Origin of the sequence: Hydrogenophaga sp., from assembly GCF_018780075.1 — a bacterium.
Classification (GTDB): domain Bacteria; phylum Pseudomonadota; class Gammaproteobacteria; order Burkholderiales; family Burkholderiaceae_C; genus Hydrogenophaga.
Window position 1 is genome coordinate 1 of sequence record NZ_JADMKB010000153.1, and the last position, 56927, is coordinate 56927.

General features: G+C 63.8%; 55 protein-coding genes and 1 pseudogene (1 of these 56 running past the window's edge). 42 read left to right on the forward strand and 14 right to left on the reverse strand.

Annotated elements, in window-relative coordinates; genetic code table 11:
- Positions 1-482 (forward strand): annotated as a pseudogene (locus tag IV088_RS23215) (lysine decarboxylase); the annotation flags it as partial.
- A 28-nt stretch (positions 483-510) separates the two neighbouring features.
- Positions 511-726 carry a YdcH family protein gene (locus IV088_RS23220; protein WP_236965373.1) on the forward strand — a complete coding sequence of 72 codons (216 nt, stop codon included), beginning with the start codon at positions 511-513 and terminating at the stop codon, positions 724-726.
- A gap of 19 nt (positions 727-745) precedes the next feature.
- Here the strand turns inward: IV088_RS23220 and IV088_RS23225 are convergent, their stop codons facing one another.
- Together IV088_RS23225 and fabI are read right to left on the reverse strand one after the other, a co-directional pair.
- Positions 746-1624: a DNA ligase gene (locus IV088_RS23225; RefSeq protein ID WP_291106687.1), complete on the reverse strand. Its 879-nt coding sequence runs from the start codon at positions 1622-1624 to the stop codon at positions 746-748.
- Positions 1625-1650: 26 nt separating this feature from the next.
- Positions 1651-2448, reverse strand: coding sequence for an enoyl-ACP reductase FabI (gene fabI, locus IV088_RS23230; RefSeq protein WP_236965375.1), 798 nt, complete (start codon positions 2446-2448; stop codon positions 1651-1653).
- Between the two features lie 38 nt (positions 2449-2486).
- Here fabI and IV088_RS23235 point away from each other — a divergent pair, with 38 nt between their 5' ends.
- From IV088_RS23235 to IV088_RS23300, 14 genes are all read left to right on the forward strand, one after another.
- Complete coding sequence (locus IV088_RS23235) at positions 2487-4331, forward strand: extracellular solute-binding protein (RefSeq protein WP_291106690.1); 1845 nt, start codon at positions 2487-2489, stop codon at positions 4329-4331.
- Between the two features lie 2 nt (positions 4332-4333).
- Complete coding sequence (locus IV088_RS23240) at positions 4334-5359, forward strand: microcin C ABC transporter permease YejB (RefSeq protein ID WP_291106802.1); 1026 nt, start codon at positions 4334-4336, stop codon at positions 5357-5359.
- A 5-nt stretch (positions 5360-5364) separates the two neighbouring features.
- Positions 5365-6393, forward strand: coding sequence for an ABC transporter permease (locus IV088_RS23245; protein WP_291106692.1), 1029 nt, complete (start codon positions 5365-5367; stop codon positions 6391-6393).
- A complete protein-coding gene (locus IV088_RS23250) occupies positions 6390-7988 on the forward strand; it encodes a dipeptide ABC transporter ATP-binding protein (RefSeq protein WP_291106694.1) in 1599 nt (532 codons plus the stop codon). Before IV088_RS23245 ends, IV088_RS23250 begins: the two co-directional genes overlap by 4 nt.
- Before the next feature lie 79 nt (positions 7989-8067).
- Positions 8068-8853 (forward strand): DUF2189 domain-containing protein, encoded by a 786-nt coding sequence (locus tag IV088_RS23255; RefSeq protein ID WP_291106696.1) that lies wholly within the window; start codon positions 8068-8070, stop codon positions 8851-8853.
- 17 nt (positions 8854-8870) lie between these two features.
- Entirely contained in the window at positions 8871-9092 is a 222-nt protein-coding gene (locus IV088_RS23260) for a DUF2788 domain-containing protein (protein ID WP_077330709.1), read from the forward strand.
- Positions 9093-9279: 187 nt separating this feature from the next.
- Entirely contained in the window at positions 9280-9873 is a 594-nt protein-coding gene (rimP, locus tag IV088_RS23265) for a ribosome maturation factor RimP (protein WP_291106804.1), read from the forward strand.
- Between the two features lie 78 nt (positions 9874-9951).
- Positions 9952-11451, forward strand: coding sequence for a transcription termination factor NusA (gene nusA / locus IV088_RS23270; RefSeq protein WP_291106698.1), 1500 nt, complete (start codon positions 9952-9954; stop codon positions 11449-11451).
- 31 nt (positions 11452-11482) lie between these two features.
- Complete coding sequence (infB, locus tag IV088_RS23275) at positions 11483-14347, forward strand: translation initiation factor IF-2 (protein WP_291106701.1); 2865 nt, start codon at positions 11483-11485, stop codon at positions 14345-14347.
- A 3-nt stretch (positions 14348-14350) separates the two neighbouring features.
- A complete protein-coding gene (gene rbfA, locus IV088_RS23280; RefSeq protein ID WP_291106703.1) occupies positions 14351-14725 on the forward strand; it encodes a 30S ribosome-binding factor RbfA in 375 nt (124 codons plus the stop codon).
- A 2-nt stretch (positions 14726-14727) separates the two neighbouring features.
- Complete coding sequence (truB, locus tag IV088_RS23285) at positions 14728-15717, forward strand: tRNA pseudouridine(55) synthase TruB (protein WP_291106705.1); 990 nt, start codon at positions 14728-14730, stop codon at positions 15715-15717.
- Positions 15714-17534, forward strand: coding sequence for a translational GTPase TypA (gene typA, locus IV088_RS23290; RefSeq protein ID WP_291106707.1), 1821 nt, complete (start codon positions 15714-15716; stop codon positions 17532-17534). The genes truB and typA overlap by 4 nt, the downstream gene beginning before the upstream one ends.
- A gap of 43 nt (positions 17535-17577) precedes the next feature.
- The gene (locus IV088_RS23295; protein ID WP_291106708.1) at positions 17578-18594 is read left to right on the forward strand and encodes a DMT family transporter; all 1017 of its coding nucleotides are present in this window, start codon (positions 17578-17580) and stop codon (positions 18592-18594) included.
- Positions 18595-18615: 21 nt separating this feature from the next.
- A complete protein-coding gene (locus tag IV088_RS23300) occupies positions 18616-19716 on the forward strand; it encodes an enoyl-CoA hydratase/isomerase family protein (protein ID WP_291106710.1) in 1101 nt (366 codons plus the stop codon).
- Between the two features lie 45 nt (positions 19717-19761).
- Here IV088_RS23300 and smpB read toward each other — a convergent pair whose 3' ends face one another.
- Entirely contained in the window at positions 19762-20256 is a 495-nt protein-coding gene (smpB, locus tag IV088_RS23305; RefSeq protein WP_291106712.1) for an SsrA-binding protein SmpB, read from the reverse strand.
- A gap of 103 nt (positions 20257-20359) precedes the next feature.
- Here smpB and IV088_RS23310 point away from each other — a divergent pair, with 103 nt between their 5' ends.
- Positions 20360-20803, forward strand: coding sequence for a type II toxin-antitoxin system RatA family toxin (locus IV088_RS23310; protein WP_291106714.1), 444 nt, complete (start codon positions 20360-20362; stop codon positions 20801-20803).
- Positions 20800-21132, forward strand: coding sequence for an RnfH family protein (locus IV088_RS23315; RefSeq protein WP_291106716.1), 333 nt, complete (start codon positions 20800-20802; stop codon positions 21130-21132). Before IV088_RS23310 ends, IV088_RS23315 begins: the two co-directional genes overlap by 4 nt.
- On the opposite strand, the gene IV088_RS23320 is transcribed toward IV088_RS23315, so the two are convergent.
- A complete protein-coding gene (locus IV088_RS23320) occupies positions 21126-21650 on the reverse strand; it encodes a DUF4124 domain-containing protein (protein ID WP_291106718.1) in 525 nt (174 codons plus the stop codon). The genes IV088_RS23315 and IV088_RS23320 overlap by 7 nt on opposite strands.
- Before the next feature lie 214 nt (positions 21651-21864).
- On the opposite strand from IV088_RS23320, the gene guaB reads away from it, so the two are divergent.
- Positions 21865-23334: an IMP dehydrogenase gene (gene guaB, locus IV088_RS23325; RefSeq protein ID WP_291106720.1), complete on the forward strand. Its 1470-nt coding sequence runs from the start codon at positions 21865-21867 to the stop codon at positions 23332-23334.
- A 71-nt stretch (positions 23335-23405) separates the two neighbouring features.
- On the forward strand, positions 23406-25022 hold the full coding sequence (gene guaA / locus IV088_RS23330; protein WP_291106722.1) for a glutamine-hydrolyzing GMP synthase: 1617 nt from the start codon (positions 23406-23408) through the stop codon (positions 25020-25022).
- Positions 25023-25125: 103 nt separating this feature from the next.
- On the opposite strand, the gene IV088_RS23335 is transcribed toward guaA, so the two are convergent.
- A complete protein-coding gene (locus IV088_RS23335; RefSeq protein ID WP_291106724.1) occupies positions 25126-26148 on the reverse strand; it encodes a saccharopine dehydrogenase NADP-binding domain-containing protein in 1023 nt (340 codons plus the stop codon).
- A 159-nt stretch (positions 26149-26307) separates the two neighbouring features.
- Here IV088_RS23335 and IV088_RS23340 point away from each other — a divergent pair, with 159 nt between their 5' ends.
- From IV088_RS23340 to IV088_RS23355, 4 genes are all read left to right on the forward strand, one after another.
- Positions 26308-26913, forward strand: coding sequence for a TetR/AcrR family transcriptional regulator (locus tag IV088_RS23340; RefSeq protein WP_291106725.1), 606 nt, complete (start codon positions 26308-26310; stop codon positions 26911-26913).
- Between the two features lie 158 nt (positions 26914-27071).
- Positions 27072-27647, forward strand: coding sequence for a 2'-5' RNA ligase family protein (locus IV088_RS23345; RefSeq protein ID WP_291106727.1), 576 nt, complete (start codon positions 27072-27074; stop codon positions 27645-27647).
- A gap of 35 nt (positions 27648-27682) precedes the next feature.
- On the forward strand, positions 27683-29056 hold the full coding sequence (gene tadA / locus IV088_RS23350; RefSeq protein WP_291106729.1) for a tRNA adenosine(34) deaminase TadA: 1374 nt from the start codon (positions 27683-27685) through the stop codon (positions 29054-29056).
- A gap of 28 nt (positions 29057-29084) precedes the next feature.
- Positions 29085-30026 carry an LD-carboxypeptidase gene (locus IV088_RS23355; protein WP_291106731.1) on the forward strand — a complete coding sequence of 314 codons (942 nt, stop codon included), beginning with the start codon at positions 29085-29087 and terminating at the stop codon, positions 30024-30026.
- Between the two features lie 4 nt (positions 30027-30030).
- Here IV088_RS23355 and IV088_RS23360 read toward each other — a convergent pair whose 3' ends face one another.
- Positions 30031-30363, reverse strand: coding sequence for a hypothetical protein (locus IV088_RS23360; RefSeq protein WP_291106733.1), 333 nt, complete (start codon positions 30361-30363; stop codon positions 30031-30033).
- A 388-nt stretch (positions 30364-30751) separates the two neighbouring features.
- On the opposite strand from IV088_RS23360, the gene IV088_RS23365 reads away from it, so the two are divergent.
- Together IV088_RS23365 and IV088_RS23370 are read left to right on the forward strand one after the other, a co-directional pair.
- Positions 30752-31696 carry an FHA domain-containing protein gene (locus IV088_RS23365; protein ID WP_291106735.1) on the forward strand — a complete coding sequence of 315 codons (945 nt, stop codon included), beginning with the start codon at positions 30752-30754 and terminating at the stop codon, positions 31694-31696.
- A gap of 71 nt (positions 31697-31767) precedes the next feature.
- Positions 31768-34257: a penicillin acylase family protein gene (locus tag IV088_RS23370; protein WP_291106737.1), complete on the forward strand. Its 2490-nt coding sequence runs from the start codon at positions 31768-31770 to the stop codon at positions 34255-34257.
- Between the two features lie 6 nt (positions 34258-34263).
- Here the strand turns inward: IV088_RS23370 and IV088_RS23375 are convergent, their stop codons facing one another.
- The 8 genes from IV088_RS23375 to IV088_RS23410 all read right to left on the reverse strand — a co-directional run bounded on the left by IV088_RS23375 (position 34264) and on the right by IV088_RS23410 (position 42783).
- Positions 34264-35046 carry an EF-hand domain-containing protein gene (locus IV088_RS23375; protein WP_291106739.1) on the reverse strand — a complete coding sequence of 261 codons (783 nt, stop codon included), beginning with the start codon at positions 35044-35046 and terminating at the stop codon, positions 34264-34266.
- Between the two features lie 129 nt (positions 35047-35175).
- On the reverse strand, positions 35176-35943 hold the full coding sequence (locus tag IV088_RS23380; protein WP_291106741.1) for an ABC transporter ATP-binding protein: 768 nt from the start codon (positions 35941-35943) through the stop codon (positions 35176-35178).
- A 16-nt stretch (positions 35944-35959) separates the two neighbouring features.
- Positions 35960-37081 (reverse strand): M14 family metallopeptidase, encoded by a 1122-nt coding sequence (locus IV088_RS23385; protein WP_291106743.1) that lies wholly within the window; start codon positions 37079-37081, stop codon positions 35960-35962.
- 15 nt (positions 37082-37096) lie between these two features.
- The gene (locus IV088_RS23390; protein WP_236965402.1) at positions 37097-37813 is read right to left on the reverse strand and encodes an ABC transporter permease subunit; all 717 of its coding nucleotides are present in this window, start codon (positions 37811-37813) and stop codon (positions 37097-37099) included.
- Positions 37813-38514, reverse strand: coding sequence for an ABC transporter permease subunit (locus IV088_RS23395; protein ID WP_236965403.1), 702 nt, complete (start codon positions 38512-38514; stop codon positions 37813-37815). The genes IV088_RS23390 and IV088_RS23395 overlap by 1 nt, the downstream gene beginning before the upstream one ends.
- Positions 38515-38536: 22 nt before the next feature.
- Positions 38537-39406, reverse strand: a complete 870-nt coding sequence (locus IV088_RS23400) for a transporter substrate-binding domain-containing protein (RefSeq protein WP_291106746.1) — start codon at positions 39404-39406, stop codon at positions 38537-38539.
- A 355-nt stretch (positions 39407-39761) separates the two neighbouring features.
- Positions 39762-42152 (reverse strand): MobH family relaxase, encoded by a 2391-nt coding sequence (mobH, locus tag IV088_RS23405; protein ID WP_291106748.1) that lies wholly within the window; start codon positions 42150-42152, stop codon positions 39762-39764.
- Positions 42153-42261: 109 nt separating this feature from the next.
- A complete protein-coding gene (locus IV088_RS23410; protein WP_291106750.1) occupies positions 42262-42783 on the reverse strand; it encodes a hypothetical protein in 522 nt (173 codons plus the stop codon).
- A 547-nt stretch (positions 42784-43330) separates the two neighbouring features.
- On the opposite strand from IV088_RS23410, the gene IV088_RS23415 reads away from it, so the two are divergent.
- The 16 genes from IV088_RS23415 to IV088_RS23490 all read left to right on the forward strand — a co-directional run.
- Entirely contained in the window at positions 43331-43888 is a 558-nt protein-coding gene (locus tag IV088_RS23415; protein ID WP_291106752.1) for a hypothetical protein, read from the forward strand.
- Between the two features lie 14 nt (positions 43889-43902).
- On the forward strand, positions 43903-44835 hold the full coding sequence (locus tag IV088_RS23420) for a hypothetical protein (protein ID WP_291106754.1): 933 nt from the start codon (positions 43903-43905) through the stop codon (positions 44833-44835).
- 41 nt (positions 44836-44876) lie between these two features.
- Positions 44877-45413, forward strand: a complete 537-nt coding sequence (locus tag IV088_RS23425; protein ID WP_291106756.1) for a hypothetical protein — start codon at positions 44877-44879, stop codon at positions 45411-45413.
- A gap of 7 nt (positions 45414-45420) precedes the next feature.
- The gene (locus IV088_RS23430) at positions 45421-46233 is read left to right on the forward strand and encodes a lytic transglycosylase domain-containing protein (protein ID WP_291106758.1); all 813 of its coding nucleotides are present in this window, start codon (positions 45421-45423) and stop codon (positions 46231-46233) included.
- Positions 46230-46802 carry a PFL_4695 family integrating conjugative element protein gene (locus IV088_RS23435; RefSeq protein WP_291106760.1) on the forward strand — a complete coding sequence of 191 codons (573 nt, stop codon included), beginning with the start codon at positions 46230-46232 and terminating at the stop codon, positions 46800-46802. Before IV088_RS23430 ends, IV088_RS23435 begins: the two co-directional genes overlap by 4 nt.
- Positions 46799-49096, forward strand: coding sequence for a type IV conjugative transfer system coupling protein TraD (gene traD / locus IV088_RS23440; RefSeq protein WP_291106762.1), 2298 nt, complete (start codon positions 46799-46801; stop codon positions 49094-49096). The genes IV088_RS23435 and traD overlap by 4 nt, the downstream gene beginning before the upstream one ends.
- Entirely contained in the window at positions 49093-49857 is a 765-nt protein-coding gene (locus tag IV088_RS23445; RefSeq protein ID WP_291106763.1) for a TIGR03747 family integrating conjugative element membrane protein, read from the forward strand. The genes traD and IV088_RS23445 overlap by 4 nt, the downstream gene beginning before the upstream one ends.
- A gap of 28 nt (positions 49858-49885) precedes the next feature.
- Positions 49886-50251, forward strand: coding sequence for an RAQPRD family integrative conjugative element protein (locus IV088_RS23450; protein WP_291106765.1), 366 nt, complete (start codon positions 49886-49888; stop codon positions 50249-50251).
- A gap of 19 nt (positions 50252-50270) precedes the next feature.
- A complete protein-coding gene (locus tag IV088_RS23455; RefSeq protein WP_291106767.1) occupies positions 50271-50504 on the forward strand; it encodes a TIGR03758 family integrating conjugative element protein in 234 nt (77 codons plus the stop codon).
- A 70-nt stretch (positions 50505-50574) separates the two neighbouring features.
- Entirely contained in the window at positions 50575-50976 is a 402-nt protein-coding gene (locus IV088_RS23460; protein WP_291106769.1) for a DUF2976 domain-containing protein, read from the forward strand.
- Between the two features lie 22 nt (positions 50977-50998).
- Positions 50999-51478, forward strand: coding sequence for a TIGR03750 family conjugal transfer protein (locus IV088_RS23465; protein ID WP_291106770.1), 480 nt, complete (start codon positions 50999-51001; stop codon positions 51476-51478).
- The gene (locus tag IV088_RS23470) at positions 51475-52287 is read left to right on the forward strand and encodes a PFL_4703 family integrating conjugative element protein (RefSeq protein WP_291106772.1); all 813 of its coding nucleotides are present in this window, start codon (positions 51475-51477) and stop codon (positions 52285-52287) included. The genes IV088_RS23465 and IV088_RS23470 overlap by 4 nt, the downstream gene beginning before the upstream one ends.
- Positions 52288-52302: 15 nt before the next feature.
- Complete coding sequence (locus tag IV088_RS23475) at positions 52303-53406, forward strand: TIGR03749 family integrating conjugative element protein (protein WP_291106774.1); 1104 nt, start codon at positions 52303-52305, stop codon at positions 53404-53406.
- A gap of 10 nt (positions 53407-53416) precedes the next feature.
- Complete coding sequence (locus IV088_RS23480) at positions 53417-54859, forward strand: TIGR03752 family integrating conjugative element protein (RefSeq protein WP_291106776.1); 1443 nt, start codon at positions 53417-53419, stop codon at positions 54857-54859.
- Complete coding sequence (locus tag IV088_RS23485) at positions 54846-55343, forward strand: TIGR03751 family conjugal transfer lipoprotein (RefSeq protein ID WP_291106778.1); 498 nt, start codon at positions 54846-54848, stop codon at positions 55341-55343. The genes IV088_RS23480 and IV088_RS23485 overlap by 14 nt, the downstream gene beginning before the upstream one ends.
- A 64-nt stretch (positions 55344-55407) precedes the next feature.
- Positions 55408-56927 carry the 5' portion of a conjugative transfer ATPase gene (locus IV088_RS23490; protein ID WP_291106780.1) on the forward strand. Its footprint extends 1429 nt past the window's final position, so only the first 1520 of its 2949 coding nucleotides appear in the window; it begins with the start codon at positions 55408-55410; its stop codon lies beyond the right edge, outside the window.

Genomic DNA, 56927 nt, shown 5'->3' on the forward strand with positions numbered 1-56927 from the left:
TGCAGCAGTTCAAGGACGACTACGCCAAGAACCAGCCGATGTGGCGCATCCTGCCCGAGTTCTGCCAGAAGCACCCGCGCTACGAGCAGATGGGCCTGCGCGATCTGTGTCAGCACGTGCACCAGTTGTACGCCCGTTATGACATCGCGCGCCTGACCACCGAGATGTACCTGAGCGACCTCACGCCGGCGATGAAGCCGAGCGACGCCTTTGCCCACATCGCCCAGCGCACCACCGAGCGCGTGCCGATCGACGACCTGATTGGTCGCATCACGACCAGCCTGGTCACGCCATACCCGCCGGGCATTCCGCTGCTGATCCCGGGCGAGGTGTTCAACAAGAAGATCGTCGATTACCTCAAGTTCGCGCGCGAGTTCAATGCGCTGTGCCCCGGTTTCGAGACCGACATCCACGGTCTGGTCGAGCAGCAGGACGCGGATGGCAAGAAACACTATTTTGCCGATTGCGTGAAGGCGGCGTAAGCTGGCGCTCCACATCCAAGGAGCGCCCATGTTTCCGGAGTACCGCGACCTGATCACCCGCCTCAAGGGCCACGACCACCATTTCACCCGCCTGTTCGACAAGCACAACGAGCTGGATCAGACGATCAAGAACATGGAGGCGCACATCCAGCCCGCGACGGTGACCGAGATTGAGCAGCTCAAGAAGGAAAAGCTGGCACTCAAGGACCAGATCTACGCCTTGCTCCGCCAGGCAGCCGCCTGATCGGAGCACCTGCCCGCGGTCAGGGCCGTGGCCCTGAGGCCGCTGGCTGAACATCCGGGCGCTCGCGCAAAAACGTGGCAAAGCGTGGCAAGCCACTGTCGTTGAGGCCACGGTAGCGGTAGGTGACCCACACGCCTTCGGCAGGAGGGTGTTCGCGCTGGGCATCGGTGAGCCCCGTGCCGAGCCGGAAGCGCCGACCCTGTGGCGTTTCCACCAGCAGCGCACCCAGCCGACCGCTGTGGCGCCCTTTGCCGGGCAAATGGCCGACGACCCTGGCTTCCGCGTCGTCGTGGGTCTTGAGCTTGATCAGGTCGTCGCTGCGGATGCCCCGGTACGCGGAGTCGCCCCGGTGCAGCATCAAGCCTTCGCCACCCGCACGCACCATCTGTTGCAACCGGGCACCCAGCTCGGCATGGCTGGTGACCTTCTCCTGCGGCACCGCCACGACCCACGGCCGGTTCAAGCGGCCCACCAGATCCTGGTAGGCCGTCAGGCGTTCGTCGAATATCCCCGGATGGGCGGGCAGATCGAACACCATGAACCGGATGCGGCGCCAGGCGGCGTCGTTCGGAACCTGCTGGCGCACGGTGGACGTGGCTTCTTCGAACCGGCCACGTCCGGCCCAGAGCTCGCCGTCCAGGGGCACCGCTGGCCAGCCCTCGGTGAACCAGGCAGGCGGGTTCAGCACTTCGCCACCGCGGCTCAGCAGGCGCTGTCCGTCCCAGTAGCCCCGCAATCCATCGTATTTTTCACTGACCCAGTAGGCGCCAAGATCGAGACCCGGGTGGTACTTCTCCGCCAGCATGAGGGCAGGTGCGGCACCGGCGGCTCGAAGCGTGGGCGTGAGCAGCAGGCCGGCGACAGCCAGCAGCCAGCCACGCCTGCGCAGAACAGACATGTTGACCGGTCCGTTCTGCGGGTGGATCAGGCCACCGATTCGCTGTCGCGGCTGATGCCGGCGGTCTGGCTGAAGCCCCCGTCCACATAGGTGATCTCGGAGGTCACGCCCGAGGCCAGGTCCGACAGCAGGAAGGCGGCCACGTTACCGACGTCGTCAATGGTCACGTTGCGGCGCAGGGGCGAAGCTGCGGCCACCATGCCCAGCAGCTTGCCGAAGTCTTTGATGCCACTGGCGGCCAAGGTCTTGATCGGACCGGCGCTGATGCCGTTGACGCGCATGCCGCGCGGGCCGAGCGATTCGGCCAGGTAGCGCACGCTGGCTTCCAGGCTGGCCTTGGCCAAGCCCATGGTGTTGTAGTTGGGAATGGTGCGCAGAGCACCGAGGTAACTCAGCGTGAGCAGCGAGGCCTTGGGCGCCAGGAAGGGCAGGGCGGCCTTGGCCATGGCGGGAAAGCTGTAGGCGCTGATGTCGTGCGCGATGCGGAAGTTCTCGCGCGTCAGGCCGTCGAGAAAATCGCCGGCGATGGCTTCGCGCGGAGCGAAACCGATGCTGTGCACAAAGCCGTCGAACTGGGGCCAGACCTGGGACAGGTCGGCAAACAGCTTGTCGATCTGCGCGTCGTCGCCGACATCGCAGTCGAAGATGAGCGTCGAATTGAAATCGGCGGCGAATTCGGTGATGCGATCCTTGAACCGTTCGCCCACGTAGCTGAATGCCAGCTCAGCGCCTTGCGCGTGGCAGGCCTTGGCGATGCCATAGGCGATGGACCGGTTGGACAGCACGCCCGTGATCAGCAATTTTTTGCCGGCAAGAAAACCCATTGTTCTGACTCCAAAGAAAATTCCAGCAGAATTGTCGCATGCATGCCCGCCCCCCCCGACTCCACCGCGCTCTTGCGCTGTTGCTGCTCGCGGCGATGGGGGGCCCCAGCTGGGCTGCCCATGGCTACGCCCTGTGGGATGAGCTCCGGTACCCGCCGGACTTCCCGCACTTCGCCTACGTCAACCCGGGTGCCCCCAAGGGTGGCGAGTTGCGTCTGGTCAGCAACCTGCGGGTCTCCACCTTCGACAAGTACAACCCCTTCACCCAGCGGGGCAGTGCACCGGCGTACCTGTCGGCACTGATGTTCGACAGCTTGCTGACCAGCGCGCTCGACGAAACCGGCGCGGCCTATGGCTTGCTGGCCGAGGACGTGTCGCTGGCACCCGACCGCTTGTCCGCCACGTTCCGCCTGCGGCGCGAAGCCCGGTTCCACAACGGCGCGCCCGTGCTCGCGGCCGACGTCAAACACAGCTTCGACACCCTGATCGGGCCGCACACCTCGCCGGCGTACAAAACCATCCTGGACGATGTGGCCGGGTTGGACGTCATCGACGAGCGCACCGTGCGCTACCGCTTCAAAAAGGCCAACCGCGAGCTGCCACTCACGGTGGGCGGCCTGCCGGTGTTCAGTCGCGCCTGGGGCGACGAGAAAGACCCGAAGACTGGTCAGCGCAAGGGCTTTGACCAGGTGGTGATGGATGTGCCCATCGGCAGCGGTCCCTACAAGATCGGGCCTGTGCGCTTCGGCAAGGACATCACCTATGTCCGGGACGCCAACTATTGGGCGCGGGAATTGCCGGTGAGGCGGGGCACGGCCAACTTCGACCGCATCACGGTCAAGATTTACAAAGACAACACCGCCAGGCTGGAGGCGCTCAAAGCGGGCGAGTTCGACCTGATGCGGTTCTTTTCGGCGGGCGACTGGGCACGCCGGGTGAACGGCAAACGCTTCGACAGCGGCGAACTGGTGAAGGCCGAGTTCACGCACCGCCTGCCCACCGGCTTCCAGAGCTATGTGCTCAACACCCGCCGCCCGCCGCTGGACGACATCCGCGTGCGCCAGGCGCTGGGTCTTGCCATCGACTACGAGTGGATGAACCGCCAGATGTTCTACGGCGGCTACCAGCGGGTGCAGGGGCTGTTCGGCAACACCGATTGCGCGGCGGAGGGCCCGCCCGGCCCTGCGGAATTGAACCTGTTGCAACCCTGGCGCGCCCAGTTGCCGACCACCGTGTTTGGTCCGGCCTACCGCTCGCCGCGCACCGATGGTGAGCACTCGTTGCGCGCCAACCTGCGGCAAGCGCAGGCGCTGCTGCGCGAAGCAGGGTGGGTGGTCAAGGACGGCGCATTGCGCAATGCCCAAGGGGCGCCTTTCCGCATCGAGTACCTCGACAGCGCGGAGACCGGCGCACGCGTCGTCACGCCGTGGGTGCGCAACCTGGAGAAGCTGGGCATCGAGCTGAGGTTTCGCCCGGTGGACTTCGCGCTGTACCAGGAGCGCCTGCGCACCTTCAATTTCGACATCACCTCACTTGCCTACGGCGGCACGCACAACCCGGGGCCGGAATACGCCGACCTGTTCGGCAGCAAGGCGGCGAACACCGAAGACTCCGGCAACATGGCCGGCGTGCGCAGCCCGGCGGTGGATGCCCTGATCACCCGCATGGTCGATGCCGAGACACGGCCGGATTTCCTGGCCGCCTGCCGCGCGCTGGAGCGCGTGATCACGCATGGCCACTATCTGGTGCCGCAATGGTCGGCCAGCACCCACCGCATGGTCTACAACGCAAAGCGCTTGTCGCGCCCCGAAAAAATGCCGCCCTACGCCGCGGGTGAAGACTGGGCCATCGACACCTGGTGGTCCCGGACAGGAGCCCCATGATCATGTGGGTCTACATCCTCAAACGCCTCTTGCTCATGATCCCGACGCTGTTCGGGGTCTTGCTGCTGACCTTCGTGGTCATCCAGTTCGTGCCCGGCGGCCCGGTGGAACAGTACCTGGCCGAGGCGCGCACGGCGGGCGGCAGCAGCGCTGAAGGCGGGTCGGTGTACCGGGGCGCGCAGGGGGTGGACCCGCAGCGGCTGGAGCAGATCAAGGCCTTGTACGGCTTCGACAAGCCTGCGCACGAGCGCTTTGGCCAGATGCTGGCCCAGTTCGCCCGCTTTGACCTGGGCACGAGTTTTTTCCAGAACAAGGCGGTGTCGACGCTGATCCTGGAGAAGCTCCCGGTCTCGATCAGCCTGGGCCTGTGGACCTTTTTCATCAGCTACCTGGTCGCCGTCCCGCTGGGTGTGGCCAAGGCGGTGAGGGCGGGTTCGAGGTTCGATCTGGTGACGACGCTGCTGGTGCTGATTGGCTACGCCATTCCCGGCTTTGTGCTGGGTGTGGCGCTGCTGGTGGTGTTTGGTGGTCAGTTGCAGTGGTTCCCGCTGCGCGGCCTGACCTCGTCCAACTGGGAGGAGCTGAGCTGGGGGGCTCGCATCGCCGACTACCTCTGGCACATCACCTTGCCGGTGACCGCCATGATGCTGGGCAGCTTTGCCGTGACGGCGATGCTCACCAAAAACGCCTTCCTCGAAGAAATCCGCAAACACTATGTGATGACGGCTCGCGCGAAAGGGTTGTCTGAGCGGCAGGTGCTCTGGAAGCATGTGTTCCGCAATGCGCTGATTCCCATCGTGACCGGTTTCCCCGCCGCGTTCATCGGTGCGTTCTTCACCGGCGCATTGCTGATTGAAACCCAGTTCTCGCTGGACGGCCTGGGTCTGCTGGGCTATGAGAGCGTGATCCGTCGCGACTACCCCGTGGTGATGGGCACGCTGTTCCTGTTCACCCTCATCGGTTTGGTGACCAAGCTGGTGTCCGACCTGTGTTACGTGTGGGTGGACCCCCGCGTGAAGTTCGATTGATCGCCATGGCCTCAACGTCCCCTTCCCGCCGCGCCTGGCAACGCTTCAAGCGCAACCGGCTGGGCTACTGGAGTCTGGTGGCGTTCTGCACGCTGGTGGTGCTCAGCCTGTTCGCCGAGCTGCTGTCGAACGACAAGCCGCTGATCGTGCGATACGAAGGGCAAACCTATTTGCCGATGTTGCGGGACCACCCCGAAACCACGTTCGGCGGTGACTTCGAGTCGGCCACCGACTACCTCGACCCGTTCGTGCAAGCGCAGATCACGAAGGGCGACAACTGGGCGGTGTACGCGCCCAATCCGTACGGGCCGAGGACCCTGAATTACTTCGCGAAAGAGCCCAACCCGTCCCCGCCCACCCGGGACAACTGGATGGGCACCGACGACCGGGGGCGTGACCTGCTGGCGCAGCTGATTTATGGCTTTCGCGTGAGCGTGCTGTTTGCGCTGGCGTTGACGTTCGTTGGTACCGTGCTGGGGGTGCTCACGGGCGCGATTCAGGGGTTTCTGGGGGGGTGGACCGATCTGGTGTTTCAGCGTTTCATCGAGATCTGGTCGTCCATGCCGGAGCTGTACCTGCTCATCATCTTCTCGGCCGTGCTGTCGCCCAGCATCGGTCTGCTGCTGGTGCTGCTCAGCCTGTTTGGCTGGATGGGTCTGTCGGACTACGTGCGCGCCGAGTTCCTGCGCAACCGCCAGCTGGACTATGTGCGCGCCGCGCGGGCGATGGGGCTGTCCAGCCTTCAGATCATCTGGCGCCATGTGCTGCCCAACAGCCTGACGCCCGTGGTGACCTTTTTGCCGTTCCGCATGAGTGCGGCCATCCTGGCGCTGACCTCGCTCGACTTCCTGGGCCTGGGCGTTCCGCCAGGCACGCCGTCGCTGGGTGAACTGCTGAGCCAGGGCAAGAACAACATCGACGCCTGGTGGATTTCGCTCTCCACCTTCGCGGTGCTGGTGCTCACGCTGTTGCTGCTCACCTTCATGGGCGACGCGCTGCGCGATGCGCTCGACCCGAGAAAGGCCGAGCGATGAGTGCCTTGCTGGAGGTCCGGAACCTGCGGGTGTCCTTCAACGGACAGGAGGTGGTGCACGGCATCGACTTTTCGTTGGCGGCGGGGGAGAAGCTGGCCTTGGTGGGCGAATCCGGCTCGGGCAAGACCGTGTCGGCGCTGTCACTGCTGCGCTTGCTGCACGGCGCGCAGGTGTCGGGCTCCGCGGCCTTGAACGGGCGGGATCTGTTGACGCTGAGCGAACACCAGCTGCGGGCCGTGCGGGGCGACCAGGTGGCCGTGATCTTCCAGGAGCCGATGACCTCGCTCAACCCGCTTTACAGCGTGGGCGAGCAGATCGCCGAGGTGCTGCAGCTCAAGAAGGGTCTGACCGCAGCGCAGGCCAAGGCGTCCACGGTGGAGTTGCTGGCCTCGACCGGCATCCCCGAACCGGCCCGCCGGGCGGGCGCTTTTCCGCATCAGCTGAGCGGTGGGCAACGACAGCGGGCGATGATCGCGATGGCGCTGGCGAGCGCCCCCCAACTGTTGCTGGCCGATGAACCGACCACCGCGCTCGATGTGACGGTGCGGGCCCAGATCCTGGATCTGTTGTCCGATCTGCAGCGGCAACATGGCATGGCGGTGCTGCTGATTACCCACGACCTGAACCTGGTGCGTCGGTTCGCCGACCGTGTGGCGGTGATGGAGCAGGGCCACCTGGTGGAGCAGGGGGCCGTGGCGCAGGTGTACAGCGCGCCGCAACACCCTTACACGCAACGCCTGCTGGCCAGCCAAGCGCGGCGCGATGTGGTCGACGCCATGGCCTCGGACGCAGAGCCGGTGTTGCAGGCCAGCGGTTTGCGTGTGAGCTACCCGGTGCCGCTGCCCGGCTTCAGGGGCTGGTTTCGGCAAGGCGCCTTCGTGGCGCTGGAGGGCGCCGACTTCGCCATCGCGCCTGGGACCACGCTGGGCGTGGTGGGGGAGTCGGGCTCGGGCAAGTCGACCCTGGCGCTGGCCGCGCTGGGCCTGCTGCCGCATGAAGGCAGTCTTCGCGTGGCCGGCTCCGGCTGGACCGAGGCACAGGCCGCAGGGAGAACAAGAGCCCTGCGCCAGCGCGTGCAGGTGGTGTTCCAGGACCCTTTTTCATCTCTGTCGCCCCGGTTGACCGTGGAGCAAATTGTGGGCGAAGGGCTGACCGTTCACGAGCCGACGTTGGGCGCACCGCAGCGCCGCGAGCGCGTGCAGGCGGCACTGGCCGACGTCGGGCTGGTGCAAGACCCGGCGCAGGCGGGCGACTGGCTGCAACGCTATCCCCACGAGTTTTCCGGCGGACAGCGCCAGCGGCTGGCGATCGCCCGCGCCCTGATTGTTCAGCCAAGCCTGCTGGTGCTGGACGAACCGACCAGCGCGCTCGATGTCACGGTGCAGCAGCAGGTGTTGGCGCTGCTGCAACGCTTGCAGCGGGAACGCGGGTTGAGCTACCTGCTGATCACCCACGACGTGGCCGTGATCCGTGCCATGGCCCATGAGGTGTTGGTGCTCAAAGACGGACAGGTCCTGGAGCATGGCAGCGTTGATCAGGTCTTGAACCATCCCCGTCACGCGTACACGCAGGCGCTCGTGAAAGCCGCAGCCTGAGCCTGGACTACGATCGGTGCCTGCGCTTCATCACGCGTGCCGGGTTCACACCAACGCGCAACCCCACAGATCCATTCCCATGAAACACACCACCCTTCCTGTGGCGTCCCGACCCATCCCCGTGGACATGATGTCGCCGACCCGGTGGATCGAACTCGGCTGGGAAGACCTTAGTGCGAACCCGCTGCCCGGCCTGGTCCACGGCCTGGCCCTGGCGGTCATCGGCTGGATTTTGCTGTGGGCAGCCCGGGACCGGTTCTGGCTGCTCGCGGGTGCGTTTTCTGGCTTTCTCATCGTGGCGCCGGTGCTGGCCACGGGTCTGTACCACGTCAGCCGCGAACGCGCCGCCGGCCGGCTCGCCGACCTGGGCGACGTGGTGGCGCTCTGGCGTTCGTTTGACGGCAGGCTGGTGCGCTTCGGCCTGTTGCTGGGGTTGGCTGGCACCGGCTGGGTGCTCACGTCGGCCGGTTTGATCACCTTGTGGTCACCCGTCCCGATTCACAAGCCCGCTGACTTTCTGCGCCATGTGGTGCTGGTCCGGGACGTGGGCCTGTTCGAGGCCTGGCTGGTTCTGGGGGCCTTGCTGGCGGCACCCGTGTTTGCGTCCAGCGTCGTCGCGATACCGATGCTGGTCGATAAAAGTGTGCCGGTGAGCATGGCCGTCTCCGCCAGCTGGCGCGCCGTGGCCGACCACCCGGGGCCGCTGGTTTGGTGGGCGGTGCTGATTGCGATGCTGGTGGGCCTGGGCATGATGACCGCCTTGCTGGGGCTGACCGTGGTCATCCCGCTGATCGCACACGCCAGCTGGCACGCCTACCGCGATCTCACCGCGCCCAAGTCCCCTGTGCCGGTGTCGGCCCACTGAGCCCACCGGGTCCCTTCATGGAAAACACGATTTTTGGCCTGACCGAAGGGCAGATTGCCCAATTTGGTCTCACCTTCGGTGTCGGCGCCTTCATTCTTTACATGCTGTTCATCGTCCTCAACTTGGCGCTGGAAGCCAAGGCTGGCAAGTTCGGCACCTTCATTCTGTTTCTGGTTTTGTCCTTTGGCATGCTGGGTTTTGTGGCCAAAAGCGTCATTCAATGGGTGCTGGGCATCTGAACAGTGCGAATCCCTGGCCCCAATCTTGCAAAGGTGCTTCCAAACGGGTTACAATGCGAGCTTCACGACCAAATGGGCGGGTAACTACCGGCCCATTTTTTTTGGCCGAACGTTTTTGATCTTTCGCCGGACGCTGGGGCGTCGGGTTTGTGATTCACCGAAATTCAACAAGGCAGATACCGTACAGATGGGCTGGCAAGACACCGTAACGCAAACCGTGACAGGACTGGGTTTTGACCTGGTGGACCTTGAGCGCTCCGCCGGTGGCCTGTTGCGTGTCACGATCGATTTGCCATGGTCGCCGCCCGAGCCCGGTCAGCCGGTCCCGCCCGAGCAGTTTGTGACGGTGGAGGACTGCGAGAAGATCACCCGCCAGTTGCACTACCTGCTGGAGGTGGAGGGGCTGGAGTACAGGCGCCTGGAAGTGGGCTCCCCGGGCATTGACCGGCCTTTGCGTCACGAGGTTGACTTCATCCGGTTTGAGGGCCGCGTGGTGGATCTGACGCTCAAGGCGCCGATCGGCGTCACCGATTCGACGGTGTCGGCCAGTCGAAAAAAGTTTCGCGGCACGCTGGAGCGTGCTGCCGATGGGGTGATGTGGCAGGTGGTGTGGAGCGATGAGCCCGAGCCCAAGCCGGGTCAGCGCGTGAGCAAGAAGCGCGTGCCGGCCCCCCTGCAGGCCCTGACGTTTGTGCTGGACGATATCCAGCAGGCGCGTCTGGCCCCGATTGTGAATTTCAAGGGCCGCCAGTCGGCAACCGCCGGGCCCGGTCCGGTGTGATGTCTGCGCTGTGTGTGTTGTTGTGGCAATGAATGTTTGTGACTCTGAAAATAGAGCTTCGGAAAGGTGGCGAGTGATATGAACCGCGAAATGTTGATGCTGATCGATGCCATCTCACGCGAGAAAAACGTCGAGCGTGACGTCGTGTTGAGTGCTGTTGAGCTGGCACTGGCCTCGGCCACCAAAAAACTCTACAAGGGCGATGTGGACATCCGCGTGGCCATGGATCCCGACAACGGTTCTTACGAAACCTTCCGTCGCTGGTTGGTTGTGCCCGATGAGGCCGGTCTGCAGAATCCCGACGCCGAAGAGCTGCTCACCGATGCCCGCGACGAGATCGCCGACATCGAAGAGGGTGATTTCATCGAGAAGCCGGTGGAAAGCGTGCCGATTGGCCGCATCGGCGCCATGGCCGCCAAGCAGGTCATCCTGCAGAAAATCCGCGATGCCGAGCGCGAGATGCTGCTCAACGACTTCATGTCGCGTGGTGACAAGGTGTTCGTCGGCACTGTCAAGCGCATGGACAAGGGCGATCTGATCGTCGAGAGCGGCCGCGTTGAAGGCCGCCTCAAGCGCGGCGAGATGATCCCGAAGGAAAACTTCCGCACCGGCGACCGCGTGCGCGCCATCATTCTGGAGGTGGATCTGACGCTGCGTGGCGCGCCCATCATCCTGTCGCGTTCTTCGCCTGCCTTCATGATCGAACTCTTCCGCCAGGAAGTGCCGGAAATCGAACAAGGCCTGCTGGAGATCAAGACCTGCGCCCGTGACCCGGGTTCGCGTGCCAAGATCGCCGTGCTCTCGCACGACAAGCGCATCGACCCCATCGGCACCTGTGTCGGTGTGCGCGGTTCGCGCGTCAACGGCGTGACCAACGAGCTCGCTGGCGAGCGCGTGGACATCGTGCTGTGGTCGGAGGACCCCGCTCAGTTCGTGATCGGCGCGCTGGCACCGGCCAACGTCGTGTCCATCGTGGTGGACGAAGAGCGCCATGCGATGGATGTGGTGGTGGACGAGGAAAACCTCGCGATTGCCATCGGTCGCGGCGGCCAGAATGTGCGCCTGGCGTCCGAGTTGACCGGCTGGCGCATCAACATCATGACGGCCGATGAGTCGGCCCAGAAACAGGCGGAAGAAGCCGACGGCATTCGCAAGCTGTTCATGGCCAAGCTGGACGTGGACCAGGAAATTGCCGACATTCTGATCGAAGAAGGTTTCACCAGCCTCGAAGAAGTGGCCTATGTGCCGCTGCAGGAAATGCTGGAAATCGAATCTTTCGACGAAGACACCGTCAACGAATTGCGCACACGTGCCAAGGATGCGCTGTTGACCATGGAGATCGCACGCGAGGAAAGCGTTGAAGCGGTTTCGCAGGATCTGCGCGACCTGGAGGGTTTGACCCCCGAACTGATTGCCAAGTTGGCAGACGGTGGCGTGCACACCCGTGATGAACTGGCCGATCTGGCCACCGACGAATTGACCGATATGACCGGCCAGACGCCTGAAGAGGCAACGGCACTGATCATGTTGGCCCGCGCTCACTGGTTCGCCGGTGAGGAAACGCCTGCTTCCCATTGAACCGCGCAGGCCCGAGCGGAGAAAAACACCTATGACCAGTACCACCGTCGCCGAATTGGCTGCCGAGCTGAACAAGCCCACCCATACCCTGCTGGAGCAACTCTCCGCCGCAGGGGTGCCCAAAACCGAGGGGACCGATCGGGTCACCGAGTCCGACAAGCAAATGCTGCTGGGCCACCTCAAGGCCAGTCACGGCACGGCCAGCGCCGAGCGCAAGAAAATCACGCTGGTGAAGAAATCCACCACCGAGATCAAGCAAGCCGACGCCACCGGGCGTGCCCGCACGATCCAGGTCGAGGTTCGAAAGAAGCGGACTTTCGTCAAGCGGGACGACGAAGTCGCCACGCCCGATGTGCCTGCAGAGCCCGCTGAGCCGGCCGTGCCCGTGATCGACGCTGCCGAGCTCGCTCGTCGCGAAGAGGAAGCACGCCATCAGGCCGAATTGCTGCGCCGCCAGGAAGAAGATCTGGCCCAGAAGCGCCAGGAGCGCGAGGCCGAAGAGGCTCGCCTGGCCGAGCAGGCGCGCCAGGCGGCAGAGGCGGCGGAAGCCGCTGCTCGCGCCCAGAAGGAAGCGGCCGCTGCCGCGCCGGCGCTGGACGCACCGGGTTCTGCCGTCGCACGCATTGCCGAACAGGCCGAAGCCCACCATGCCGCCCTGGAGCGTGAGTCGGCTGCCCGTGTGCTGGCAGACAAGAAGGCCGAGGTCAAGAAAGCCGATGACCTGCGTGCGCAAGACCTGCTGGACCGTCGCCGCAAGGCCGAAGCCGAAGCAGCCAATATCCGCGCGATGATGGCGGCGCCTGCGAAGACGATGGTGGCCAAGAAGCCTGAACCGGTGCCAGATCCGAAGGCCATCAAAGGCACGCTGCACAAACCCGCCGGAACGCCGGGCGCCAAGCCAGCGGGCACGACCGCTGCGGCGGCTGGGGCGGCGGCGGGTGGCAAGAAGGAAGTCAAGTCAGAGAATCTGTCGTCGACCTGGAAGGACGACGCGGCCAAGAAAAAAGAAATCAAGACCCGTGGCGACACGAGTGCGGGCCGCTCCAACTGGCGCGGTGGCCCTCGCAGCGGTGGTCGTCGCAACGACCGTGACAGCCGTGACAACTCGGCGAGCACTTTCGTGGCGCCGACCGAGAACAAGGTTATCGAAGTGCACGTGCCGGAAACCATCACGGTGGCCGAGCTGGCGCACAAGATGAGCTTGAAATCGTCCGAGGTCATCAAGCAGTTGATGAAGCTGGGCCAGATGGTCACCATCAACCAGCCGCTGGACCAGGACACCGCCATGATCGTGGTGGAAGAACTGGGCCACACGGCCGTGATCGCTGCGCTGGACGACCCGGAGGCCTTCACGGAAGAGGAGGGCACCCAGCAACAGGCCGAAGCCTTGCCGCGTGCGCCCGTGGTCACGGTCATGGGTCACGTCGACCACGGCAAGACCTCGCTGCTGGACTACATCCGCCGTGCCAAGGTGGCCGCGGGCGAAGCCGGCGGCATCACGCAGCACATCGGCGCCTACCACGTGGAAACCCCGCGCGGCATGGTGTCCTTCCTCGACACCCCGGGTCACGAGGCGTTCACCGCCATGCGTGCCCGCGGTGCACAGGCCACCGACATCGTGATTCTGGTGTGTGCGGCCGACGACGGCGTGATGCCCCAGACCAAGGAAGCCATCAAGCACGCGAAAGCGGCGGGTGTGCCCCTGGTGGTGGCGCTGACCAAGATCGACAAGCCCGGTATCAATCTGGAACGCGTGCGCTCCGAGCTGGTGGCCGAAGAGGTCGTCCCTGAAGAGTTTGGTGGCGATGTGCCGTTCGTGGGCGTGTCCGCCAAGACCGGCGAGGGCGTAGACGCTCTGCTGGAACAGGTGCTGCTGCAGGCCGAAGTGCTGGAGCTCAAGGCACCGGTGGATGCCATGGCCAAGGGCCTGGTGATCGAAGCCCGCCTCGACAAGGGTCGCGGCTCTGTGGCCACGGTGCTGGTGCAGAGCGGCACGCTCAAGACCGGCGACGTGGTGCTGGTGGGCCAGACCTCCGGCCGCGTGCGGGCCATGCTTGATGAAAACGGCAAGCCGATCAAGTCCGCGGGTCCTTCGATCCCGGTGGAGATTCAGGGCCTGTCGGAAGTGCCTCAGGCGGGCGACGACTTCATGGTGATGCTCGACGAGCGGCGTGCGCGCGAGATCGCCACCTACCGCGCTGGCAAGTTCCGCAACACCAAGCTGGCCAAGCAGCAAGCGGCCAAGCTGGAGAACATGTTCACCGACATCTCGGCGGGCGAAGTCAAGGTCTTGCCGATCATCGTCAAGGCCGACGTACAGGGTTCGCAGGAAGCGCTGGGCGCCTCGCTGCTCAAGCTCTCGACCGACGAGGTCAAGGTGCAGCTGGTGTTCTCCGGCGTCGGTGGCGTGAGCGAAAGCGACGTGAACCTGGCCATTGCCTCCAAGGCGGTCATCATCGGCTTCAACGTGCGGGCCGACGTGGGCGCACGCAAGCTGGCCGAAGGCAACGATGTCGATCTGCGCTACTACAACATCATTTACGACGCCGTCGATGAGTTGAAAGCAGCCATGTCCGGCATGCTGGCGCCCGAAAAACGCGAAGAGGTCATCGGCTCGGCCGAGATCCGCACCGTGTTCGTGGCAACCAAGATCGGCACCATCGCCGGTTGTATGGTCACCTCAGGCATGGTCACCCGAAACGCCCATTTCCGCCTGCTGCGCGAGAACGTCGTGGTCTACACCGGCGAGATCGACACGCTCAAGCGCCTGAAAGACGACGTGCGCGAAGTCAAGGAAGGCTTCGAGTGCGGTATCAAGCTCAAGAACTACAACGACATCAAAGAAGGTGATCAGCTGGAGTTCTTCGAGATCAAGGAAGTGGCTCGCACGCTGTAAACCATGGCCCGCAAAGCGTCCTCCGTCCCCAACCGCGGTTTCCGCGTGGCCGACCAGATTCAGCGCGATCTGGCCGAGTTGATCGCGCGCGAGCTCAAGGACCCCAGGGTGGGCATGGTCACGATCAACGCGGTCGAGGTCACGCCCGACTACGCGCACGCCAAGGTGTTTTTCAGCCTGTTGACCGGCAACCCGGACGAAACCCAGCAGGGCCTCAACGCCGCCGCTGGTTTTCTGCGCACAGGCTTGTTCAAACGCCTGCACATCCACACCGTGCCCACGTTGCATTTCGTGTTCGACCGCACCACCGAGCGCGCGGCCGACATGAATGCACTCATCTCGAAGGCCGTGGCCTCTCGTTCAAAGGACGAAGACTGACCATGCAGGGCCAACGCACAAGGGTGCCGCGGCGCCCTTTGCACGGGGTGCTGCTGCTGGACAAACCGCTGGGACTTTCCAGCAACCAGGCTTTGCAAAAGGCCAAGTGGTTGCTGCGCGCGGAGAAAGCGGGCCACACCGGCACGCTGGACCCGCTGGCCACCGGCGTGTTGCCGCTGTGCTTTGGCGCCGCGACCAAGTTCAGCCAGTTGCACCTGGATGCCGACAAGACCTATGAGACCACGGTGCGCCTGGGCGTGAAAACGTCGACGGGTGACGCCGAAGGGGCTGTGATTCACACGCGTCCGGTTGCCTGCACCGCCGGCCAGGTGGTCGAGGTGCTTGACCGGTTCATGGGGCCGATCAGCCAGGTGCCGCCGATGCACAGCGCCCTGAAAAGAGATGGCAAGCCGCTCTACGAATATGCGCGCGAAGGCGAAACGGTGGAGCGAGAGGCCCGGCACGTGGTCATCCACGATCTGGAGTTGCTGGACATGCGATTGCAGGGCGACGAGCCACAATTGCGCCTGCGTGTGACCTGCAGCAAAGGCACCTACATCCGGACCCTGGGCGAAGACATCGCCGAGGCGCTGGGATGCGGTGGGCACCTGGTGGCATTGCGCCGTGTGGCCACCGGTCCTTTCAGCGAGGCGCAGTGCATCACGATCGACGCGCTGGAGGCAGCCAGCGACACGGAGCGGCAAACGCACCTGCTGCCGCTGGAGTGCCTGCTCGACCGTCACTCCCGACTCACGCTGGGCACAGAAGATGCAAAGCGATTCCTCAACGGTCTGCGCCGTCGCGGGGACTGGTCCGATCAGCCGCTGGTGGCGGTGTACGGGCCCTCCGACGCCGTCTCACCACATGAACCCTTGTCCTCGGTCCTGCTGGGCAGCGCCCGCACCGAGGGTGGCGAACTGATCCCGGGGCGGCTGCTGAGCCCCATCGAAATACAGCACATCCTGGAAACCTCACCGGAACTCACATCATGAGCAAACAAATCCGCAACATCGCCATCATTGCCCACGTTGACCATGGCAAAACCACCATGGTGGACCAGTTGCTGCGCCAGTCTGGCACCTTCGCCGAGCACGAAAAAGTGGTCGACACGGTGATGGACAACAACGCGATCGAACGTGAGCGCGGCATCACCATCCTGGCCAAGAACTGTGCCGTGAGCTGGGAAGGCACGCACATCAACATCGTTGACACCCCCGGCCACGCGGACTTCGGTGGTGAGGTGGAGCGCGCACTGTCCATGGTCGACGGCGTGGTGCTGCTGATCGACGCGCAGGAAGGCCCGATGCCGCAGACCCGTTTCGTGACCAAGAAGGCGCTGGCTCTGGGGCTCAAGCCGATTCTGGTGGTCAACAAGGTGGACAAGCCCGGCGCCCGTCCGCAGCACGTGGTGAACGCCGCGTTCGACCTGTTCGACAAGCTGGGTGCAACCGACGAACAGCTCGATTTTCCCGTGGTCTACGCCTCGGGCATCAACGGCTGGACGTCGCTGGAAGAGGGGGCTCCGGGCGAACAGTGGGGACCGGACATGTCGGCCCTGTTCAACACCGTGCTGCAACACGTGCCAGCCCAGAAGGGTGACCCGGCTGCACCGCTGCAACTGCAGATCTCTGCGCTGGACTTCTCCACCTTCGTGGGCCGCATTGGCGTGGGCCGCATCAGCCAGGGCACGATCAAGCCGCAGATGGACGTGCTGGTGATGGAGGGTCCTGATGGCAAGTCCATCAAGGGCCGCGTCAACCAGGTGCTGACCTTCCAGGGTCTGGACCGTGTGCAGGCCTCCGAAGCCGGCCCCGGCGACATTGTGCTGATCAACGGCATTCCCGAGATCGGCATTGGCGTGACCGTGACGGACGTGACCACCCCCGCCCCGCTGCCCATGCTCAAGGTCGACGAGCCGACGCTGACCATGAATTTCTGCGTCAACACCAGCCCGCTGGCCGGCCGCGAAGGCAAGTTCGTGACCAGCCGCCAGATCTGGGACCGCCTGCAGAAAGAGCTGCAATCCAACGTGGCGTTGCGCGTGCGGGAAACCGACGAAGACGGCATCTTTGAAGTCATGGGCCGCGGCGAACTGCACCTGACCATCCTGCTGGAAAACATGCGCCGCGAAGGCTACGAACTGGCGGTGTCCAAGCCACGCGTGGTGTTCCGTGACGTCGACGGCGTGCGCCACGAGCCGATCGAGCTGGTGACGGCCGACATCGAAGAACAGCACCAGGGTGGCGTGATGCAGGCCCTGGGCGAACGCAAGGGCGAACTGGCCAACATGGAGCCGGACGGCCGTGGCCGTGTGCGCCTGGAGTACCGCATCCCGGCCCGTGGCCTGATTGGGTTCACCAACGAATTCCTGAACCTGACACGCGGTTCTGGCCTGATCTCCAATATCTTCGACAGCTACGAACCGCACAAAGGCGAGATCGCCAGCCGCAAGAACGGCGTGTTGATCTCCATGGACGACGGTGAAATCTTCACCTACGCCCTGGGCAAGCTGGACGACCGCGGCCGCATGTTCGTGAAGGCCGGTGATCCGGTGTACGAGGGCATGATCGTCGGCATCCACAGCCGCGACAACGACCTCGTGGTCAACGCCACACGCACCAAGCAGCTGACCAACTTCCGTGTGTCCGGCAAGGAAGACGCGATCAAGATCACGCCGCCGATCGACCTGAACCTCGAATACGGCGTCGAGTTCATCGAAGACGACGAACTGGTCGAAATCACGCCCAAGTCGGTCCGTCTGCGCAAGCGCTTCCTGAAGGAAAGCGACCGCAAGCGCAACCGCGACTGATGACTCCTTCAACACGGCCTCGCGCCGTGTTGTTGTGTCAACCATGCCCTTTCGTGCCCTGAGCCGCCTGAGTCACACCCAGGCGGTGTTCATGATGATCGCGGTGACCCTCATGTGGTCCATCGCGGGGGTGGTGTCTCGCCAGCTCGAATCGGCCGCGCGCTTTGAGGTGACCTTCTGGCGCAGCGCCTTCACTGCGCTGTCGCTGCTGATCATCCTGCCGGTCTGGCGTGCGGCCGATCGGGCCTCTGGCGTGCTCGACGCGCCCGCAGGGCAAGGCCGTCTGCAACGCCACTGGGGGGTGTTGGCCACCTCGCGCGCGTTCTGGGTCTCTGGTGTCTGCTGGAGTGTGATGTTCACCGCCTTCATGCTGGCGCTGACCTTCACCAGCGTGGCCAACGTGCTGATCATCATGTCGGTCGGCCCCCTGTTCACCGCCCTGCTGGCACGCTTTGCCATCGGTCAGCAACTGCCGCTGAGAACCTGGACGGCCATCGTGGCGGCCGGTGCGGGCATTGCCTACATGTACGGCAGCCAGATGCTTCAGGCCTTCGCAGAACCCAGCGCCAATCCGTCGGGACTGCTGATCGGTTCGATTGCGGCGCTGTGTGTGCCCGTCGCCGGTGCCATCAACTGGACCGTCGTGCAACGCAGCCAGTCGCACGGGCAGCAGATCGACCTCGTGCCTTCGGTCTTGCTCGGCGCGGTCATTTCTTCGCTGCTGACCTTGCCGATGGCTGCCCCATTTGCAGCCACGGCCAACGACGTGGCCTGGCTGGCCATGCTGGGCCTGGTGCAACTCGCCATTCCCTGCGCGCTCGCGGTCGTCTGCGCTCGTTCGCTCAAAGCGCCCGAGGTCTCGCTGCTGGCCTTGCTGGAGGTGATCTTCGGCATCGTCTGGGCCTGGCTCTGGGCCAACGAAACACCCGGGCGCGAAGTGCTGCTCGGTGGTAGTGTGGTGATCACCGCGCTGCTGCTCAACGAGCTGTTGGCCTGGCGCGACCGCAATGCCACCCCGATGCCGACCCAACCCGACGAAAGCGGCGCCATGCCGCATTGATTCTCTCCAGGAAACACCGCCATGAGCCCGACGCCCGTTGAACAGCATGTCATCACCGAAGTCCGTGGTCGCGTTGGTTGCATCACCCTGAACCGGCCCAAGGCGCTCAACGCGCTCTCGCTGGGCATGATCCGTGACATCGCCGCGGCACTGATCGCCTGGCGTGACGACCCCCAGGTGCTGGCGGTGGTAGTGCGTGGCATGAGCCGGGAAGGCCCGTTCGGTGCCTTTTGTGCCGGCGGCGACATCCGCTTTTTCCACCAGGCGGCACTGGCCGGCAATCCCGAACTGGACGACTTCTTCACCGAAGAATATGCACTCAACCACCTGGTGCACACCTACGCCAAGCCCTACATCGCCTTGATGGACGGCATCTGCATGGGCGGAGGCATGGGTATCAGCCAGGGCGCCAGTCTGCGGATCGTCACCGAACGCAGCCAGCTGGCCATGCCCGAAACCGGCATCGGGCTGTTCCCCGACGTCGGTGGTGGCTACTTTCTGAGTCACTGCCCGGGTCGGGTCGGTGAGTACCTGGCACTCACCGGGCTGGTGCTCAAGGGCTCGCAGGCCATGGCAGTGGGCCTGGCCGACGCCCAGGTGGACAGTGGCCGTTTGCAGAGCCTGTGGGACAGTCTGGGGCAGACCCCCTACGAGACCGGCGAGGCGGTGCAACGCTGGTGCCAGAACCACGTGCAGAAACACGTGGAGCCCAGTGACTTGCCTCTGGCTGAGATCGACCGGGTGTTCTCGCTGGACAGCGTTGGCGCCATACTGAGTGCGTTGGAACTTGGTGACAGCGACTGGTCACAACAGACCGCTGCGGTGCTACGCAAGCGTTCGCCGTTGATGTTGCACGTGGTGCTGGAACAGATCCGCCGCGCACGGCACATGGGGCTGACCGACAGCCTGCGCATGGAGCGCGACATGGTACGCCGCTGCTTCCACCTGCGGCCCGGTGCCGCCAGCGAAACGGTGGAGGGCATTCGGGCGCTGGCCATCGACAAGGACCACGCACCGAAATGGAATCCTGTGAGGTCAGAAGACGTGACGCCCGCCATGGTCGCTCCGTTCTTCGACAGCCCCTGGCCAGCCCACGCCCATCCGCTTCGACCGCTTGGCTGACAGCTCAGGCTCCTCCTGTGGTCGGCCGAACGCGCATGGCAGGAGTCAGCGGGTGCGGCTTTTCATGACCCGCTCGACTTCGCGCTTGCCTTCACGCTCCTTGATGGTGTCGCGCTTGTCGTGTTCGGCCTTGCCTTTGGCCAGCGCCATTTCGCACTTCACCTTGCCGTTCTTCCAGTGCAGGTTCAGCGGCACCAGCGTGTAGCCCTTCTGCTCGACCTTGCCAATCAGACGGCGAATCTGCTCACGGTGCAGCAACAGCTTCTTGGTTCGCACCGAATCCGGGCTGACGTGCGTCGAGGCCGTGTTCAGCGGGTTGATCTGGCAGCCAATCAGGAACAGCTCACCTTCGCGAATGACCACATAGCCATCCGTGAGTTGCACCTTGCCCTCTCGAAGGGCTTTCACCTCCCAGCCCTCGAGCACCATGCCGGCCTCGAAACGTTCTTCAATCGCGTAGTTGAAGAGCGCTTTCCTGTTGTCGGCGATGCGGCTGTCAACGCCCTTGACGGGCGCGGTTTTGCTGGGTTTGGTGGCCATGGGGTGTCAGTTGCGGCCGTTTCAGGCCAATACAATGGCAGCGAAGTAGCTGCCGGGCGGCGTGCCGAATGTGGCGTGTTGCCTTGAGTGCCCGCCCGATTGTATGAAAACGATTCAAAAGTCTGTTTTGCTCTGGCACAGCGCGCACGAAATGTTCGCGCTGGTGACCGATGTGCACCACTACCCGCAGTTTTTACCCTGGTGCGACCACAGCGAGGTGGTCGAAAGCGACGACGCCGGGATGGTGGCCAAAGTGGGCATGTCCATCAGCGGCCTTCGCCAGAGCTTCACCACCCGCAACACCCATGTGGACGACCGCCAGGTGCAGATGGAGCTGGTGGATGGACCGTTTTCCCACCTCGAAGGGGTCTGGGACTTCACCCCCCTGGGGGATGGCACGCAACGGGCCTGCAAGGTGGAGTTTCGCCTGACCTACGGTTTCTCCAGCCAAGCGCTGGCGACGCTGGTCGGCCCCGTTTTTGATCGCATTGCCGGCAGTCTGGTGGACGCTTTCGTCAAACGGGCCGACCAGGTGTACGGGGCATGATGGACATTGTTCTGGTGTTCGCGCCCGCGGCGCGCGAGGTGCATGACATGCGCCTGTCTGTGCCAGAGGGCACGTCGCTCAAGGAAGCGCTGCACCTGGCGGGGTGGCTGGAGCGCTTTCCCGCCATCGAGCAAGCGCAGATGGAGGTCGGTATCTGGGGACGCAAAGCCTCGGCACGCACGCCGTTGAGACAGGGGGACCGGGTCGAGATCTACCGGACGTTGCGCGTGGACCCGAAAGTGGCTCGCCGTGAGCGCTTTGTGGGCCAAGGCTCCCGGGGCGCAGGCTTGTTTGCCCAGCGCCGCCCAGGGTCCAAAGCCGGTTACTGAACGGTCGCCTGCGGGCCGGCTGCCTGCGGCATCGGGCCACAATCGGCGCGGATGATCTCGTCGAGCCGCTTGGTTTCAGCGCCTCGGGTCTTGTCGTCCATGATCTCGCGCTCACCTTTGGCGTTGGTGGTGGCGATGCGGATGCCGGAGTCGAACGTTGTCTTGGCGCGTTTGGCGCGTTCACAGTTCTCTGCGCGTGCCTTGGCCAACTTTTCAGTCTCGGCCTTTTTCTTTGCTTGAGCGGCATCTTCCGCCTGCTTCTCGGCTTGTTTCTTCTTGGCTTCGAGCTGTTCGTCCCGACCCGTCAACTTGGGGGCTGGTGCGGCAGCGGGTGCCCCGGCTGCAGCGTCGGTGGCAGGCTCCGGGGTCTTGACTTCGGTTCGCGCGCCCGGCCTTTTGAGGATGTTCTTGTCAGGGATGCCCGGAGGTGGCGCTGTGTCGCTGAACACTTTGGCGCCAGAGCCGTCAATCCATTGCCATTGCGCCTGCGCCCCACCGCTGGCCAGGACGGTCAGCAAGGCAAACGCGACGGGGCGCCAGAGTGAGAGGGAGGTGTGACGATGAGACATCGGGCCAGTTTACCTGCTGACCACCTCCAACGCACCCCTGTCCTGCTGCCCAGCGGTGAACAAGTTGCGTTTTGTGCGAATGGAGGCATCGCCTTGTCACGCAGAGCCAGGGCCATGTGGCTGGTTGGCCCCGGGTACAATCGTGTTTTTGGAGCTTTACCCCATGCGCCTACTCGGCAAAGCGCTCACCTTCGACGATGTTTTGTTGGTGCCAGCGTACTCCCAGGTCCTTCCCAAGGACACCTCCCTCGCCACGCAGTTCTCCCGCAACATCAAGCTGAACCTGCCCTTGGTTTCGGCCGCGATGGACACCGTGACCGAAGCACGGCTGGCAATCGCCATTGCCCAAGAAGGGGGCATCGGCATCATCCACAAGAACCTCACCGCGCAGGAGCAGGCCGCCCACGTGGCCAAGGTCAAGCGCTACGAATCGGGCGTGTTGCGCGATCCGGTGGTGATCACGCCCCAGACCACGATCCGTCAGGTGATGAAGCTGTCCGATGACCTCGGCATTTCCGGCTTCCCGGTGGTGGAGGCCGGCAGGGTGGTGGGTATCGTCACGGGCCGTGACCTGCGCTTCGAAACCCGCTACGACCTGCCGGTGAGCGAGATCATGACGCCGCGCGAGCGCCTGATCACCATGCCCGACGGCACCACACCGGCCGAGGCCAAGACCCTGCTCAACAAGCACAAGCTCGAACGCCTGCTGCTCGTGAACGACGCCTTTGAGCTCAAGGGCCTGATCACGGTCAAGGACATCACCAAGCAGCTCAACTTCCCCAACGCCGCGCGCGACGCCGCCGGCCGCCTGCGGGTGGGCGCGGCGGTGGGCGTGGGCGAGGGCACCGAAGAGCGCGTCGAGGCGCTGGTCAAGGCCGGCGTCGACGCCATCGTGGTGGACACCGCCCACGGCCACAGCAAGGGCGTGATCGACCGCGTGCGCTGGGTCAAGCAGAACTACCCGCAGGTCGACGTGATCGGTGGCAACATCGCCACCGGCAGCGCTGCCCTGGCGCTGGTGGAAGCGGGTGCCGACGGCGTCAAGGTCGGCATCGGCCCCGGTTCCATCTGCACCACCCGCATCGTGGCCGGTGTGGGCGTGCCCCAAATCATGGCGATCGACAACGTCGCGACGGCACTGCTGGGCACGGGCGTGCCCATGATCGCCGACGGCGGCATCCGCTACAGCGGTGACATCGCCAAGGCCATCGCGGCCGGCGCCAACACCGTGATGATGGGCGGCATGTTCGCCGGCACCGAAGAGGCGCCGGGCGAGATCGTGCTGTACCAGGGCCGCAGCTACAAGAGCTACCGCGGCATGGGCTCCATCGGCGCCATGCAGCAGGGCAGCGCCGACCGCTACTTCCAGGAAAGCAGCACCGGCAACCCCAACGCCGACAAGCTGGTGCCCGAAGGCATCGAAGGCCGTGTGCCCTACAAAGGCTCGGTCGTGTCGATCATCTTCCAGATGGCCGGTGGCATCCGCGCCTCCATGGGCTACTGCGGCTGCCCGACCATCGAGCACATGCGCGCCAAGGCGGAATTCGTCGAGATCACCTCGGCTGGCATCCGTGAAAGCCATGTGCACGATGTGCAGATCACCAAAGAAGCCCCGAATTACCGAGCGGAGTAAGCACACAAGCTCCGGTGGCCGTCCTGATGGACGGCCTTTTTGCTTTCTGAACAGCCCAGCCAGACAACGCCATGCAACACCAGAAAATCCTCATCCTCGATTTCGGTTCCCAGGTCACCCAGCTCATCGCCCGCCGCGTGCGCGAAGCCCATGTGTACTGCGAAGTGCATCCCTGCGACGTGAGCAGCGACTGGGTCCGTGAATTCGCCGGCGACGGCCAGCTCAAGGGCGTGATCCTCTCCGGCAGCCACGCCAGCGTGTACGAGGTGGACGACAAGGCACCCGATGCCGTGTTCGAGCTGGGCGTGCCGGTGCTGGGCATCTGCTACGGCATGCAGACCATGGCGCAGCAACTGGGCGGCAAGGTGGAAGCCGGCAAGACCCGTGAGTTCGGCTATGCCGAAGTCCGTGCCCGTGGCCACACCGCCCTGCTCAAGGGCATCGAGGACTTCCACACCCCCGAAGGCCACGGCATGCTCAAGGTCTGGATGAGCCACGGCGACAAGGTCACCGACATGCCGCCGGGCTTCAAGCTCATGGCCAGCACCGACAGCTGCCCGATCGCCGGCATGGCCGACGAGGCGCGTGGCTACTACGCGGTGCAGTTCCATCCCGAAGTGACGCACACGGTGCAGGGCAGGGCGCTGCTGGAGCGCTTCGTGCTGGAGATCTGTGGTACGCGACCCGACTGGGTGATGCGCGACCACATCGAAGAGGCGGTGCAGAAGATCCGCGAGCAGGTGGGCGATGAGGAAGTCATCCTGGGCCTGTCCGGCGGTGTCGATTCGTCGGTGGCCGCGGCCCTGATCCACCGCGCCATCGGAGACCAGCTGACCTGCGTGTTCGTGGACCATGGCCTGCTGCGCCTGAACGAGGGCGACATGGTGATGGACATGTTCGTCGGCAAGCTGCACGCCAAGGTGATCCGTGTCGATGCGGCCGATCAGTTCCTCGACCACCTGGCCGGCGTGAGCGATCCGGAAGCCAAACGCAAGATCATCGGCCGCGAATTCGTCGAGGTTTTCAAGGCTGAAGCCGCCAAACTGATCTCAAGTGGTGCATCAACAAAAGGTGCCAAGTGGTTGGCACAAGGCACTATTTACCCGGACGTGATCGAGTCCGGCGGGGCCAAGAGCAAGAAGGCCGTGACCATCAAGAGCCACCACAACGTGGGCGGCCTGCCCGAGCAGCTGGGCCTGAAACTGCTGGAACCGCTGCGCGACCTGTTCAAGGACGAGGTGCGCGAACTCGGCGTGGCGCTGGGCCTGCCACACGACATGGTCTACCGCCACCCCTTCCCCGGCCCCGGCCTGGGCGTGCGCATCCTGGGCGAGGTGAAGAAGGAATACGCCGACCTGCTGCGCCGGGCCGACGCGATCTTCATCGAAGAACTGCGCTCCACCATCGACCACCCCAGCGGCAAGAGCTGGTACGACCTCACCAGCCAGGCCTTCACCGTGTTCCTGCCGGTGAAGAGCGTCGGCGTGATGGGCGACGGCCGCACCTACGACTACGTGGTGGCCCTGCGCGCGGTGCAGACCAGCGATTTCATGACCGCCGATTGGGCGGAGCTGCCGTACGCGCTGCTCAAGAAGGTGTCGAGCCGAATCATCAACGAGGTGCGCGGCATCAACCGCGTGACCTACGACGTGAGCAGCAAGCCGCCAGCGACCATCGAGTGGGAATAAGAGCACCTGCGCGAAAGGCCATGTGGCGGTCGTCGCCGCCTCATGGCCTCGAGTTCGTGCTCGGCTTCGTCTTGGGCTGGCCCACGCTTGCGGTGCCAGCGCCTTATCCAGCCAAGGGCACCCCGAACAGCTGCAGCGCCGAGCCGTGCAGTGATCTGATCAGGTCCAGTGGATCGACAGCTTCCGCCACCGCGAGCGCGCCACTGCGCCCGTACGAGGGCGCCAGCAGGCGCAAGGCGACCTCGGTCACGATGGGTGCTGTGACAGCGTAGATGTCCTGCCCTCGCACGCCGGCCGTCGTGGTCCGGCCGTGCTGCACAAGGCGGACCATCAGCTCGAATCGCTGCGCCGAACGCCCGAGGTCGTCCGCTGCCGTGGGCGGGGGCGTCGAGGCATCACGGATGTCGGCCAACGCCGAGCGGTTCAGCAATGAACGGACCTCTCGGACCTTGAGGTGATGGGCCAGCGTGATGACTTCGCTGAAAGGCATGTCGATCATGGCCTGTTGGCCCAGCGGCTCGGAGAAGACCCAGTCCGGTACCTCGGCCGAGGGCTGCAACGGGACCAGGAGCCCATCCTTGACCACCAGCCGCGGCGCCTTGTTGCGCTCGCCGGTCTTGCGTGTCCCTTCGGTGGGCCACCAATGGTCGAGCGCGATCGCGACCGTGATCTCGTCAATCTCGCCCTCGGTGGCCAGTGCGCTGGCAAGCAGATCAGCCAGTCCGCCGTAGAAGGCCGCTGCCGGTATCGCCACGCGGCCGGCGTCGCGCGCCGGCGCATCGAGGCCGGCAAGGCTGGTCTGCGCGCTGGGCTGCTCCGCCGTCACGTCGATGTAGTGGCAGTTGGCGCGCAGCGCCGCGAGCGCCACCGGAGTCGCGGTGTCCAGAAAAGGCCCCGCGCAGTTGATCACCACCGCGCAGCCTGCGAAGGCCTGTTCAAGACTGGCTGGATCGTCGACCGCGGCAACCCGCCGGATCACACCCACTGGCATGGTTTGGTCGAGCCTGGCGGCGCTGCGCCCGACGGCGACCACCGAGAGCCCGCGGCGCAGCACTTCGTTGACGACAAATTGGCCGGTGTGGCCCGTGGCGCCCACCACGGCGATGCATTGGTTGCTGGACATCATGAAAGCTCCTTGGATTAGATACAGACCTGTCTGTTCTTTTAAGATTACAGACAGGTCTGTAGCATGTCAAGCATGCGCACACCCTTTGTTCCTCTCCCACCCCAAGTCCTGTCACCCGCGGCCCACTCAGGTGCGACGTCGAAACCCCGGGCAACGCCGATGCCCCGCACCGCGGGCGCTGCGGCGGTCGAACCCGCCCCAGACGTCCGGGCGCGCATCCTGGACACCGCTTCCCGGCTGTTTTATGAGCGAGGAGTGCGCGCGGTCGGCGTCGATCTGGTGGTGCTGGAGGCCGCGGTGGCCAAAACCAGTCTGTACCGCCATTTCCCCACCAAAGACGACCTCATCGTCGCCTTCCTTGAGCGGGAGGACCTTGAGTTCTGGGGGCACTGGGACAGCGTGGCCGAGCAGTTTCCCGACGATCCCGCCGGTGAGTTGGACGCCCACATGCGCTGGATCGGCGAACGCCTGGCCCGCTCTAACTACCGCGGCTGTCCCCAGATCAACGTCGCTGCGGAGTTCGCCGAGCAGGACCACCCCGCTCGCCTGGTGTCGTTGCGACACATGCATGCACTTCGGGGGCGCCTGCTGAAGATCGCCCAGCGGATGGACGTCGCACAGCCCGACCAGCTTGCCGCACAACTCGCCGTGCTCGTGAACGGCGCGTTTGTCAGCTCGGGTCTGCTCGGCCCCGACGAAGCCACCGGTGTGCTGCGAGCGGCGCTGAAGGCTTTGCTGGCCGGGGCGCGGACCGGGCAAGGATAGAGGCGGCGCCCATGGGCAGGTGGTCGGGCTGGCAACCCCCCAAGCGAAGGGCGGGGCTTCCCAGGTGGGTGTTGCGCCGTAGGATGTAACATAACTGTACAAATAAACAGTATGCACTGCAAAATGCCGTCTTCAAGCGCAACCCAAGGAGCTGTGGCATGGGCACCCGACACGATCTCTACGTCATGTTGCACCTGCCGGAGGACGTTGCCCAGGTGATCGTGCACCTCCAACGGCAGCTGAAAGCCACGCACCCGAGTCCGTCCAAACCCATGGACCCGGACCGGCTGCACGCCACGCTGGTTCCGCTGGGGTCCTACGAACAGCGCATTCCGCTCGACGTCTTGCGGGTGGCCCAAAAGACCGGGTCCTTGCTCGATGAGATGCCGTTCAGGGTCAGTTTTGACACGCTGCAGTCCCGTGGGCCGCAGCGCGAGTTCGGAACGGTGGAGCTGGCGGGGCATGGCAGCGGGGTACAGCCCCTGCGCCGTCTGCGCCGGCAACTGGTGGAGGCGCTGCGACAAGCTGGCTGGCCTCCCGCGTGGATCCGTCACAGCTATTACCCACACATCACCGTGGATTACCGCCATGAGCCGGTTGGCGTGCGTCGCATCCAGCCTTTGACTTGGGAGGTGACCGAGGTCCAACTGATCGACAGCCACTACGGCGAAGGCCGCCACGAAGTGCTGGCTCGCTGGCCGCTGCAGGACCGGCAGCCGTCGCTGTTCGACTGAGCAATGCCGCACGGCGAGTGCGGGACAATGGCGCCATGAACGACGCCGACTACATGGGCCTTGCACTCCAGGAAGCGCGTGCCGCCGCCAAGGCTGGCGAAGTGCCGGTCGGGGCCGTGGTTGTGCATCAGGGCCAGGTGGTCGGTGTCGGCCGCAATGCGCCGATCAGCGCGCACGATCCAACGGCCCACGCCGAGATCGTCGCCTTGCGCGCGGCGGCCCAGACCCTGGGCAACTACCGCCTGGATGACTGTGAGCTTTTCGTGACGCTGGAGCCTTGCGTCATGTGCAGCGGTGCCATGTTGCATTCGCGGTTGCGACGCGTTGTGTTCGGTGCACGCGATCCCAAGACCGGCGCCGCTGGCTCGGTGCTCCACCTGTTTGACGAAGCACGGCTGAATCACCAGACCACCGTGCAAGGTGGTGTGCGGGCCGAGGAGTGCGGGGCGCTGCTCAGTGGCTTCTTCCGGGAACGGCGTGAGACTCAGAGGCGCGACAGTCACCCGCTGCGCGACGATGCCTTGCGCACGCCCGAGGAACGCTTCAGCGGTCTACCGGGCTACCCCTGGTCTCCCCACTACCTCAGCGACCTGCCGTCGCTCGCAGGGCTGCGTCTGCACCATCTCGATGAGGGGCCCGCCGATGCGCCACGCACCTGGCTCTGCCTGCACGGCAATCCGGCCTGGAGCTACCTGTATCGCCAGATGATTCCGGTGTTCACGGCCGCAGGTGACCGGGTCGTCGCGGCGGACCTGATCGGTTTCGGCAAAAGCGACAAACCCAAGAAAGATGGCTTCCATGGCTTTGACTGGCATCGTCGGGTGCTGCTGGAGTTCATCGAACGCCTGGACCTGAAGAATGTGGTGCTGGTGGTTCAGGATTGGGGGGGCTTGCTTGGCCTGACCTTGCCCATGGCCGCGCCAGATCGCTACAGCGGCCTGCTGTTGATGAACACCACCCTGGCCACTGGGGACACGCCGTTGTCGCCCGGTTTTCTGGCGTGGCGCGAGATGTGCGCCAAACAACCCGAGTTCGATGTGGCCCGCCTGTTTGCGCGCGGCAACGTGCAGATGAGCGCTGCCGAATGTGCCGCCTACAACGCGCCGTTCCCGGACCGCGGTCACCGCGCCGCCTTGCGCGCGTTCCCGGCCATGGTGCCCGAAGGGCCCGACGACGAAGGCGCGGCGATCTCCCGTGAAGCGCGGCATTTCTGGCGCGACCAGTGGCGAGGTCAGACCCTGATGGCGATTGGCCAGAGGGACCCGGTGCTGGGCGAACCGATGATGCGCGCACTGCAGCGCGACATTCGCGGGTGCGGCGAACCTTTGCTCTTGCCCGAAGCCGGACATTTTGTGCAGGAACACGGCGAACGCATCGCGCGAGAGGCCTGCGCCTTTTTTGCGCGATGATCCAACCCATCGCTTTTCAAGTCATTCCATGAGCCACATCTACATCTACTCTCCCTCCAGCGCCGTGCGCGACAAAGCGGCCTTCCGCCGTGGCGTGGCCCGGCTCAAAACCTTGGGCCACGAGGTGGAGATTGACGAAGCTGCGCTGAGCAGCCACATGCGTTTTGCCGGCGACGACGCCACCCGCCTGGCTGCGATCACCCGCGCAGCCGCCAGCGGGGCAGACGTGGCCCTGATCTCGCGTGGTGGCTACGGCCTGACGCGCATTCTCCCCGAACTGCCCTACAAGAAAATCGCGCAGGCCACCGAGCGCGGCACCCGATTTGTCGGTTTGAGCGATTTCACGGCCCTGCAATGCGCGTTGCTGGCCAAGACCGGCGCGGTCACCTGGGCGGGGCCGGCGCTGGGCGAAGACTTCGGCACGGAAGAGACGCCAGACGACATCATGGAAGCCTGTTTCGATGACCTGCTTTGTGGGCAAGGGGAGGGCAGTGGCTGGCAATTGCCGAAATCCGATCTCCCGGCGCTGTCAGCCTGGCAAAAGAACCCTCCGGTGGAGGGGCCTGAATTGAGGGTGCGCAACGCCACCCTCTGGGGCGGGAACCTCACAGTGCTCTGTTCACTGGTGGGGACACCCTGGTTGCCCCAGGTCAAGGGTGGTGTGCTGTTTCTGGAGGATGCCAACGAACACCCGTATCGCATCGAGCGGCAGCTGACCCAGTTGCTGTTGGCCGGGGTGCTTGATCAGCAGAAGGCGGTGGTGCTGGGTGCTTTCAACCGCTTCAAGCTGGTGCCACACGACAAAGGCTTCAAGCTGCAAACGGTGGTGGACTGGCTGCGAACGCAGACCCGAACCCCGGTGCTCACGGGTCTCCCATTTGGCCACGTCACCACCAAGGTGGTGTTGCCCGTGGGGCAGAAAGTGGAGCTGATGGTGCAGGGCAGGGATGCCCTCTTGTATTGGGGTTGAGGCTTCAGCGCCCCATGCGGTGTGATTCCATGAGGCTCTTGGGAATCAGCCCTTCAAACACAGGCGTCAGGCCCCTCACGGCGTCACCGGCCTTGGCTTCGCCATGCAAGCGGCTGAGCACCGCCATGACTTCGGAACGGGCAAACCACAGCGCGTGTGCGTCGTGGACATACAGCAAGCGGTGCTTGAGACGTGGATTCATTTCTGCCCCCTCGGTCCCCAGCGTGGCCAACATGGCCTGTCGGACCGGTTCCAGCGATTCTGGCGAGTGCTTGCGCACCTCCGTGCCCAGCAGAGCGGAAATGCTGTGGCGTAAAGCGGGCTTGATCCAGCGCATTTTGAAACCCTCAACGACGTTTTTGTCTGTGCCCGCAGAATACGCCCTGATACAGTCCGCGCGCAAGGCGCTGAACCTGAGTAAAGTCAAGAAAACAACAGGCAAATCAAGCGTTTAACAAGACTGTTTAAGATAGTGCCTGCAGTGATTGAGTACCTTGGCGATACATTCCGACACGCATGACATGCAACGGGTGGTATCGGTAGGTCCTTTGAACGAACCGTCTCAACCTGGATGAATTGACCGGGAAACCACGGGAAATTTCACGCTTAGCTGTTCGAAAGTGTGTGTTAAACCACACAATTGTGTGTCGCGGACGGCCACCTTTTTTGCCTTGATTGAGCCCGTTTCACCGCATGTGCCCAACACGGAAGACCTGACTGACCCCATGGCCGAACTGACGATTGCCTTTGTGGACCTGACCGGGAGCGTGTCGGTATTTGAAACACTGGGCAACGACCGTGCCGCGAAGGCCGTCACCAAACTCACCCAGTGGATCGGTGCCGTGGGCCTGGAGCACAACGGCAAGGTGGTCAAGATGCTGGGCGACGGCGTCTTGCTGTCGTTCACCAACAACCGTCTCGCGGTGGAGTGCATGAGCCTGATCCAGCAAGAGCATGCCCAGCGAGTGGCGCAGTGGCCGAACCGGCTCAAGCTCATGATGCAGATCGGCATGGCCCGCGGGCAGGTCGTGCAGGTGGACGGCGACTGTTTCGGCGATGCGGTGAACGTCGCCTCCCGCCTCAGCGACCTGGCGGGTCCGGAGCAGATTCTGGTCAACGAAACCGTGATCCGCAAGCTCGGCAAAGGCCCGAGCGTGCGCAGCCGCAGCCTGGGACCCATCCGCATCAAGGGGCGGGTGGAACCGGCGGAGGTGTTCCGCATCGAGTGGCAGACCGAGATGCTGTCGGAATTTCTGACGCTCCCGGCCGACCTGCACGCCTTGCGCAAGACCGCCGAGTCGGTGTTCGGGGGCATTGAACTGGGCTGGCTGGACGCCAGCCAGTCGTTCAATCTCACCGACCTGCCATTGAAGATCGGGCGCGTGCCTGAGGCGAGTTTCGTGGTGAACGACCCCCGCGTGTCCCGCCTGCACGCGAGCATTGACATCCGGTCTGGCAACTACCTGCTGGAAGACACCAGCAGCTACGGCACCTGGGTGCGCTTCGCTGGTGGCGAGAACACGATCGCTCTTCGGCGGCAGGAGTGTCTGCTGCACAGCGATGGCGAGTTCGCCATGGGCGCCCCCTTCACCGACATCAGCGCCCCCACTGTCAGCTTCCGGCTGGTCGACGGCCAGATGGTGCTGGGCCACGGGCTGCCGCGCTCCTGAGCGATGTCGTTCGGTGGACACCGCAGCGGCGCTGCGGCATGGCACCATGCGGGCACTACAAGGAGTCCGACGTGCGCTGGTTGAAACGTTCTGCACTGTGGTTTGCTGGCTTGCTGGTGATCGTCCTCATGGCCTGCGCGCTGTATGCGTGGCGCAGCCTGCCCCAGGTCGACGGTGAGTTGAAGCTGCCGGGTCTGCGCGCGGCGGTGAAGGTGCAGCGTGATGCCAGCGACGTCACCCACATTCTCGCCAGCGACCCCCGCGACGCCTGGATGGCGATGGGCTATGTGCATGCGCAGGAACGCGGCTGGCAACTGGAATTCAACCGCCGCGTCATGCGCGGCACGCTGTCCGAGGTGTTTGGCCCCTCAACGCTCGACACCGACATGCTGATGCGCACGCTGGGCATTCGCGAAGCGGCCAAGGCGCAGGTTGCCGGGGCCAGCGACGAAGCCCGGCAGGCGTTGCAGGCCTACAGCGATGGCGTGAACGCGTTTTTTGCGTACCGGGAGCAGGCGCTGTCGCCCGAGTTCCAGATCCTGCGCATCGACCCACGCGACGAAGCCGCCGAGGGCCGCTATTGGGATGCCGAAGACAGTGCGGGCTGGGCGCTCATGATGGCGCTGGACCTGGGCGGCAACTGGGGCAACGAGCTGGCCCGTTTGTCCGCACTGCAGGTGCTGGACACCCAGGCCCTCTGGCAGCTCTTTCCTGCCTACCCGGGCGAGACACCCGCTGCCACGGCCGATCTGGGCCGCTTGTACCGGGAGCTGGGGGTGTTCCGCGCAGCACCGCTCAAGACCTCGGCCGCCAGCGATGCCAGTGCGTCGGGCTGGCGCACCCAGCTCGCCTCGGGTATCCAGGAGTGGACCCGGTCGCTGGGCGACATCGAAGGCAAAGGCTCGAACAACTGGGTCGTGTCCGGAGCGCGCAGCGTCAGCGGCAAACCCTTGCTCGCCAACGACCCCCACCTGGGCCTGAGCGCTCCCGCGATCTGGTACTTCGCCCGGCTCCAGGCACCCGACGTGGACGGCATCAAGGGCATGGACGTCATGGGCGCGACCTTGCCCGGCACGCCTTTCGTGGTGCTCGGTCGCACCAGCGAAGTCGCCTGGGGGTTCACCAACACGGGGCCAGATGTGCAGGATCTGTACCTGGAGCAGCTGAACCCCACCGATCCCCAGCGCTACCGCACGCCCGCGCCACAAGGCCAGGACGCCTGGGCCACTTTCACCCAGCGGACCGAGATCTTCAAGGTCAAGGGCCAGGCCGACGTGACCCATGTCGTGCGCAGCACCCGTCATGGCCCGGTGCTCAGCGACATTCCCGGGCGCACACGCAACCTGATCGACACCGACCGTTATGCGGTGGCCCTGCGCTGGACGGCGCTGGATGCGGACAACCGCAATGTCATGGCCACGCTGGCATCGAACCGGGTGCGTTCGGTCGACGAGCTCATCACGGCCTACCGCGATTTCCATTCACCGATGCAAAACGCCGTGATGGCCGACCGCAGCGGCCGCATCGCGTACAAAGCGGTGGGCCGCGTGCCCCTGCGCGCGGCGGACAACGACATCCGGGGTGTGGCACCCGCGCCGGGCTGGGACCCGCGTTACGACTGGACGGGCTGGCTGCCGTACGAGAGCACGCCGCAAGACGATGGCAACAAGGACTGGATCGCCACCGCCAACCAGCGCATTCACGCACCCGACTACCCCCATTTCCTGACCCAGGACTGGGCAGCACCTTACCGGCAGGAGCGCATTGAGTCGCTGTTGGACCAGACGCCGAAACACAGCATCGAGAGTTTCCAGGCCCTGCACGGTGACCAGTTGTCGGCGGCCACCGTGAAGCTGCTGCCGTTCCTGGTGAGGGCGCCGTCGTCCCACGCCTTGGCCGCCGCGGCCAGGGCCGAGCTGGAAGGTTTCAAGGGCGAGATGCTCGCCGAGCGGGCCGCACCGCTGATCTACAGCGTGTGGGTGGACGAGTTCACCCGGGCGGTGATCGGCGGTCGCTTGGGCAAGGACAAGTTCGAAGGCCTGTACGGCAAACGGCTGTTTCGCAACGCGGTGGAAGACCTGCTGCTGCGCGACGACAAGGACTGGTGTGGCGCCCAGGGCTGCATGGCGGCCAGTGGTGCGGCCCTGGACAGGGCGCTGGACCGCATCCAGGCGCAACAGGGTGCTGACGTGAAGCGCTGGCGCTGGGGCGAGGCGCATCCCGCCATTTCGATCCACCGGCCGTTCAGCAACGTGGGCGCGCTGGCGCCGCTGTTTGAGGTGCGGCGCGCCACCGGCGGGGACCCGTTCACCGTCAACGTGGGCCAGTACCACCTGGACAAGGCGGATGCGCCGCTGGCCAACCGGCACGCTGCCAGCCTGCGGACCATTTACGACCTCGCCGATCTGGAGAACTCGCTGTTCATCTACCAGACCGGGCAGAGCGGCAACGTCTTTTCAAGCCGCTACCGCGACATGAGCGAGGACTGGGTGGCGGTCAGGTACCGGCCCTTGCAGATGCGACCCACGCAGTGGGCCAGCCGCTTGAGCCTGCTGCCTTGAACCCGCTCAAGCCGTGGCGTTGAGCGTGCTGGTGCTGGTGGTACCGGTTCCGGCCAGGGCGGTTTCGTTGTAGCGGCGGGTCGCGGCCTCTGCCTGGGCGCTGATCTGGGCCATGAAGGTGTTCAGTTCGGCACCGGAGATTTCGCCATCGCCGTCTGCGTCGACCGAACTCATCAGGGCCTGCAATTGCTCCTCACTCACCGCGGCCTGCGTGACGCCGGTGCTGTCGGCTTCGGGGGTGGCTGCTGCTGTATCGACAGCGGTGGATGCCGCGGGCGCGGCTGCGGCCACCCCTGTGGTTCCCTCGGTCCCGGTGATCGGCTCGTGGATGGTGCTGACCACCGTGGTGGTCGTCGTCGTGCTCACCACCGTGCCTTCGGGCAGCGAGGCCTCGGGGGTGATGCCGAATTCGGCCATGGAGATCTGGCCATCGGCGTCGGCGTCCAGTTCGGCAAAACGCGCTTCATCGCCCCGGGACTGGACGAAGGCCTGGGTGTCTGAAGGGGGGGTGAACAGCTGTTGCAGCAGCTGGCCCACCTCGCTGCCATTGAGCGAGCCGTCGCTGTCGGCGTCAAGCGACGCGTACAGCGCTTCGGCGCCTTCACCCGCATCGACGCCCAGCTTGCCGGCGACCTTTTCCAGGGCGGCTTTGAATTCGGTCTGGTCAACGCCGCCGCTGCTGTCGGTGTCCATCTTCTTCAGCATCTTGTCCTGCAGGTGCGTGGACAAGGCAGAACTGATGGACGACAGGGTCTGGGCCCAGGCGCTGGTGGATTCGACGGTGCTCATGGGGGTTCCTTTCTGGGGACTTGCCGTACAGGTGACGACACAATGGTCCGACAAAAAGAGCCCCTCCAAGCCGGGCAACAAAGGGGCGGGAACCCCGCTGTTCCGGCGATTGCCGGTGCGCCCCTCGCGCTACTTGAGCTTGCCCGAAAGGAACTGCGCCAGGCGCTCGGACTTCGGGTTGACCAGCACCTCGCGCGGATTGCCCTGTTCCTCGATACGCCCCTGGTGCAGGAACAGCAGGTGGTTGCTGACCTCGCGGGCGAAGCCCATTTCGTGGGTCACCACCACCATGGTGCGGCCCTCTTCGGCCAGGGTGCGCATCACGCGCAACACTTCGGTCACCAGCTCCGGGTCGAGCGCGCTGGTGGGCTCGTCAAACAGCATCACCTCGGGCTCCATGGCCAGCGCGCGCGCGATCGCCACGCGCTGCTGCTGGCCGCCGGACATGTGGGCCGGGTACTTGCCTTCGACATCCCGCAGCCCGACCTTCTCCAGGTACTTGCGGGCCGTGACCACGGCTTCTTCCTTGGCTTTGCCCAGCACGTGCATGGGCGCCTCGATGACGTTCTCCAACACCGTCAGGTGCGACCAGAGGTTGAAGTGCTGGAACACCATGGCCAGCTTGGCGCGGGCGCGCTGCAGCTGTTTGTCGTCGGCGGCCTTGAGCATGCCGTCTTTCGCGGTCACGAGCTTGAGCTCTTCGCCGGCCACGATGATGCGGCCCTGCTGAGGGCGCTCCAGCAGGTTCATGCAGCGCAGGAAGGTGGACTTGCCGGAGCCCGAGGAACCGATGATGCTGATCACGTCCCCGGCTTGAGCGGTGAGCGACATGCCCTTGAGCACCTCGTGCGAGCCGTAGCTCTTGCGGATGTCGATGGCTTCGAGTTTGGTGGTCATGGCGGTGCTCTGGAAATCAGGGGCTCAGCAGGTTGCCAGAGCGGATGGGGGTGCGGCCGGCGACACGGCAGAGTTCCATGCCGGTGGTGGCCCAGCGCAGGTTGTGTCGGGCATACACCACGCCTTCGATGGCGGCGTGGATGGCCGTTTCCTGGGTGGACAGTGGGTCGATCACACGGGCGAGCAGCTGACCCGCCTGGACCACTTCGCCCACGTCGGCGGCAAACACGATCACGCCCGCGTGCGGCGCGTGGAGGGACTCGGTGCCGGCCAATGGCGTGGCTTCGCACAAAGGATCGGGCAGGGCAGGGGCCGGCCCGGCCAGCACGCCGATGTGGCGCAGGTAAGCCACGATGGCCTCGCTGTCTTGCGCGGCGAGCGCATCCGACACATCGGTCTGCCCACGCAGTTCGACGGTCGTGCTGGCACAGGCCAGCGGCACGGGCGCCTTGTCGGCGAAATGTTCGCGCAGCCGCCACCAGGGGCCCGAGAGCGCCTCGTCAAAGGAGATCAACGGCCCGGAGCCCCGGGCCCAGAGCAGGGCGCGGGCACCCAGCAGGCGCGCCAGCGGCTCCATCTGGTCCACCATGGGCTGCTCCACGTACAGGTGCATCACCGCTTCGAAATCGCAATGCAGGTCCAGCACCACGTCGGCGTCGCAGGCCAGCGTCATCAGGACGTGGCGCAGGCTCTGCAACTCGGTGGTCGGCGTCTGCGCCTGAAGTGCGCGGTGCATCGCTGCGCGGATCAACCGCTTGTTCGCGTCGGCATCGGGCCCCAGCTCGGCGGCAACCTCGTCCTTCACCAGCGCGAAGAAATCCGGGTAGTTCCGGTTGAAGTTGTCCATGCTGCCCAGTTCGAACCGGCCCATCTGGTGGTGCATCACGCTCTGGCTCAGGCCGATGGGGTTGCACACGGGCACCAGCACCACCTCGCCCACCAGCTCGCCGCGCTGTTCGGCCGCTTCCAGCCGCGCGCGAAGGTGGTGGGCGGTGAGCATTCCCGGCAGTTCGTCGGCGTGCAGGCTGGCCTGCACATAGGCCTTGGGGCCAGCGCCAGGCGTGCCGAAGTGCAGGCTGGTGACCTGACGCTGGGTTCCGATCGAGGGAGAGAGAAGAGGGTGGTGAACCTGTTGCATCAGGCAAATAAAAGGTCAGTGCGTGCGGGGACGCAGGTAGGCGAGGAATCGGCGCTCCAGCAGGCGGAACACATACACCAGCGCGAAAGTGAGGATGAAATACAGCACCGCAACCACGATGAAGGGCTGGAACGCGAGGTAGTAGGTCTTGTAGATCGCATAGGCCGCGTTGGTCAGGTCGTACAGCGACGGCACCACGCTGGCCAGCGAGGTGGCGTGCAGCATCATCACCACCTCGTTGGAGTACCCGGGCAAGGTGCGCCGCAGGGCACTGGGCAGGACCAGCCGGAACATCATGTTCCATTTGCTGTACCCCGCCGCCTGGGCGGCTTCGATTTCGCCGGCAGGGGTTTCCTTGATCGCGCCGGCCAGCATTTCGATGGTGTAGGCGCAGGTGTTGAGCGTGAAGGCCAGCACGGCGCAGAAGAAGGGATCTTTGAACCAGGTGAACGGCCAGTGGGTGTCCCACAGGCCTTGCACCCATTCGAGTTGGGCGATGCCGTAGTAGATGAAATACACCTGGATCAGCAGCGGCGTGCCGCGCACGACATAGGTGAACAGCCAGACCGGTCCGTGGACCCAGCGGTTGCGAGACACGCGCATCAGCGTGAGCGGCAGGGTCAGCAGGCCACCGGCGATCAGGCTGACCGCGAGCAACTCCATGGTGGCGACAAAACCGGTCCAGTACAGGGCCAGGTTCTCTGGCTGAAAAATGATGGCGAACTTGTCCATCAGAAGTCGCCCCGTTTCACGCCCACCGAGTAGCGGGCCTCGGCCTTGCGCAGCAGGAGCAGGCTGATGGAGGAAATCAGGAGGTAGAGCACACCGGCAAACGCCATGAACAGGATGGCCGCGCCCGGAATTTCGCCGCGAGCGGCCGCGCCGGCCTGCTTGGCGAGGTTGGTGATGTCGGCCAGACCGATCACCGAGACCAGCGCCGTGGCTTTCAGCAGCACCAGCCAGTTGTTGGTGAAGCTGGGGAGGGCGAAGCGCACCATTTGCGGGAGCACCATGCGCCGGAAGGTGTAAAGGCGGCTCATGCCAAACGCCCAGCCGGCCTCCGACTGGCCCTTGGGCACGCTCATGATGGCGCCGCGAAAGGTCTCGGTCATGTAGGCGCCGTACACGAAACCGATGGTCAGCACGCCAGCAACAAAGGGATTGATCTGCGGACCGCTGCGGTAACCCAGCAATTCCGCAATGTCGTTGACCAGGATCTGCCCGCCGAAATACAGCAGCAGCATCCACACCAGGTCCGGGACACCCCGGATTACGGTGGAATAGATGTCGCCGACCCAGTTGAGCCAGCGGTAGGGAGAGAGTTTGGCCGCCGCCCCGGCCAAGCCGAGCACGGCGGCGAACACCAGCGCGCCGAGCGCGACACCGAGGGTGACGAACAGGCCTTGAAGGATGTTCAGCAGGTAGGTCGTCATCGGTGCGCGCCGGCTCAGTGGATCAGGAACCCCAGATGTCCACGCCGGGCACGTGCTTCTCGGACAGCTCTTTCCACTTGCCGTTGTCGCGGATGGCCTTGATGCCGGCGTTCAGCGCATCGCGCAGGGCCGTGTCTTCCTTGCGCAGGGCCACACCGGCGCCAGCGCCGAAGTACTTGGCGTCGAACTCCACCGGGATGCGGGTGCCGGCGCAGCTGTAGTCCTTGCCGTCGGGCGTGGACAGGAAACCGCCATTCACTTCCACGACGTCGGCCACGGTGCCGTCCAGGCGGCCCGACTTGATGTCGAGGTAGACCTGGTCTTGCGCGTCGTAAGGCACGATGGTCGCACCCGCGGTCTTCAGTTCACCCATGGCGTACTTTTCCTGGGTGGAGGCTTTCAGGACACCGATCTTCTTGCCTTTGAAGTTGGCCGCTTCGGCGCCCAGTTTGAGGGCCGTCTTCACGACCACGCAGGACGGCGTGTTGTAGTACTTGCCCGTGAAGTCCACGGCCTGCTTGCGCTCTTCGGTGATGGACATCGACGAGATGATCACGTCGTATTTCTTGGCCTGCAGGCCGGGGATCATGCCGTCCCAGGCCTGTTCGACGAACACGCACTTGCTCTTGAGCTCGTCGCACAGCGCCTTGGCCACGTCCACGTCAAAACCGGCCGGCTCGCCCGCGTCGGTCTTGTAGGTGAAGGGCTTGTAGGTCGGGTCGATGGCGACACGCAGCTCGGGCCATGGGCTCGCTGGAGCCGGTGCGGCAGCGGGTGCTTCGGCGGTCGGTGCGGGAGCGGCCGGCGCAGCGGGTGCGGGCGTCTCGGTCTTGCCGCAGCCAACGAGGGCAGCTGCGCCGATGAGGCTGAGCGAGAGGAACAGGTGTTTCATGTATGTCCTTGAACAGGTTGAATGAAGGTGGCCGGATTGGACTCCTGCCGGTGGTCAACATTGTAGGTCTGGGCAGTCCAATTTCCGGATGCACCATGCTGGTGTTTCCCCGGATGCGGGGCGGTCGCGGGGAATGCATACGCAACATTCGGGCCTTCCTGCAGATTGTTCATTATTAACATAATATACATCGTGGAATGTCAAAAACATCTAAAAAAGCAGGCGTTGAGCCTGCAAGTCTTTTCCACGAATATGTCTGAAGCGCGATGATCTATGCCGATCCCGCCTGATGCACGTGTGCAATGTATCCATACTGCAGCCAAGTGTCAAACTTTGCTACGCATCTCCTGTCAAGTCATGCAATATGTAGAACCGGGTTGCTGGGTGGCACTGGCATAACCCAGCGCTCCGGCCTGATCAGGACGACCGCACTGAGCTTTCCGACTGGCACGCCACCGCGACCGAGCACATGATATTTAAGGATGTTTGACTTGCCTGGCCCCAACAAGTGCCAGCTTGCCTTGATGACCTCGCGCTGCACCTGCAGCGCCTTGGCTTCGGCTTCGGAGTCGTTCACCGACTCATGATTTGCCACGTAGGCTTTGAAAACCAGCGGCGATACCAAGGCCATTCCCTCGGCCGTGAAGTGGATCATTGCACCCGTTTCGTTGTACTTCAGGTCACGGCTGGCCAACCCCTGCTGCAGCCAGGTCACAAACGCCAAGGCGACGGTGGTGGGTTCAACTTGCTTGCCCGCCGACTCATGTGGGAGTTCTGGCAAGAACGGTGTCAGGACCACCGGCGCGTGTTGAATGCGCGGTGACGAGGACGTGTCCGATCTGTCGGTCATGGAAGGACGACAGGTTCGTGACAGCAATGGACGGTGATCGGGTGGCTCCGGCATCGGCGGCAGCTCGGCCCTGGTGCTTTCTGCCTTCACCTGCGTTTTGGGTGACGTGGTTGTCGCAGGTTTGGATGCGATGGGAACGATTGGCGCAGTCGTCTTGGCCGCTGATGTGTTTGCACTCGCTGGAGGCGCCTCGGCTCTTTGAGGGGCCTTGGGTGCCTCTTTGAACAGCGCTGCATCGTCCTCAAAGTCCAACCACTTGTTCTTTGCATTGAAACCATCAGGTCCACCCATCTGCAGCGGTTCAAAATCTGTGGCAACTGGCTGCGATGGAGGTGCTGTGACAACCTTGTGGTGGGTTGCCCCCTTCGTGTTGACATCAACCTTGGGCAGTTTGGTTGCGACAGCTTTGGTCCGATTGAACGCAGGAGCACGCAGGGCTGGTATAGATTTGTCGCGAAAGCCTTTGGAGCCAGTGGAGGGTGCTGTAACTGCGCCAGTGTGCTCAACAACTGGTTTTGGCCCAGCTTGAGGTTTGCTGTCGTCAGGGGCTCGTGTGGGCGCTGAATATGGGTTCTCGTGACCCTGCGGTTGAAGGATTGCGCCAGCAGCATGTTCGGTCGAGGTTGCGACACGCTTTTGCTGGATCTCGATACGCCCCACCATGGCAGGTGGGTACTGGTCTGCGTCAGGAAACAGCTTGTCCAGCGGAAAGCGCAACATGGTGAGCGAGTGGGAATAGGTTGCCCCACCCTCTTCCTGCTTGTCTTCATGGTTGTGACCCTGCAATCCACCAGCAGATGCGCCAGTTGAGGATTCGCCATGCACCTGCACATACCAGACAGCTTGTCCCGAATGAGGATTCAACTGGATGCAGCCGTATTCCTGCCATGTATCAAAAAGGCGGTCGTTTTTGTTCTCACCAGGGATGGATTCTTCGGGATGGTGCAGCTTGATGTGTTGCCTCACGCCATCGGCCAGGCGCTTTGCCACAAACCAGATGGCGCCTTCGTAGACCCAGCCTGCCGCGCCACTGCGGTTCAGCGGGAGCGCCGTACCGCTTCTGAGCATGTCCTTGATGGATTGCATCAGCAAGTCGATCAAGGGCACGCTTGTTGAGGTCGCAAATCGAGCACGGCTGCCACTGGTCAAGGCTTGTTGGGTGGAGGTCTGATCCGCTTTGCGGATGAGGGTGGCGAGCAAGCTGGTCTTGTCGCATCCAGACAGGTACTGCGCCAGCGAATCGAAGGCAAGCGGGCGGCGAGCCAGAAAGCTCAAGGCCGATGGCGGTGCAATCTGCTGCAACAACCCCATGGAGAGCTTGGAGTGGGCCTGGTAGTCGCGTGCTGATTTCGGGGTGAACTCGACCAGGTACTCGCCGCCTATGCGGTGCTGCGCCATCTCGGTGAGCGGGCCAGTCATGGGCACCCACCGCAACGGTGAATCCATGTCGCCGCAGATCCAGGAAACCCGAAGGTCGGTCATGATCTTGCCGACATCGTGGAGCAGGGCCGCGAAGAAGACCACGTAGGTCCATTCATCGCGTTGTGCGTCCATTTCTTCAACAGGCGCACCCTCAGGGAAGAAATGCCCGTTGCGCCAGGTCATGGCCGCAAGCGTCATTTCCAGGGTGTGTGCAAGCAGGCCACCGACGTGAGCGTGGTGGTGGCTCTCTGATGCGGGCATGAGCTGCACATACTCTGCGTAGCGCTGCACAGCGGGCTGTAGATCGCGGCGCCAGACCTGTGAGGATAAGCGTGACTGCCGCCACATCGCCTCCATGGCTCTGGAGCTTTGCACCAGCTCCAACAGGTCAACGGCGCTCAGGATTCGCAACCAGCCGTCGGCGTGTCCACGACATTCAATCTGCTTCCTGGGAGCTTCTTCCAGCGCGGCCAAGGCGCTGGCCGAAGCGGAAGGGCTTGCAGGGGCAGCCAATGGTGCGGGTCTGGGTGACCTAGGGTCCCACCGCTTGATCCAACGCATGCACTGACCAAACATGGGTGTTTCAGCGCTCCATCAGGTATTCAATCAAGCTCTGCGCAGAAGCGCGGTACTCGCAGGGGCCGGAGAGATACAGGCGTGTGTAGTCGGGCAGCGTTTCACGCTTTGCAAGAAAGGACAACCAGGATTGTTCCAGTGGGTTCCACCAGATCGACTTCATCGGATCATCCAGGTTGCGCTGAATTTTGAAAGCAGCTCCATAGCTGGCAACGGGTGCGTTGGCCATGGCCACCGCCAGTCGAAAGCGCAAGGCACTCACGTCATCCTTGGCTTTCCGCTGCACCTCTTTGAACAGCAACTGCCGCACAAAATCGACCGCTTCGATGTCACCCGGCTCAAGCCAGGACTCGATGCCGTCGTACATGCGCAGGTAGCCCATGACGCGGCACGTCCAGTCTGCGAGACCGAGCTGCTCCAGGTACAGGGCCACCAGATACGGTCCGTGCTGCTGATCCAGGAAGTGCCGTCCATACGCCAGATCCAAGCTTGATGGCAACTGTTCGCGCTCTGGATACGCATGCGACATGTCGGACTTCCCTGTGTTTTTGACGTCACGACTCTAGGCAGGCAAACCCTTTCGCACAACCGGAAACCGGTTTTCGTTCAGGCAGGTTTCCGCTTGACGCAGGAGGGTTGTTTTGCTAGCGCATTGAGGGCGTCTCAATGCCCCGCCATTGAGACGCCCTCCCCTTGCCTGTATCACCCGAATCCCCCGTTCCAGTAAGCCCTTTGCCACCGGAACCTTGGAGGTGGCGCCCTTTGGATAAGGCCATTAACCGGTAGAGAACCGTTACCCCGTCGTTGCCCGGCCCTCCGGGCAACCCGCCTGCGCATCAGCGTGATACGAATAAGGAATGCTTCGAAACGTGCGAGCCTCTTTCTGTTCGTTACATCATTTCAACTACACCGTCAAGCCGAAACCTGCCCGCGAAATGGCAGGTTTCCGGTGGAGTTCTTCAACCCCGAATCTGACACTGCATGCACTGGCGACGCATCTCATGGACGCGTCACTTTTGCCCTAACCCTCGTCTTCATAGGCGATGCGCAGGGCGTCTTTTATGCAAGGTGTCTCGATGAAACAGGGCTTCTTCTTCGGCTTGATCGCCATGGTGATGTTGGTGCCGTCGGTGTGGGCGCAGACGCGCGAAACCGCTGGCACTGATCAGGTCCAAGTGGGTCGATACACCACCCAATCGGCGCAACCGACCGCCGAACTCGCTGAGCCGCTGTCGGTCAACGCACAGCTCAATTTCCCGCGCCAGACCGTCTCCACGGTCGGCCAGGCGCTGGACTACACACTGATTCGCACGGGATACCGGATGGTGGACCCAATGGCGCTGAGCGACCAGGCGCGCAGCTTCCTGAATCTGCCGCTGCCTGAGTCTCAGCGGCGCATGGGACCGTATCCCGTAAGAACCATCCTCCAGATTTTGCTCAGCAAGACATGGTCCCTCAAGACGGATGCGATCAGCCGACAAGTGTGGTTTGAACTGGCGGACACCACCAGCGCTGCGAGCGCGCCTGTCGTGGCTCGAACGGTCAGCAGAGAGCCAACGGAGCAACTGGTGGAGCCGGTCACATCGAGTGATGTCGACGCGAAGCGCGATGCAAAGCTCATGTACCGGAAGTGATCGGGAGCAGCGACATGGACGACCTGCAGGAACACCAACGCCGCCAGGATGAAGACGAATTCTGGGAAGACAAGCAACGGGACGCGACGCGCCCAAGGCACCTTCGACCACGCGACCTTTCCACCCCCAACAACGACGCACCAGTAGCAATGACCTCACGACCTGTGCAAGAAGACCTCCGCAACGAAGCGACGGCTCACCACGCTGCTGATGCCCCAGTTTTCAGGGAATCGGTTGCTCAGCAGCCAGCACGCAAGAAGAGCAGCATGGGCATGCTGCTGATCCTTGCGTTCTTGGTGCTCGGAGCCCTCGCCTACCAGGGGTACCGGATGTGGCAGAAACGCAATGCCACGGCAACTGAAGCGGGCGGCGAGCAGTCTGCCGCGGCACTCGCTCCGGCGCTCCCGCCAGTTCTAGGCGCAGCACCGCTGCCAGCGACGGTGGGCGTTCCCATCCAGGTGGTGGCACCGGTTGAGCCAGCTGCTCCCACGCCCGAGCAGATCGAACTCAATGCGCGGCTGGACCGCATGGAAGCTCGGATGACCGAAGTCATCGAAGGCTTGCGCGCACAGGGCTACATCATCGGCGACGCTGGCGCGAACGGAGCACCGCTGCCCGCCACAGCCTTTGCGCCGCGCCAGGTCATCCCAACGGCACCTGTGGTTGCGAAGCCAGTGCGCCGGGTGTCTGTTCGCAGGTTCAACCCAGCTACTTCGGTTGCCAAGGCGCAGCCAGCAGTCACGCGGCAACAACTGCTGTCGGTTGACATGTGGGATGGCCGTCCTTCGGTGGTGGTCGGCAATGGCGATGCGAAGAACCCGCAGGTCAAGGTTCTCCAGCAAGGCGACACCTTCAACGGCGTCACCCTGAATACGGTGGATGTCGCTGGCCAACGGGCGACCTTCATCGATGGCGCTCGCTCCATCTCCTTGGACGTTTCCAACTGAGCCGCGCCATGAAACACCAACGCATCAAAACGGCCCAGGCCGTGGCGATCACGCTGATCAGCGCGGTTCTGTGTAGCGGAGCATTGGCGCAATCACGCTTCATGAACCAGACGCAGGAGCAACAAACACAGACGGGTGAGTCGTCCCAACAGCGTGTCGCGCGCCTGCACTCCCAACTGGATGCCAACGACCTCCTGGTGGCCCAAATCTGGGGTCTGAGCACGGAGGAGATGGTCCGCGCCAAGGTGCTGCTCAAAGGGCCGCGCGCATCGTTCTCCGTGGAGAACCTCTCGCCTGTCGAAGCACTGGGCATCCACGCCCGCGATGAAAAAGAGCGCACGAAGTACGCGGAGATGTTCGCCCGTGCCCTGCAGGCCGATGTGGAACGCAGCCTGGCATGGAACCGGACCTTCATGGAGGTCCAAGGTCGCTTGTTCCCGAATCAGTCGGTGATGGACTACGCGGGACAAGAGCCCGTGGCAGCGCCGACAGCCACCGCCGACATGCTGGGTGTGCCACGCACGCTGATCAGAGACCCCTCGTCGCCAGCTCGCGCAGTACCCGCCAAAAAGCGCTGATCCAGTCATGTCGCAGCAGTCCATCATGTCCAACACTTGCCAGGCACTTCGCCTGTGGCGGGTGTCGCGCACGCTTGCCGTGCTGGTGGCTGTCTCGGTGCAAGGGATTTCGGCACGTGCCCAAGGTGATGGAACGTCCTGGATTGATCCAGGACTGCACACCAAGACCATCTACCCTGCAGCATCCGGCGCGGTGCACCGCACACCCACCTCCATGGTGATGTCCGGTCCTGACACAGAAACCGACACCAAGGTGATCTGGCCCAAGGCACTGAGCGAGACAGAAAGAGCCATCGTCGCCCGCCGCTTGCTGCCTCAGGCATTCGAGGCATCCGCTGCGCAAAGGCCAGAGGCCGTCACACGTTCGTCCAGGGCCACTCCCTTGATGCTCAAGACGCTGGTTCAGGCTGCTGAGCGGTTCCAGGTCGATGCCTACCTTGTCAAGGCGGTTATCCACGCTGAGTCAGCCTTCAACCCGCGTGCCCGCAGTCCCAAGAATGCCATTGGCCTGATGCAGGTTTTGCCAGGTACGGCGCGTGATCTGGGCTTGTCGGCCCAACCCACCGCATCGGTCGAGCAGCTGCTAACCGATCCGCGAGTGAGCATCGTGGTGGGCACCAAATACCTAGCCGAACAGCTTGAGCGTTTCGGCGGCAATGTCGAGCTGGCCGTCGCCGCCTACAACGCTGGCCCGGGCGCCGTGATCAGGGCAGGGAACAAGGTGCCGCCCTACGCTGAAACACGGGCCTACGTCCAGCGGGTGATGTCGCTGGCACGCAGCTACCGGCAGCGCCAAACTTTGCAGGAGGTGCAGTCATGAGCGCCCTGCATTTTTGGTGGGTCACCCGCGTGCTCGCACGGCTGTCGCTCGTGGCTCTGACTGCCCTGCCCTTGGCAGCACCCTGCGCCGATCTGACAGTGATCCATGACGGCGCGGGCAGTGTGCCGCTGGGCACCTATTACGGCCACCTGGTTGCCGGTGTTGACCAGCCTGGCGTGTTGCCCGGAACGAAGTTCCCCTTGGCTTCACGGCTCCAACCCGGGCAGTTGGCAAACGGCAAAGTGGGCAAGGGTTTGTTTGAAGCCCATTGGCTGGCACACCCGATTTTTGTGCTGGGCACCGACAAGTTGAGCTTTCAATGGTTGCAACTGCACCGCCAGACACTGACGGAACTGGGCGCATCAGGGCTGGTGATCGAGGCCGGTTCTGAAACCGACTACAAAGACCTGCAGGCGTTTGCGGGTGGCTTGTCGTTGGCACCCGTGCGGGGTGATTGGCTGGAGCGAAAGCTCATGTCCGCAGGCATCACGGTATACCCACTGGTGGTGATGCCCGATGGCTTCATCACCAACTCCCCCAGCAGCCCATCAGCGTTGGGTGTGCAATGAAGAACGACAACGCACTCGAAGCGCTCTTGCGCCCGCCAGTCGAGCTGTGGAGCACGGCCATGGCATGGGGTGTGGCGTTGGTGGCCATCGCTGCGCCCTGGGCCTTGATGATGCCGCCCGTGCTGGGCTGGGCCATTGCCGTTCTCGCTGGCTACTTCGGATGGGTCCGCTGCAAACAGGCTATCGAGATCCTGCGCTACCAGCACGGGATGAAATATTACAAGGTCACCAAGGTGGCCCCGCACAAGATTCCCGTAGGCGCGGGCCAGTATTACCTGGGTCAAGGCTTCGAATGGACCCAGCAGCACACACAGCGCAAGCGCGATGCCACGCGAACGGATGCGGAGCGGTTTGTCAGGCCGCAGCCACGCGAACTGGCCTTGCGCAAGGTGGGCGTGCAACTTCGGGAGTGGTCTGTATCGGTCCCTGAACTGCCCTCAAAGCTCAAGGCAGTGAAACAGGTCGCTGGCGTGATCGCGAATTACGACAGCTGGCTGAACCCCTTCCAGGCCCATGCCGATCTGGGAGGTTCGCCCATCCTTCACGGTGTCGGCGCGCTGGCTGAGCGGCCCATCACCATGCGCCAGTCATCGCGCACGGGTCACATGATCGTGCTGGGCACCACGCGGGTGGGCAAGACGCGCATGCTGGAGATGCTGGCCACCCAGGACATCCATGCGGGACACGTGACCATCGTCATCGATCCCAAGGGCGATGCTGACCTCATGCTGCGGCTGTATGCCGAGGCGCAGCGCGCCGGGCGCGCCGATCAGTTCTACCTGTTTCACCTGGGCTACCCGGACATTTCCGCGCGCTACAACGGCATCGGCAACTTCAGTCGCATCACCGAGGTGGCAGGCCGTGCCACCAACGCCCTGCCCTCGTCGGGCAACAGCGCGGCGTTCAAAGAATTCTCCTGGCGCTTCACGAACATCGTGGCGCAGGCACAGGTCGCGCTGGGTCGCGTGCCGACCTACGAGACGCTGCTGGCCGACGTGACAGGCATCGACCCCCTGTTCATGGACTACGCCATGATGGTCTTCCGGGCCAAGGCCGCAGAGGGCCAGTTCACCGACTTCCAGGACCGTCTGGAGCACCTGGCCGGCCTGATCGAGAAAAAGAAGGCGCCCGTCCCGCGCAGCCTGGCCGACCGCCCGGTCGAGCTGGTCGCCATGTTCCTGCTCATCAAGGAAGCTCGGATCGTTGACAAAGTGTTGACGGGCCTGGCCGCAGCTTTCTCGTATGAGCGCAGCTTCTACGAAAAGATCATCGCCAGCCTGGGGCCGTTCCTGGAGAAGCTCACCTCCGGCGCCGTGGGCAAGCTGATCTCTCCAGACTATTTCGATCCCGACGACAAGCGCCCGATCTTCGACTGGATGACGGTCATGCGCCAGGGCGGCATCGTCTACGTGGGCCTTGATGCCTTGTCCGATGCGGTGGTGTCCTCAGCGGTCGGCAACAGCATGCTGGCCGACCTGGTGTCCGTGGGCGGCAAGCTCTACAAGTCCGGGCTAGATCCGCACCACCCTGAGGGCAAGATCATCCTGCCGACGGTGTGCTGTCATTTCGACGAGGTGAACGAAATCTGTGGTCCCGAGTTCGTGCCCATGGTCAACAAGCTGGGCGGCTCCGGGTTTCGTATCACGGCCTACACCCAGTCGATGTTCGACATCGAGGCCAAGGTTGGCGACAAGGCCAAAGCGGGCCAGATTCTGGACAACTTCAACCACCTGGTGATGCTCCGGGTCCGCTCGGTCACCACGGCCAACCTGTTGGCCGAACAGGTGCCGCAGGTGGATGTGGTGCACCTGACCCCCATGAGCGGCGTCAGCGACACCGCTGCCGAAGGCACTGGCGTGGACTTCACCAGCCGCAACAACGACATCGTGACCACCACCAAGGTCGCCATGATCGAAGCGGCCGATGTGCTGGAGCTGCCGCAAGGCCAAGCATTTGCCTTGCTTGAAGGCAACCGGCGATTCAAGCTGCGCATCCCGTTGGCCGACACCGCCAACGATCCGTTCGTGCCCGAGTCGCTCAAGAAGGTCGCGACGGACATGAAAGCACGCTACCGGACATCCGAGCAGTGGGCTCGCGAAACCGATTGGCTGGGCAATCAACCTTTGGGTGCCAATGCCACAGGCGTGATCGACACCAACCTGGCCTTCGGCGAGGAAGATGAATCCGTGGCTGAGGGCAGCGAAGCCGCCCATGCTGGGACGGAAGCACGCAGCGCTGCACAAACCGTTGAAGCCAACACGGCCTTCACCGAGATGGCTGGAGGTCTGGGATGAGCGCGGCACCGAGCAAAGGGCCAGCCCGTGCCCGCACGCGGGGACCGGTCGAGCTGGGCCTGGAAGTGGCTTTCGGGTTGTTGTTCGTCACCCTCTTTGCCTGGTTCATCGGCGTCCTGATCGAGATCGTGGGCTCGTACACGCTGTGGCGGGAGGAAGGTGAGCTTCACTCCCAGGAGATCGTCGCCCAGGATCTGGAGTACATCGCCATGGCGCCGCGCAGCTTGCTGGTGCGTGACACCGTTGAATGGTCCCACCGCGTGGTGGGCTGGGTCGAGCTGCCTTACGAACGGGTGGGCCTCAAGCGCTGGTACGAGCGTTTGCACGGAGAGAACGCGCCCGTGCTGTCGCAGCCCTCGGCCCAACAGTCGATCCTGAGCCAGCGCGTGGGCAAGGCCAATGCCTCCCTGCAGCACAACCTGAGCAAGTGGGTGCTGATGTCCATGTACGTCGCGCAAGACGTGCTGTTGCGACTGAGCGTGGCCGCTTTCGCCCTGCCCGCTTTTGTCCTCGCCTGCATGGTCGGCATCGTCGATGGACTGGTGCGCCGAGACCTGCGGCGATGGGGCGGTGGACGGGAAAGCTCCTTCGTCTACCACCACGCCAAACGCTACACGCAATGGGCACTCACAGGCGGTTTCGGCCTGTACCTGGCCTGGCCGTTTGGCGGCTTCAACCCGGCCTACATGGTGTTCGTTTTCACGATGCTCGTCGCTTTCACGATGTCCACAGCAGTCGCCGCCTTCAAGAAATATGTCTGACCCAACCCATCAACCCACTGGAGCCTCTATGTCCCACAAGCAAGTCCAGGCCGCGCCGCATGTGGTGCAGCCCACCGAACAGCCCAAGGCGCACCGCGCATGGTTGATCGCCATGCTGATCGCCTGCGCCAGCGCGGCCCCCATGGCGCAGGCCGCATCGGGCGATACCGACACCGAGCGCGAGAACCTCGCTCGCATTGATTCGGAGCTGGAGCGGGTGCAGGTGATGGTGAAGGACGCTGCAGACCGCGCCCCGAGCGGGCAGCGCGTCAAGTTCCGCTACGACTGGTTGCTGCAAGACCTGCAGTTGCTGCGCAAAGGCGTGGCGGACCACGTTGACGCGCCGCGCCAACCGCGCCCGGTGCCGCCGCTTCGCGGCGACTACCGCCAGTAAGGCCACGGGAAATCACACGATGAATTCCACCATGGCCGCCGCCTTCGAGGTGGGCTCGGGGGTAGACCCCAGCGCACTGAGGGTTTCGATTCAGGTGATCGCCATGGGCGTGATCTTTCTCGTGTTTGCCTGGGTCATGTCCCAGATTTTCAGCGCCTATCAGAGCGACCGTGCAACGGTCTCTGAGGCAGTCACAAGTTCCCTCAAAGCCACCGTGATTTTGTGCTTGTTGGTCACGGTGATTTTCTGGTGACGCAAGTCGCCATCTCGGTGCCCTTGTTCCTCAACTTGCTCATTTGATTTTTTAACCAGGAGAAATGTCCATGTCACCTCATCCCCTCGTCAACAAGGTGCGTGCTGCGCGCAGCAAGCTCAGCCAGTGGGCACTTGTCCCCGGCGTTGCCCTCATGTGCAGCCCGGTGTTCGCCGCGCTACCCACCATGCCCACACCGGGCACCGACATGAACGGCAACGCGGTCGCAGCCGGCGACTGGATGGGCTCCATGAGTGCCTGGTTCAAGGCCGGTCTCGCGATTCTGGGCCTGGTGTTGCTGGCTTTCATGTTCTTCAAGGTCGTCGGCGGCGCCGTCACCAAGTGGGGTGAGTACACCAAGGGGCGTGCGGACATCGGTGACCTGAAGGAGTACCTGATCATGGGCATCATCGTGGTGGGCTTTGCCATCCTGATGGTGACCTATGCGTTCCAGACCATCGGTCAGACCTGATCGGCGCTGAGCGAGAACCAGCATGAACGCAGAAGCCGAATCAGAACGCAACGCTCAGCAGGAGGCCGACCCGACGCGCTTTCGTGCGCCGGTCACGGACCGTGTGAACGTCGAGCCCGCGATCATTCGCGGCATGACCGTGACGGAGGCCAAGGTCATTTCCTGGGTGACCGTTCCGCTGTTCCTACTGCTCGGCGGCATCTTGTTGCTGATCACCGGCTTCTGGCAGTTCATCCTGGTCCTCGGCGTCGCAGGCCCCTTGGTGTCTCTCTGGTACGCCTCGGCGTACCTGCAAAAGGCCAAGCGCGGTCGCCCGGACGGGTACTACACCCAGGCCATCCACCTGTGGCTGGCCAAGCGCGGCTTGGTCACCAACAAGTTCCTCACCCACAACGGCCAGTGGGATCTCGGACGTTCCTTGGACCTCAATCTCGCTCATCCGTATGAGCTGAATGCGAAATCCGCCAAGACGCACACCACCACCCAACGCAAGACACCATGAGCAGCCAACAATCCCTGGACGCCCTCGCCAATGAGCGCGCGAGCCACGCCAACACACGGCGCTTGTTTCTGGGTCTGACCATCGTCTCGGTGGTCGGCATGGCGCTCCTGTGGGCCAAGCCCAAGCAGATCGACCTGCACATCAACCCGGACCTGCGTGCTGGTGAGCAGGTGACCGTCTCGAACGGTACGGCGCCCGTGCCCAATCCCAACGTGTACAGCTTCGCTTACTACGTGTGGCAGCAGGTCAACCGCTGGCAAACCGATGGTGGCGCCGATTACGGCACCCAGATCTACAACTTCCAGTCCTACCTGACACCCCGTTGTCAGGCCCAGCTCCAGGGCGACATGGATGCCCGCAGCCGCAGCGGCGAGCTGCGCATGCGCACGCGCCAGATCACAGAAATCCCTGGCCTCGGTTTTCAGGACAACCGCGTCCTCAGCGAAGGCCCTGCCGCATGGAATGTGCTGCTGGACATGCAGGTGATGGAAACGTTCCGTGGCCAGGCCGTCAAGGACACCTTTGTCCGCTACCCCGTTCGGGTGGTGCGCTTCGATGTGGACCGCGAGCGCAACCCATTCCGCCTGGCCTTGGACTGCTTTGGCAGCAACAAGCCCGCCCGCATTGACGTGAAGGACAGCGCCGTCAGCGGTTCGACCGCAGCCAGCGTGGCACCCGCGTTGCTGCCCGGCCTGAGCGATCAACCGGCCTCGGCCCTGGGTTCACAGAACCGGGACATGCCTGCGGTCGCTGTGCCCCCTGCTGCTCCAGTGGCACTGCCTGCAGCCGGTGCGCTCTTGAAACCTTGATGAAGGAATCTGAACATGACACAACCATCACGCTTCCGTCTGATCCAGCGTCCAAGCCAAACGGCACTCACCCTGGCCATGGGCCTGGTGAGCTGTATCGCCTTCTCCGCTTTTGCGCAGGTCCATGACCTGGGCACCGTCGGCGCAGCGCCTGAACTGATCGGCACAGCACCGGTGAATCCACCCATGGTCGCAGCGGCACCCGCAGCCGCATCGGCCAAGTCCGCGCCCATGGTGGGCGATCTCGACCTTGGGCAGAACATGGGTGAAGCGACATCCGGGAAAGCAGCCGCCGCAGCTGTCGCCGGGGTCGCCCGCAAGGCCGCTCAGGAAGCCGAACAGGGCCGTTCGGCTTCCCCCAATGCGCGCAAAAAGCCGGTGATCAATGCCTTGCCCGCCCACCGCGAGGGCGTTGAACGCGCCGTCTTTGCCCGCCTGCCGGTGCGGGTGGGTCTGCCGGTGAAGCGCGAACGCCTGATCACCCTGCCCTCTCCCGCAGTCCTGCATGTACCCAGTGACATCGAGGCCGTGGCCCGTGTGGAGGCCATCGACCGAACGATCTATGTCACGGCACTGGTCCCGTTCACCTCCATTCGCATCGTGGCCGAGCTGATCGAAGGCGGGCAGCAGATTCCGTTGGACCTGGTGGCCAATGCGCAAACCGCCGCCGCCAGCCAGGAGCTGGAGATTTTCATTGAACGCGGCCGGGGCACTGCTGCTGAGGCTCAGGCTGCGGCCACCGCCGATGAGACACCGGCTGCGGACATGGTGGAACTGACCCGGTTCGCCTCACGCATGTTGTACGCACCCCGGCGTCTCGCCGTGGGGCAACCGGGCGTCAGCCAGGTGCAGGTGAGCAACCGCCCTGTGGTGGGTCTGGTGCGCGGCGCTCTCGTCGAAACCGTACCGATGGGCCAGTGGCGCTCGGCAGGTCTGTATGTCACAGCCGTTCGCATCACCAACAAGTCCAAGCAGCCCTTGGAGATCCCGTTGGACAACCTGCGCGGCAAATGGATCGCTGTCACCGCCCAGCACGGACGGCTGGGCGCGGCCGGCAGCGAAACCGACACCAGCGCGCTCTACCTGATCTGCGACCGGGCGTTTGACGCCTGCCTCTGAGGAACACACCATGGCAGTCAAACAAAACACGTTGCTTCCGGTTCTGGGCGTTTTGGGCTTGGTGATCGTGGGCACCATCCTGTATCAGCAATTCACCTCTGACGGCGCTGAGAAGCCGGGCGACCCCATCGCTCAAGTTCCCAAGCCTGCGCCATTGCCCGCTGAAAAAGGCGCCGATGGGGACAACCCCACCGAAACCCTCAAGTCGGTGGTGGCCAGCAATGAAGAATTGCGCAAAGATGTCCAAGCGATCCTCAAGCGCAACGAGGAACTGGAGAAAGGCGCCGCCACGGGGCATGCGGTTCCGAAAAGCGCTCCCGAACAGGGCACGGGGGGAATCACGATGGACGCTGCAGGGCGTGCCGCCGACAACCTGCTCAACGGCATGCCTTCCTTCAACGGCCCTGCGCCAAAGAATCTGCCCGGTTCGCAGGTGGGCCGGGTGATCAACGCAGCGCCCATCGTTGGCGACATGGCGCTCGATCCCGCTGAGGGCATGCCTGGTGCAGTGGCCTACCAAAAGAAGATTCCGCTCGGGTTTGCCGCCTTTGAAGACACCCGAAACCGCAATCAGGGACCGGTACAGACCCAGTACGTCCGCACCACGGCCACATCGGGCGGTGCGGATGGTGCCGCCATGCAGGCAGGCGCAGGGCGCGGTGCGGCGCAGGCTCGCGCCAGCGAACCCGTGGACGAGGCTTACTTCACCATCCCAGAGAACGCCACGCTGGTGGGCGTGAAGGCCATGACCAGCATCATCGGCCGGGTGCCAATCGACGGGCGAGTCACCGATCCGATGCAGTTCAAAGCCGTCGTTGGTCGCGAGAACCTCGCAGCCAACGGGTGGGAGTTGCCCGACGACCTCGCCGGCATGATCGTGACCGGTGTGGCCATCGGCGACATGGCACTGTCCTGCTCAGAGGGAAAGATCCGTTCGGCCACCTTCGTGTTCAACGACGGCACGATCCGCACCGTCTCCTCACGTGCCCGAGCAGGGTCCGGTGGAGGGAGCGGAATTTCGGGTGACCTGGGGTTCATCAGCGATCCACACGGCAACCCTTGCATCGCTGGCAAGTTCGTGACCAATGCACCCGCCTACCTGACCGACATCGTCGGTGCACGCACCTTGGGTGTCGCAGCCTCAGCGTTCGCAGACGCGGCCAAGCTGGTCACACAGAACAGCTCCACGGGTTCCACCACCACCCAGATCACCGACACCAACCGGTACGTCCTGGGCCAAGCCGTATCGGGTGCCAGCGACGAGTTCACGACCTGGTTGCTCAGCCGCCTCAAGAACAGTTTCGATGCCGTGGTTACCCCATCTGGCCACGAGCTGGTCGTTCATCTGGATCAGGAGCTTCGACTGGACAAGTTGGTCAACGCCCGGAAATTGACCCACCGTCAACAAGCCTCACAAACGTCTACCCGTGGAGCACTCTATGGCCTCGAATAACTTCACCCACCTGACCCGCATTGCATCCGTTGCGGCATGTGTTCTGTCTCTCCTGGCACTCACTGCGTGCTCGGTCAGCGGACCGCGTGAGTCCCCCCTCAATGAGGTCACAGCGGGCAGTCCCACGGTGTCTGAAGTCTTTCGTGGCACCGATGGTGCGCAGACGGACAACAACCGCGCCAAAGAGCGATTCAACGTCAGCGGACGCGCGCGACCTGTTGGGCAGCTGGACGCGCAGCAAAGCCCGTACTGGACCCCTCTGCAACCGATGCAGCAGCGTTTCTCCCGCGTGCCCAACCCGGACATGGTGATGGTGGTCTATCCCCACCTTTCTCGTGGCAAGTACCCGGTGCCGGGCTATGTGACGGTGTTCCCGATGTACGAGCAAACGCAGTACGCCCTCCCTGGGGAAGTCGAGCAGGAAGACGGCGAGGCGCGCGAGCGCTACATGTCCGCCCCTCCGGGCAAGACGGCCACGCGCTGATCACCCACTCGAACCGCCTTTCACATCTTCAATCGACGCAGAGCAAGAGAACACAACCATGTGGATGAACAAACTGGGCTTGGGCTTTCTGGGCGAAAAGCTGGGCTTGGCCCCCGATGGTTCGGGCGGTCAAGCCAAGACGGGCAAGGCGGGTGGTCAGACCAAGGGCGAACGCCAACGCATGGCGCATCGCCCGCCCTCGTTCACGGACATGCTGCCCTACGTCGCCTATGCACCCGAGGACAAGGTGTTTGTGCTCAAAGACGGGACCACGCTGGGGGCGTTGTTTGAACTCGGCCCTGTTCCCACCGAGGCCCAGGCCCCAGCCTACCTGGCCGAGCGCGCCAGAAAGGTCCAGGAGGCCCTGCAGGCGATTCCCGAGTCCGAGGGTTCTCCCTGGATCGTCCAGTTCTTTCTCTCCGACGACCGGGACATCAGCAGTCTGAATTGCTACCTGGCCGACTACATCGCCAAACAACACGCGAAGTACCCCGAGCGCCGGGACGCCATCCTGAACTCGCCCTACACCCAGGCGGTGCTCAAGCAGTTCGAGGAGCACCTGGCCCTGGTGTCCCGTCCCGAAGGCCTATTCGTGGACACCCTGGTCAGCGGTCAGGAATGGCGCGGGCAACAGCGCCGTGTGCGCTGTGCCATCTACAAGCGCTTTGCGGGTCTGGCCGACAACTCGGCACCGGCACGCGATCAGATGGAGGCCGTGGCCATCACGCTCATGGCCACCTTCGTCGAAGCCGGTGTCACGGCCAAGCGTTGCACCTCCATCGAGTTCTACGAGTGGCTGCTGCCCTTCTTCAACCGTGCCGTGCCTTGGGCCAGCAAGCACTCGGGCGATCTGTTGGCCCAGATGCCCTATCCGGGCGATGTATCCCCTTTGAAGGATGCCGATGGGCGCGATTGCGCACCGATCTTCGGCTGGGACATGTCGGACATGCTCAACATGACGCCGCCCGTGTCTGACGTCGAAGCTGGGCTGTTCGAGTTCGACGGCGTGCCGGTCAAGGCACTGACTTTGCAGAGCCTGCGCACCCAGCCCAACATCGGCCACTTTTCGGCAGAGCGCACCAGCGGGAAAGAATCGTTCGCACGCTTTGACCGACTGCCAGCCGGGTGCATGTTGTCCATCACCATGACGGTGGAGTCCCAGTACAAGCTGGAAAACCACATCACGCGCATCCGCGATGCGTCGCGGGCGCGCACGCCGGCAGCGCGGGAGACGTTCAACGAATGCGACATGGTGCTCAAGCGCATGTTGAACAACGACAAACTCTTTCCCATGCTGATGACCTTGTACGTCACAGCGCCGAACCGGGAAGAACTCAGCGCGTCGATTTCTCAGGTCAACGCCTTGTTGGTCCCATCTGGCCTGCGCTTCATCGACACCCGTCAGGATCTGGTCCCCCTGGACTCGTTCATGCGTGGGTTGCCGTTCAACTTTGATCCCGCTTTCGACGCCAAAGCCCTGCGGCGCAGCCGCCTGACCTTTGCCTCCCAGATTGCCGCACTGCTCCCGACCTACGGGCGCTCTCGCGGCACACCCAACCCGGGCATGTGGTTCTGGAACCGTGG

Coding starts and splice junctions, on each gene's coding strand:
- IV088_RS23220 (WP_236965373.1), top strand. CDS start 511: ATGTTTCCGGAGTACCGCGACCTGATCACCCGCCTCAAGGGCCACGAC.
- IV088_RS23225 (WP_291106687.1), bottom strand. CDS start 1,624: ATGTCTGTTCTGCGCAGGCGTGGCTGGCTGCTGGCTGTCGCCGGCCTG.
- fabI (WP_236965375.1), bottom strand. CDS start 2,448: ATGGGTTTTCTTGCCGGCAAAAAATTGCTGATCACGGGCGTGCTGTCC.
- IV088_RS23235 (WP_291106690.1), top strand. CDS start 2,487: ATGCATGCCCGCCCCCCCCGACTCCACCGCGCTCTTGCGCTGTTGCTG.
- IV088_RS23240 (WP_291106802.1), top strand. CDS start 4,334: ATGTGGGTCTACATCCTCAAACGCCTCTTGCTCATGATCCCGACGCTG.
- IV088_RS23245 (WP_291106692.1), top strand. CDS start 5,365: ATGGCCTCAACGTCCCCTTCCCGCCGCGCCTGGCAACGCTTCAAGCGC.
- IV088_RS23250 (WP_291106694.1), top strand. CDS start 6,390: ATGAGTGCCTTGCTGGAGGTCCGGAACCTGCGGGTGTCCTTCAACGGA.
- IV088_RS23255 (WP_291106696.1), top strand. CDS start 8,068: ATGAAACACACCACCCTTCCTGTGGCGTCCCGACCCATCCCCGTGGAC.
- IV088_RS23260 (WP_077330709.1), top strand. CDS start 8,871: ATGGAAAACACGATTTTTGGCCTGACCGAAGGGCAGATTGCCCAATTT.
- rimP (WP_291106804.1), top strand. CDS start 9,280: ATGGGCTGGCAAGACACCGTAACGCAAACCGTGACAGGACTGGGTTTT.
- nusA (WP_291106698.1), top strand. CDS start 9,952: ATGAACCGCGAAATGTTGATGCTGATCGATGCCATCTCACGCGAGAAA.
- infB (WP_291106701.1), top strand. CDS start 11,483: ATGACCAGTACCACCGTCGCCGAATTGGCTGCCGAGCTGAACAAGCCC.
- rbfA (WP_291106703.1), top strand. CDS start 14,351: ATGGCCCGCAAAGCGTCCTCCGTCCCCAACCGCGGTTTCCGCGTGGCC.
- truB (WP_291106705.1), top strand. CDS start 14,728: ATGCAGGGCCAACGCACAAGGGTGCCGCGGCGCCCTTTGCACGGGGTG.
- typA (WP_291106707.1), top strand. CDS start 15,714: ATGAGCAAACAAATCCGCAACATCGCCATCATTGCCCACGTTGACCAT.
- IV088_RS23295 (WP_291106708.1), top strand. CDS start 17,578: ATGCCCTTTCGTGCCCTGAGCCGCCTGAGTCACACCCAGGCGGTGTTC.
- IV088_RS23300 (WP_291106710.1), top strand. CDS start 18,616: ATGAGCCCGACGCCCGTTGAACAGCATGTCATCACCGAAGTCCGTGGT.
- smpB (WP_291106712.1), bottom strand. CDS start 20,256: ATGGCCACCAAACCCAGCAAAACCGCGCCCGTCAAGGGCGTTGACAGC.
- IV088_RS23310 (WP_291106714.1), top strand. CDS start 20,360: ATGAAAACGATTCAAAAGTCTGTTTTGCTCTGGCACAGCGCGCACGAA.
- IV088_RS23315 (WP_291106716.1), top strand. CDS start 20,800: ATGATGGACATTGTTCTGGTGTTCGCGCCCGCGGCGCGCGAGGTGCAT.
- guaB (WP_291106720.1), top strand. CDS start 21,865: ATGCGCCTACTCGGCAAAGCGCTCACCTTCGACGATGTTTTGTTGGTG.
- guaA (WP_291106722.1), top strand. CDS start 23,406: ATGCAACACCAGAAAATCCTCATCCTCGATTTCGGTTCCCAGGTCACC.
- IV088_RS23335 (WP_291106724.1), bottom strand. CDS start 26,148: ATGATGTCCAGCAACCAATGCATCGCCGTGGTGGGCGCCACGGGCCAC.
- IV088_RS23340 (WP_291106725.1), top strand. CDS start 26,308: ATGCCCCGCACCGCGGGCGCTGCGGCGGTCGAACCCGCCCCAGACGTC.
- IV088_RS23345 (WP_291106727.1), top strand. CDS start 27,072: ATGGGCACCCGACACGATCTCTACGTCATGTTGCACCTGCCGGAGGAC.
- tadA (WP_291106729.1), top strand. CDS start 27,683: ATGAACGACGCCGACTACATGGGCCTTGCACTCCAGGAAGCGCGTGCC.
- IV088_RS23355 (WP_291106731.1), top strand. CDS start 29,085: ATGAGCCACATCTACATCTACTCTCCCTCCAGCGCCGTGCGCGACAAA.
- IV088_RS23360 (WP_291106733.1), bottom strand. CDS start 30,363: ATGCGCTGGATCAAGCCCGCTTTACGCCACAGCATTTCCGCTCTGCTG.
- IV088_RS23365 (WP_291106735.1), top strand. CDS start 30,752: ATGGCCGAACTGACGATTGCCTTTGTGGACCTGACCGGGAGCGTGTCG.
- IV088_RS23375 (WP_291106739.1), bottom strand. CDS start 35,046: ATGAGCACCGTCGAATCCACCAGCGCCTGGGCCCAGACCCTGTCGTCC.
- IV088_RS23380 (WP_291106741.1), bottom strand. CDS start 35,943: ATGACCACCAAACTCGAAGCCATCGACATCCGCAAGAGCTACGGCTCG.
- IV088_RS23385 (WP_291106743.1), bottom strand. CDS start 37,081: ATGCAACAGGTTCACCACCCTCTTCTCTCTCCCTCGATCGGAACCCAG.
- IV088_RS23390 (WP_236965402.1), bottom strand. CDS start 37,813: ATGGACAAGTTCGCCATCATTTTTCAGCCAGAGAACCTGGCCCTGTAC.
- IV088_RS23395 (WP_236965403.1), bottom strand. CDS start 38,514: ATGACGACCTACCTGCTGAACATCCTTCAAGGCCTGTTCGTCACCCTC.
- IV088_RS23400 (WP_291106746.1), bottom strand. CDS start 39,406: ATGAAACACCTGTTCCTCTCGCTCAGCCTCATCGGCGCAGCTGCCCTC.
- IV088_RS23410 (WP_291106750.1), bottom strand. CDS start 42,783: ATGTCGCATGCGTATCCAGAGCGCGAACAGTTGCCATCAAGCTTGGAT.
- IV088_RS23415 (WP_291106752.1), top strand. CDS start 43,331: ATGAAACAGGGCTTCTTCTTCGGCTTGATCGCCATGGTGATGTTGGTG.
- IV088_RS23420 (WP_291106754.1), top strand. CDS start 43,903: ATGGACGACCTGCAGGAACACCAACGCCGCCAGGATGAAGACGAATTC.
- IV088_RS23430 (WP_291106758.1), top strand. CDS start 45,421: ATGTCGCAGCAGTCCATCATGTCCAACACTTGCCAGGCACTTCGCCTG.
- IV088_RS23435 (WP_291106760.1), top strand. CDS start 46,230: ATGAGCGCCCTGCATTTTTGGTGGGTCACCCGCGTGCTCGCACGGCTG.
- traD (WP_291106762.1), top strand. CDS start 46,799: ATGAAGAACGACAACGCACTCGAAGCGCTCTTGCGCCCGCCAGTCGAG.
- IV088_RS23445 (WP_291106763.1), top strand. CDS start 49,093: ATGAGCGCGGCACCGAGCAAAGGGCCAGCCCGTGCCCGCACGCGGGGA.
- IV088_RS23450 (WP_291106765.1), top strand. CDS start 49,886: ATGTCCCACAAGCAAGTCCAGGCCGCGCCGCATGTGGTGCAGCCCACC.
- IV088_RS23455 (WP_291106767.1), top strand. CDS start 50,271: ATGAATTCCACCATGGCCGCCGCCTTCGAGGTGGGCTCGGGGGTAGAC.
- IV088_RS23460 (WP_291106769.1), top strand. CDS start 50,575: ATGTCACCTCATCCCCTCGTCAACAAGGTGCGTGCTGCGCGCAGCAAG.
- IV088_RS23465 (WP_291106770.1), top strand. CDS start 50,999: ATGAACGCAGAAGCCGAATCAGAACGCAACGCTCAGCAGGAGGCCGAC.
- IV088_RS23470 (WP_291106772.1), top strand. CDS start 51,475: ATGAGCAGCCAACAATCCCTGGACGCCCTCGCCAATGAGCGCGCGAGC.
- IV088_RS23475 (WP_291106774.1), top strand. CDS start 52,303: ATGACACAACCATCACGCTTCCGTCTGATCCAGCGTCCAAGCCAAACG.
- IV088_RS23480 (WP_291106776.1), top strand. CDS start 53,417: ATGGCAGTCAAACAAAACACGTTGCTTCCGGTTCTGGGCGTTTTGGGC.
- IV088_RS23485 (WP_291106778.1), top strand. CDS start 54,846: ATGGCCTCGAATAACTTCACCCACCTGACCCGCATTGCATCCGTTGCG.